The 56,952-nt window shown below is 72.4% G+C and carries 55 protein-coding genes (2 of these 55 cut by a window edge); 48 read left to right on the forward strand and 7 right to left on the reverse strand.

The annotated features are described in order from the left end of the window. Positions 1–116: the end of a helix-turn-helix transcriptional regulator gene (locus NH2_RS20420; protein ID WP_067656597.1), read on the forward strand. Its footprint begins 1,054 nt before the window's first position; 116 of the gene's 1,170 nt are visible here — the last part of the coding sequence; the start codon falls outside the window, past its left edge; it ends in the stop codon at positions 114–116. A gap of 39 nt (positions 117–155) precedes the next feature. Here the strand turns inward: NH2_RS20420 and NH2_RS20425 are convergent, their stop codons facing one another. After that, complete coding sequence (locus NH2_RS20425) at positions 156–1,394, reverse strand: acyl-CoA dehydrogenase family protein (RefSeq protein ID WP_067656600.1); 1,239 nt, start codon at positions 1,392–1,394, stop codon at positions 156–158. 258 nt (positions 1,395–1,652) lie between these two features. On the opposite strand from NH2_RS20425, the gene NH2_RS20430 reads away from it, so the two are divergent. The 6 genes from NH2_RS20430 to NH2_RS20455 are packed head-to-tail and all read left to right on the forward strand — an operon-like array spanning position 1,653 to position 6,797. Then, a complete protein-coding gene (locus tag NH2_RS20430) occupies positions 1,653–2,105 on the forward strand; it encodes a ketosteroid isomerase-related protein (protein ID WP_067656603.1) in 453 nt (150 codons plus the stop codon). Between the two features lie 31 nt (positions 2,106–2,136). Continuing rightward, positions 2,137–2,640: a ketosteroid isomerase-related protein gene (locus tag NH2_RS20435; protein WP_067656606.1), complete on the forward strand. Its 504-nt coding sequence runs from the start codon at positions 2,137–2,139 to the stop codon at positions 2,638–2,640. A 1-nt stretch (position 2,641) separates the two neighbouring features. Further along, on the forward strand, positions 2,642–4,204 hold the full coding sequence (locus NH2_RS20440; protein WP_067656609.1) for an AMP-binding protein: 1,563 nt from the start codon (positions 2,642–2,644) through the stop codon (positions 4,202–4,204). Between the two features lie 30 nt (positions 4,205–4,234). Next, positions 4,235–5,740, forward strand: a complete 1,506-nt coding sequence (locus NH2_RS20445; protein ID WP_067656612.1) for an aldehyde dehydrogenase family protein — start codon at positions 4,235–4,237, stop codon at positions 5,738–5,740. Continuing rightward, the gene (locus tag NH2_RS20450; protein WP_067656615.1) at positions 5,740–6,312 is read left to right on the forward strand and encodes a hypothetical protein; all 573 of its coding nucleotides are present in this window, start codon (positions 5,740–5,742) and stop codon (positions 6,310–6,312) included. The genes NH2_RS20445 and NH2_RS20450 overlap by 1 nt, the downstream gene beginning before the upstream one ends. Then, positions 6,294–6,797 (forward strand): flavin reductase family protein, encoded by a 504-nt coding sequence (locus tag NH2_RS20455; RefSeq protein ID WP_067656618.1) that lies wholly within the window; start codon positions 6,294–6,296, stop codon positions 6,795–6,797. Before NH2_RS20450 ends, NH2_RS20455 begins: the two co-directional genes overlap by 19 nt. Here NH2_RS20455 and NH2_RS20460 read toward each other — a convergent pair. Further along, complete coding sequence (locus NH2_RS20460) at positions 6,787–7,362, reverse strand: TetR/AcrR family transcriptional regulator (RefSeq protein ID WP_245650681.1); 576 nt, start codon at positions 7,360–7,362, stop codon at positions 6,787–6,789. The two genes, NH2_RS20455 and NH2_RS20460, sit on opposite strands and share 11 nt — an antisense overlap. 115 nt (positions 7,363–7,477) lie before the next feature. Here NH2_RS20460 and NH2_RS20465 point away from each other — a divergent pair, with 115 nt between their 5' ends. The 12 genes from NH2_RS20465 to pdxS all read left to right on the forward strand — a co-directional run bounded on the left by NH2_RS20465 (position 7,478) and on the right by pdxS (position 22,096). After that, positions 7,478–8,515, forward strand: a complete 1,038-nt coding sequence (locus NH2_RS20465) for a TIGR03617 family F420-dependent LLM class oxidoreductase (RefSeq protein WP_067656624.1) — start codon at positions 7,478–7,480, stop codon at positions 8,513–8,515. Positions 8,516–8,529: 14 nt separating this feature from the next. Then, positions 8,530–9,681, forward strand: coding sequence for an acyl-CoA dehydrogenase family protein (locus NH2_RS20470; RefSeq protein ID WP_067656841.1), 1,152 nt, complete (start codon positions 8,530–8,532; stop codon positions 9,679–9,681). Between the two features lie 669 nt (positions 9,682–10,350). Next, positions 10,351–12,558 carry a solute carrier family 23 protein gene (locus NH2_RS20475; protein WP_067656627.1) on the forward strand — a complete coding sequence of 736 codons (2,208 nt, stop codon included), beginning with the start codon at positions 10,351–10,353 and terminating at the stop codon, positions 12,556–12,558. 56 nt (positions 12,559–12,614) lie between these two features. Then, positions 12,615–13,058, forward strand: coding sequence for a TIGR02611 family protein (locus tag NH2_RS20480; RefSeq protein ID WP_174552856.1), 444 nt, complete (start codon positions 12,615–12,617; stop codon positions 13,056–13,058). Further along, entirely contained in the window at positions 13,034–13,672 is a 639-nt protein-coding gene (locus NH2_RS20485; protein WP_067656844.1) for a (2Fe-2S)-binding protein, read from the forward strand. The genes NH2_RS20480 and NH2_RS20485 overlap by 25 nt, the downstream gene beginning before the upstream one ends. Before the next feature lie 159 nt (positions 13,673–13,831). Continuing rightward, the gene (thrS, locus tag NH2_RS20490) at positions 13,832–15,886 is read left to right on the forward strand and encodes a threonine--tRNA ligase (RefSeq protein ID WP_067656847.1); all 2,055 of its coding nucleotides are present in this window, start codon (positions 13,832–13,834) and stop codon (positions 15,884–15,886) included. Positions 15,887–16,332: 446 nt separating this feature from the next. Continuing rightward, complete coding sequence (locus NH2_RS20495; RefSeq protein WP_067656633.1) at positions 16,333–16,902, forward strand: ATP adenylyltransferase; 570 nt, start codon at positions 16,333–16,335, stop codon at positions 16,900–16,902. A 1-nt stretch (position 16,903) separates the two neighbouring features. After that, a complete protein-coding gene (gene pgsA, locus NH2_RS20500; RefSeq protein ID WP_067656637.1) occupies positions 16,904–17,575 on the forward strand; it encodes a phosphatidylinositol phosphate synthase in 672 nt (223 codons plus the stop codon). Positions 17,576–17,723: 148 nt separating this feature from the next. Continuing rightward, positions 17,724–18,674, forward strand: coding sequence for a phosphatidylinositol mannoside acyltransferase (locus NH2_RS20505; RefSeq protein WP_067656640.1), 951 nt, complete (start codon positions 17,724–17,726; stop codon positions 18,672–18,674). Beyond that, complete coding sequence (locus tag NH2_RS20510; RefSeq protein WP_067656643.1) at positions 18,671–19,795, forward strand: glycosyltransferase family 4 protein; 1,125 nt, start codon at positions 18,671–18,673, stop codon at positions 19,793–19,795. Before NH2_RS20505 ends, NH2_RS20510 begins: the two co-directional genes overlap by 4 nt. Next, positions 19,795–20,838: an NUDIX hydrolase gene (locus tag NH2_RS20515; protein ID WP_067656850.1), complete on the forward strand. Its 1,044-nt coding sequence runs from the start codon at positions 19,795–19,797 to the stop codon at positions 20,836–20,838. Before NH2_RS20510 ends, NH2_RS20515 begins: the two co-directional genes overlap by 1 nt. Before the next feature lie 355 nt (positions 20,839–21,193). Beyond that, a complete protein-coding gene (gene pdxS / locus NH2_RS20520; protein WP_281202047.1) occupies positions 21,194–22,096 on the forward strand; it encodes a pyridoxal 5'-phosphate synthase lyase subunit PdxS in 903 nt (300 codons plus the stop codon). Between the two features lie 93 nt (positions 22,097–22,189). Here the strand turns inward: pdxS and NH2_RS20525 are convergent, their stop codons facing one another. Beyond that, positions 22,190–22,804 (reverse strand): nucleoside/nucleotide kinase family protein, encoded by a 615-nt coding sequence (locus tag NH2_RS20525; RefSeq protein ID WP_067656649.1) that lies wholly within the window; start codon positions 22,802–22,804, stop codon positions 22,190–22,192. 81 nt (positions 22,805–22,885) lie between these two features. Between NH2_RS20525 and NH2_RS20530 the strand changes: the two genes are divergently transcribed. The 3 genes from NH2_RS20530 (at position 22,886) to NH2_RS20540 (ending at position 25,205) form a co-directional block, all read left to right on the forward strand. Beyond that, the gene (locus NH2_RS20530) at positions 22,886–23,710 is read left to right on the forward strand and encodes an acyl-CoA thioesterase (protein WP_067656652.1); all 825 of its coding nucleotides are present in this window, start codon (positions 22,886–22,888) and stop codon (positions 23,708–23,710) included. Then, positions 23,707–24,327, forward strand: coding sequence for a pyridoxal 5'-phosphate synthase glutaminase subunit PdxT (pdxT, locus tag NH2_RS20535; protein WP_067656655.1), 621 nt, complete (start codon positions 23,707–23,709; stop codon positions 24,325–24,327). Before NH2_RS20530 ends, pdxT begins: the two co-directional genes overlap by 4 nt. A 125-nt stretch (positions 24,328–24,452) precedes the next feature. Continuing rightward, the gene (locus tag NH2_RS20540) at positions 24,453–25,205 is read left to right on the forward strand and encodes a YebC/PmpR family DNA-binding transcriptional regulator (RefSeq protein ID WP_067656658.1); all 753 of its coding nucleotides are present in this window, start codon (positions 24,453–24,455) and stop codon (positions 25,203–25,205) included. A gap of 1 nt (position 25,206) precedes the next feature. Here NH2_RS20540 and NH2_RS20545 read toward each other — a convergent pair whose 3' ends face one another. Next, positions 25,207–25,692: an SRPBCC family protein gene (locus NH2_RS20545; RefSeq protein ID WP_067656661.1), complete on the reverse strand. Its 486-nt coding sequence runs from the start codon at positions 25,690–25,692 to the stop codon at positions 25,207–25,209. 262 nt (positions 25,693–25,954) lie between these two features. Between NH2_RS20545 and ruvC the strand changes: the two genes are divergently transcribed. The 4 genes from ruvC to NH2_RS20565 are packed head-to-tail and all read left to right on the forward strand — an operon-like array spanning position 25,955 to position 28,753. Then, positions 25,955–26,524: a crossover junction endodeoxyribonuclease RuvC gene (gene ruvC / locus NH2_RS20550; RefSeq protein WP_067656664.1), complete on the forward strand. Its 570-nt coding sequence runs from the start codon at positions 25,955–25,957 to the stop codon at positions 26,522–26,524. Then, a complete protein-coding gene (ruvA, locus tag NH2_RS20555; RefSeq protein ID WP_067656667.1) occupies positions 26,521–27,117 on the forward strand; it encodes a Holliday junction branch migration protein RuvA in 597 nt (198 codons plus the stop codon). The genes ruvC and ruvA overlap by 4 nt, the downstream gene beginning before the upstream one ends. Before the next feature lie 3 nt (positions 27,118–27,120). Beyond that, positions 27,121–28,203 (forward strand): Holliday junction branch migration DNA helicase RuvB, encoded by a 1,083-nt coding sequence (gene ruvB / locus NH2_RS20560; protein ID WP_067656670.1) that lies wholly within the window; start codon positions 27,121–27,123, stop codon positions 28,201–28,203. A 34-nt stretch (positions 28,204–28,237) separates the two neighbouring features. Continuing rightward, a complete protein-coding gene (locus tag NH2_RS20565) occupies positions 28,238–28,753 on the forward strand; it encodes a GtrA family protein (protein WP_067656675.1) in 516 nt (171 codons plus the stop codon). Here the strand turns inward: NH2_RS20565 and NH2_RS30215 are convergent. Both NH2_RS30215 and NH2_RS20575 read right to left on the reverse strand, forming a co-directional pair. Beyond that, positions 28,750–29,343 carry a DivIVA domain-containing protein gene (locus NH2_RS30215; RefSeq protein WP_281202048.1) on the reverse strand — a complete coding sequence of 198 codons (594 nt, stop codon included), beginning with the start codon at positions 29,341–29,343 and terminating at the stop codon, positions 28,750–28,752. The genes NH2_RS20565 and NH2_RS30215 overlap by 4 nt on opposite strands. 107 nt (positions 29,344–29,450) lie before the next feature. Beyond that, a complete protein-coding gene (locus NH2_RS20575) occupies positions 29,451–30,089 on the reverse strand; it encodes a TetR/AcrR family transcriptional regulator (RefSeq protein ID WP_067656681.1) in 639 nt (212 codons plus the stop codon). 78 nt (positions 30,090–30,167) lie between these two features. Here NH2_RS20575 and NH2_RS20580 point away from each other — a divergent pair, with 78 nt between their 5' ends. The 7 genes from NH2_RS20580 (at position 30,168) to NH2_RS20610 (ending at position 39,385) form a co-directional block, all read left to right on the forward strand. Continuing rightward, entirely contained in the window at positions 30,168–31,658 is a 1,491-nt protein-coding gene (locus tag NH2_RS20580) for a flavin-containing monooxygenase (protein ID WP_067656684.1), read from the forward strand. A gap of 80 nt (positions 31,659–31,738) precedes the next feature. Further along, positions 31,739–32,125, forward strand: a complete 387-nt coding sequence (gene yajC / locus NH2_RS20585) for a preprotein translocase subunit YajC (protein WP_067656687.1) — start codon at positions 31,739–31,741, stop codon at positions 32,123–32,125. 111 nt (positions 32,126–32,236) lie between these two features. Beyond that, the gene (secD, locus tag NH2_RS20590) at positions 32,237–34,066 is read left to right on the forward strand and encodes a protein translocase subunit SecD (protein ID WP_067656690.1); all 1,830 of its coding nucleotides are present in this window, start codon (positions 32,237–32,239) and stop codon (positions 34,064–34,066) included. Positions 34,067–34,071: 5 nt separating this feature from the next. Further along, positions 34,072–35,319: a protein translocase subunit SecF gene (gene secF / locus NH2_RS20595; RefSeq protein ID WP_439951772.1), complete on the forward strand. Its 1,248-nt coding sequence runs from the start codon at positions 34,072–34,074 to the stop codon at positions 35,317–35,319. A 58-nt stretch (positions 35,320–35,377) separates the two neighbouring features. Then, the gene (locus NH2_RS20600) at positions 35,378–37,081 is read left to right on the forward strand and encodes an ABC transporter substrate-binding protein (protein WP_245650682.1); all 1,704 of its coding nucleotides are present in this window, start codon (positions 35,378–35,380) and stop codon (positions 37,079–37,081) included. Between the two features lie 20 nt (positions 37,082–37,101). After that, entirely contained in the window at positions 37,102–37,635 is a 534-nt protein-coding gene (locus NH2_RS20605) for an adenine phosphoribosyltransferase (RefSeq protein WP_067656858.1), read from the forward strand. Between the two features lie 148 nt (positions 37,636–37,783). Further along, positions 37,784–39,385 carry an ATP-binding cassette domain-containing protein gene (locus tag NH2_RS20610; protein ID WP_067656693.1) on the forward strand — a complete coding sequence of 534 codons (1,602 nt, stop codon included), beginning with the start codon at positions 37,784–37,786 and terminating at the stop codon, positions 39,383–39,385. A gap of 1 nt (position 39,386) precedes the next feature. Here the strand turns inward: NH2_RS20610 and NH2_RS20615 are convergent, their stop codons facing one another. Further along, positions 39,387–39,743 (reverse strand): MmcQ/YjbR family DNA-binding protein, encoded by a 357-nt coding sequence (locus tag NH2_RS20615; protein WP_067656696.1) that lies wholly within the window; start codon positions 39,741–39,743, stop codon positions 39,387–39,389. A gap of 73 nt (positions 39,744–39,816) precedes the next feature. On the opposite strand from NH2_RS20615, the gene NH2_RS20620 reads away from it, so the two are divergent. From NH2_RS20620 to NH2_RS29945, 15 genes are all read left to right on the forward strand, one after another. Then, positions 39,817–40,752, forward strand: a complete 936-nt coding sequence (locus NH2_RS20620; protein WP_067656699.1) for a hypothetical protein — start codon at positions 39,817–39,819, stop codon at positions 40,750–40,752. After that, entirely contained in the window at positions 40,749–42,023 is a 1,275-nt protein-coding gene (locus NH2_RS20625) for an adenylosuccinate synthetase (RefSeq protein WP_174552854.1), read from the forward strand. The genes NH2_RS20620 and NH2_RS20625 overlap by 4 nt, the downstream gene beginning before the upstream one ends. A 96-nt stretch (positions 42,024–42,119) precedes the next feature. Continuing rightward, positions 42,120–42,737, forward strand: coding sequence for an NUDIX hydrolase (locus tag NH2_RS20630; RefSeq protein WP_067656705.1), 618 nt, complete (start codon positions 42,120–42,122; stop codon positions 42,735–42,737). Positions 42,738–42,932: 195 nt separating this feature from the next. Next, positions 42,933–45,311, forward strand: a complete 2,379-nt coding sequence (locus NH2_RS20635; RefSeq protein WP_067656708.1) for a RelA/SpoT family protein — start codon at positions 42,933–42,935, stop codon at positions 45,309–45,311. Positions 45,312–45,812: 501 nt separating this feature from the next. Continuing rightward, the gene (locus tag NH2_RS20640; protein ID WP_067656711.1) at positions 45,813–47,417 is read left to right on the forward strand and encodes a cutinase family protein; all 1,605 of its coding nucleotides are present in this window, start codon (positions 45,813–45,815) and stop codon (positions 47,415–47,417) included. 79 nt (positions 47,418–47,496) lie between these two features. Further along, positions 47,497–48,816, forward strand: coding sequence for a DUF8176 domain-containing protein (locus NH2_RS20645; protein WP_067656715.1), 1,320 nt, complete (start codon positions 47,497–47,499; stop codon positions 48,814–48,816). Positions 48,817–48,831: 15 nt separating this feature from the next. Then, positions 48,832–49,605, forward strand: a complete 774-nt coding sequence (locus tag NH2_RS20650) for a hypothetical protein (RefSeq protein WP_245650683.1) — start codon at positions 48,832–48,834, stop codon at positions 49,603–49,605. Positions 49,606–49,784: 179 nt separating this feature from the next. Continuing rightward, positions 49,785–50,258 carry a hypothetical protein gene (locus NH2_RS20655; protein ID WP_245650684.1) on the forward strand — a complete coding sequence of 158 codons (474 nt, stop codon included), beginning with the start codon at positions 49,785–49,787 and terminating at the stop codon, positions 50,256–50,258. Between the two features lie 46 nt (positions 50,259–50,304). Beyond that, on the forward strand, positions 50,305–50,598 hold the full coding sequence (locus NH2_RS20660) for a hypothetical protein (protein ID WP_067656720.1): 294 nt from the start codon (positions 50,305–50,307) through the stop codon (positions 50,596–50,598). Then, positions 50,595–50,849 carry a hypothetical protein gene (locus NH2_RS20665; RefSeq protein ID WP_245650685.1) on the forward strand — a complete coding sequence of 85 codons (255 nt, stop codon included), beginning with the start codon at positions 50,595–50,597 and terminating at the stop codon, positions 50,847–50,849. Before NH2_RS20660 ends, NH2_RS20665 begins: the two co-directional genes overlap by 4 nt. A gap of 29 nt (positions 50,850–50,878) precedes the next feature. Further along, positions 50,879–51,499, forward strand: coding sequence for a DUF8175 domain-containg protein (locus NH2_RS20670; RefSeq protein ID WP_067656723.1), 621 nt, complete (start codon positions 50,879–50,881; stop codon positions 51,497–51,499). Positions 51,500–51,521: 22 nt separating this feature from the next. Beyond that, positions 51,522–52,337 carry a DUF8175 domain-containg protein gene (locus NH2_RS20675; RefSeq protein ID WP_067656726.1) on the forward strand — a complete coding sequence of 272 codons (816 nt, stop codon included), beginning with the start codon at positions 51,522–51,524 and terminating at the stop codon, positions 52,335–52,337. Positions 52,338–52,365: 28 nt separating this feature from the next. Further along, positions 52,366–53,847 (forward strand): hypothetical protein, encoded by a 1,482-nt coding sequence (locus NH2_RS20680; RefSeq protein WP_067656863.1) that lies wholly within the window; start codon positions 52,366–52,368, stop codon positions 53,845–53,847. Then, positions 53,844–55,334: an SCO6880 family protein gene (locus NH2_RS20685; RefSeq protein WP_067656729.1), complete on the forward strand. Its 1,491-nt coding sequence runs from the start codon at positions 53,844–53,846 to the stop codon at positions 55,332–55,334. The genes NH2_RS20680 and NH2_RS20685 overlap by 4 nt, the downstream gene beginning before the upstream one ends. Positions 55,335–55,341: 7 nt before the next feature. Continuing rightward, a protein-coding gene (locus NH2_RS29945) for a hypothetical protein (protein WP_245650686.1) crosses the window boundary here: on the forward strand, positions 55,342–56,952 show its 5' portion. Its footprint extends 975 nt past the window's final position; 1,611 of the gene's 2,586 nt are visible here — the first part of the coding sequence; it begins with the start codon at positions 55,342–55,344; its stop codon lies off the right edge, out of view.

Consider the following 56,952-nt stretch of genomic DNA (forward strand, 5'->3'; position numbering starts at 1 on the left):
CCGATCGCCTGGTGATCACCGAGGGCACCGTGAAATCGCACGTCAAGCACATTCTGCGGAAACTGGGCGCGGTGAACCGGGCGCAGGCGATCGCCTGGTCGCTGGCGCGCGAATGACGGCGGTGGGCTCTGCCTGCGGCCGAGCCCACCGAACGATCAGCCCTGCGGGCGCGCCGACTGCAGCAGGAACTGCCCGATGTAGGTGCGCGACTGGTCGGCGTTGAGCGGCTGGAACATCGAGGCCGCCGAATCCCGGTAGAGGCGTTCGAAGATCGCGCCCTTCCGGAACGAGGAGCCGCCGACCATGCTCATCGCGTGCCTGGTCATGTACAGCACATTGTCGGCGATGAAGGTCTTCGCCAGCCCGATGTAGGGGAAGCGGAGCTCGACGGGCCAGTCGGCGTCCCGGCCGGAGATCACCTCTTCACAGGTGCGGTAGAGCACCCGGCGGCTGAGCTCGACGCGGGAGGCCAGTTCGCCGACGCCGTCGATGATGTGCCCGACCCCGGCGACCTCGGTGTCGGCGGCGACGATCGCGCCGAAGGTCGCGCCGAGGCGCTTCTTCGCCAGCGTCGCGACCGCCTCCTCCAGGACCCGCTGCTGCATCCCGAGGTAGATGCTCGCGAACATCAGCGACGCCCACTCGAGCACGCCGAAGGCGCCCGCGCGCCACTGACAGATGAAGCCGTCGGCGGGCACGTAGTAGCCGTCGAAGTGGATGGTATGAGTGCCGGTGGCGTGCATACCCAGTGCGTCCCAGGTCTTCTCGATCCGCAGGCCGTCGCCGTTGCCGTCGGCGTCGACGGTGAAGTCGCCGATGAAGAAGCTCTCCGCGGCGATCCGCGCCTCGAAGTCCTCGGGTAGATTGCCCTCGGCATCGGTGATGGTGGCGTTCGTGGTGATGATGTCGGCCGCCTCGCACAGCGTGCCCCAGGTCTTCTTGCCGTAGAGCCGCCAGCCGCCATCGCGCTGCGGCACCGCCTTCATGTCGGCCAGCCCGCTGAACCCGGCCCGCTGCTCGGAGAAGGGGCCGAACATCAGATCGCCGTCGGCGACCCGGCCCAGCCAGTACTTGTTCTGCTCCTCGCTCATCAGGCCGCCCGCGATGCCGACCATGATGTAGTGCATGTTGTAGGCGAGCGTGATCGCGGAATCGCCCCGCGACAGCTCGGTGATGACCTTCGAGGCGTGCAGCAGGCTGCCGCCGGCGCCGCCGAATTCCTTGGGTACGGGCAGCGCACCCAGCCCGGACTTCTTGAATGCCTCGATGGAGGGCACGGCGAAGGTGTTCTCGGCGTCGTAGCGCGGCCCGATTTCCCGGAAGAATTGCGATACCTCCTGCGCCGTGCGGAAGTAGGGCTCGAAATCCTCGTCGGTCAGGTCGTGTTTCAGCACGGTGGTCTCCTTTTGTTCGTAGCGGCGATAGCGAGTCTGGTCGGTGCGGGTCGCTCCGCGCGCCTCCCGAAAGAGGGATTCGCACCCGGCGAGGGGGATAAGGCCGGGTGCGGGGCACGGCCGCCCTCCCCCCTTCGAGCAGTGGTATTCCCCCGTCGGGAGGTCGTGTGCCCGGTCGGGGGAGCCCTACCGTGAAGACGTCGGCCCGGTGGGTCCACACCGGGATCGCCATTCGTTCGATCACGAAGGAGAGTGGCTGTGAGTCATTTCTTTGCCGTCAAGTGGCTGAAAGCATTCCGGGAGAGCCCCGAAGCGGTCGTCGCGCTCTACGCCGACGAATTCCTCTTCGAGGACCCCATTCTCGGGCAGCGGATCACCTCCAAGGAGGAGCTGCTGCGGGTCTTCGCGCCCTACGCCAACAAGGACCCCGAAAACGGCATCGGTATCAACAATTTCCGGATCGACGAGGTGATCGGCGACGAGCACTCGGCGGTCTACCGCTGGACCTGGGACGCCCCGACCGCCACCGCCTTCGTCGGCATCCCGGCAGGCGGCAAGGTGCCGGGCAGCCGCGGCCTGACCTTCCACGTCTACGACGCCGACGGCCGGATCACCAAGGAGGCCAGCCTCTGGGACGTGGCCACCGCGGTCGCCGAACTCGGCCAGCCGATCACCCCGCGCGCGGTCGCCACGCTGCCCGTGCCCGCCTGAAACCCGTACCGACGGAAGGGAACCAACGACGATGACCGACCATCAGACCCATGCCAGGCGCTGGGCCTCGGCGCTGATCACCGACACCAGCACCGTGCTCGACCTCTACGCCGACGACCTCGTCTTCGACGACCACCGCGACCGCGACCACGTGCTCGACACCGCCATCACCAAGGACGAGCTCGCGCCCCGGCTGGCCGTCTACAGCAACCGCGACCTCGGCAACGGCGCAGGCATCCACGAGTTCCGGGTGGACGAGAGCTACCCGCTCCCCGGCGTGAACGGCCTCCCCTCCGTGGTGATCCTCTGGAGCTGGACCGGCGAGGGGCTGGAGAGCTACCGCGGCGTCCCGGCCGGCGGCCGCATGCTCACCACCCGCGGCATCACCTGGCACCAGCTCGACTCGCTGGGCCGCATCACCCGCGAGGTGACCTACTGGAACGACACCCCCGTGCTGCAGGAGCTGGGCATCCCGATCGTCACCCCCGAGTACTGGGTGGAGGGCTTCGACCCCGCCACGCTCGCGGGCGCCTGACATGTGGGGCACGTTGCCGGACGTCCTGGACCGGGCCTGCACCTACTACGCGGGCAATACCGCGGTGATCGACGGCGACCGCTCGATCACCTACCGCGAGCTGGAGCAGTGGCGCAACCGGGTGGCCAACGGGCTGCGCTCGCTCGGAGTGGGCAAGGGCGAGCGGATCGGGCTGCTGCTCCCGAACAGCCTCGAGTTCATCCCGACCCAGCACGGGATCTGGGCGGCAGGCGGCGTGCTCGTCCAGATGCCCGCGCGCGCCGCCGCGGAGGGCTTCCGCAGCAATCTCGCGCAGACCGAAGCGACGACGCTGATCTACGACGCGCAGTTCGAGGACCGGGTCGCCGGGCTGCGCGAGCAGCTCCCGGCGCTGCGGCACGTGATCCGGGTCGGCGGGGACTCGCCGCTGCCCGACGGCGTGCTCGACTACGCGGAGCTCTTCGACGCGCAGCCCACCGACCGCCCCGAGGTCGGGCTGCGCGAAGACGACGAGGCGTACGTGCTGTTCACCTCCGGCAGCACCGGCGACCCCAAGGGCGTGGTGAATTCCCACTTCACCTGGGGCCACTACAGCATCACCGCGGGGCTGGAGATCGGTGACATCCGCTTCGGCGAGCGGTTCGCGCACGGCGCGCCGCTGACCCACTTCACCCAGATCTTCGTGCTGCCCACCTTCCTGCGCGGCGGCACCAACATCATGCTGCCCGGCCTCGACGTCGACGTGCTGCTCGCCGCGGTCCAGGAGCAGCAGGTCACCGCCACCGCCGTCGTCCCGACGATCGTGTACCTGCTGCTCGATCACCCGCACCGCGCCGAGTACGACCTGAGCTCGCTGCAGACGATGATCTACGCGGGCGCCCCGATCGCCCCCGAGCGGCTGCGCGAGGCGCTGAAGATCTTCGGGCCGATCTTCGTGCAGACCTACGCGGGCACCGAGCCGGGCTACGTCTCCTGTCTGCGCAAGAACGAGCACCGCCCGGACGACCCGGCCTGGGCCGGGCGGCTCGCCTCCGCGGGCAGGCCGATGTTCCAGGTACGGGTCTCGATCCAGGACGAGCAGGACCGCCCGCTGCCGATCGGCGAGGTGGGGGAGATCTGCTCCCGCCAGCTCGGCCAGATGCTCGGCTACCTCGACCGGTCCCGCGATGGCGAGGCGCTGCGCGACGGCTGGGTGCACACCGGCGATATCGGCCACCTCGACGCCGACGGATTCCTCTACCTCGTCGACCGGAAGAAGGACATGGTCGTCAGCGGCGGCTTCAATGTCTTCCCGCGCCAGGTCGAGGACGCGCTGGCGACCCACCCGGCCGTCGCGCAGTCGGCGGTTTTCGGTGTGCCGCACGAGAAGTGGGGCGAAGCCGTGCACGCGGTGGTGGTGCGCAAGCCGGGTGCGGAGGTCGCCGAGACCGCGCTCGTCGAGCATGTGAAGGCCGCGCTCGGCAGCGTGCCCGCCCCCAAGTCGATCACCTTCGCCGATGCGATCCCGGTCAACCCGGCGGGCAAGGCCGACAAGAAGGCGCTGCGCGCACCGTACTGGCAGGGCCGCGCCCGCCAGATCGGCTGACCCCCAACCCGTTCCGCTCAGGAGAACACCATGACCACCCCGCACTACTCGCTCTACATCGACGGCAAATGGGTCGATACCGGCGATGTCTACGAAATCCGCAGCCCGGCCACCGAGGAGCTGGTGGCCACCGTCGCCAGGGGCGGCGTCGCCGAGGCCGATCGGGCCGTGGCCGCCGCGCTCGCCGCGCACCACGACGGCCAGTGGCGCCGCACCTCCCCGCAGCAGCGCGCCGCGCTGCTGCACGACGTCGCGGGCAGGCTCGCCGCTCGCACCGACGAACTCGCGGTGCTGCAGTCCAGGGAGAACGGCGCCACCATCCGGATCACCGGCGCCCTGCACATCGGGCTCTCCGCCGCCCAGTTGCAGTACCTGGCCGCGCTGGCCGAGGACTACCCGTGGGAGACCGAGGGCCCGCAGATCGGCCCGGTACCCGCCGCCGCCGGGCTGGTTCGCCGCGAGCCGCTGGGTGTGGTCGCGGCGATCGTGCCGTGGAACATCCCGCTGCTCACCATCGTCTGGAAGATCGGCCCCGCGCTGGCCGCGGGTAACACCGTCGTACTCAAGCCCGACGAGCACGCCCCGCTGCTCGCCCTCGAGCTGGCGCGCGAATTCGAGGCCGCCGGGCTGCCGCCGGGGGTGCTCAATGTGATCACCGGCGACGGCGACCCGGTCGGCGCGCACCTGAGCGGCCACCCCGACGTGCGGAAGGTGGCGTTCACCGGCTCCACCGCGGTCGGCAAGAGCATCCTGCGCCAGTCCGCGGACACCGTGCGCCGGGTGACCCTCGAACTCGGCGGCAAGGGCGCCAACATCCTGCTCGACGACGCCGACCTCGACATCGCCATCGACGGCGCGCTCTTCGCGTGCATGGCCAACAACGGCCAGGCGTGCGAGGCGGGCACCCGGTTGCTGGTACCCGCGCAGCGCCACGACGAGGTGGTGCGCCGGCTGGTCGAGCGCGGCTCGACCCTGGTACTCGGCGATCCGCTGAGCCCGGGAACCCATGTGGGGCCGATCATCTCGGCCGAGCAGCGGGACCGCATCCTCGACTACTTCCGGATCGCGGCCGAGGAGGGCGCGGTCGCGGCGCTCGGCGGGCGCGCCCCGGAGGGGGACGGCTTCGACCGCGGCTTCTGGATCGAGCCCACCGTCTTCACCGGCGTCACCAACGACATGCGGATCGCCAGGGAGGAGGTGTTCGGCCCGGTGCTGACGGTGATCGGCTACGACACCGTCGAGGAGGCCGTCGCCATCGCCAACGACACCTCCTACGGCCTCTCGGCCGGGGTGTGGGGCGGCGAGGAGCAGGCGCTCGAGGTGGCCCGCAGGCTGGAGGCGGGCATGGTGTGGGTCAACGACTGGCACGTCATCCACCCGGCCTACCCGTTCGGCGGCTACAAGGAGAGCGGCCTCGGCCGCGAGGGCGGCCCGCACGCCCTCGACGAGTACACCGAGCAGAAGTTCGTCTCGCTCGACCGCTCCGGCGGGATCGCGAACCGGGCCTTCGCGATCGTCATCGACCCGGTCGGCTGATGATCGCCGCGCCGCCGGTGGCCCGGACGCCCCGGGTCGTGGTCGAGCTGCGGGCGGCCGGGGGAGCCCCCGGCCGCGTGGCACCCGACCTCGTCGAACTGACCGTCGCCGCGCGGCGCGAGATCGTCCCGGTCCGGGCGGCGGACGTCTCGGCGGTTCCGCGCGCGTGTGCCGCGGCGCGCGCGGAGGCGGCGGCGCGCGGGCCCGGCGTCAGCATCCTGGTCGAGCTGGCGGTACTGCTCGCCGCGGGCACCGGCGCGGCGCGGCAGCGGCTGGCCGAGCTGGAGCGCGCCGAGCGCTGGATCCCGCCCGGCCTCCGCTATCTCGGCACCCCGGCCGGGCTGGCCGGGCTGATCATCGACCTGCACCGAGCCGCGGGCGCCGACGGGGTGCTGCTGCGACCGATCTCGCCCGCCGCCGTCGGCGGCCCGCTCACCACGGGGACGGTGCCCGAGCTCGAACGGCTCGGCGTCCGGATCGCACCGGGCGCCGTGCGGCGGTTGTGCCCGCCCGCGCCGCCGCTCACCGTCCCCGCACCCTGGAAGGAGCAACCATGTCCCACACCACCGTGAAGGCGGAGGACTACCGCGCCGCCATGCGCAGGCACGCCGCGGGGGTCACCATCGTGACGCTGGATTCACCCCGCGGCCCGGTCGGCTTCACCGCGACCTCGTTCGCGTCGCTGTCGCTGCAACCGCCGCTGGTCAGCTTCAACATCACCTGCACCTCGTCCAGCATCGACGCGCTGCGCGGCGCGGAGTCGGTGGTGGTGCACCTGCTCGGCGCCCACCAGCGGGAGCTGGCGGGCCGCTTCGCGGGCAGCGCCGATCAGCGATTCGCCGACGCCGCGGGCTGGTGCCGGCTCGCCACCGGCGAGCCGGTGCTGCACGACACCCCGATCTGGCTGCGGGGCGCGGTGGAGCGGCTGATCCCGGCCGGTGATTCGGTGCTGGCGATCGTGCACGTGATCGAACTGCACGGCGTCGAGAGCGAGGCGGTGGCGCCGCTGCTGTACCACGGCGGGCGCTGGTCGGCCGCGGTCGCGCTCACCGAGTGACGTGCCCGGGCAGCCCGAGCACTGCCCTGGCCGCGGCGGTGAGCAGCTCGCGGAGCCTGCCGCCGGGAAGCCCGCTGTTGTGGAACAGGGTCGACTGGATCGCGCCGATCGCCGCGTGCACCAGCGCCCGCGCGTCGGCGTCGGTGAGGTCGGTGCGCAGCTCGTCGAGCACGTGCACCCACTCCTCGACGTACATGCGCTGCTTGCGGCGCAGGCGGCGCTGGTCGGCGGCGGGCAGGTTGTGGATCTCGTTGTGGTAGACCTGCGCGAGCTCGCGCTGCGCCACCACGAACTCCACCTGACCGGCGATGAGCTGGTCGAGCATCCCGCCGAGCTCCCCGACGGCCTCCACGATCTGCTCCTCGTCGCGCAGCAGCTCGTCGATGGCGTGGTCGAAGAGCGCGACCAGCACCGCCGACTTGCTAGGGAAGTGCCGATAGATCCCGGAGCCGGTGATCCCGGCCGCGCCGCCGATGTCGGCCATCGACACCGCGTGGAAGCCATTGCGCGCCACCAGGTCCGCGGCGGCGCCGAGGATCTTCGACTTGCGCTCAGGATCCCGCACCCGGGCGGGCGCCGCGGTGCTCCGCTGCTCGCTGATGATCGGCCTCCTGACCAGCTGGGAACAGTTAGTTATTCATGATTCACCAACGCGAAAGTGTATCGGACGGGAGCGCGCGATGCGGGTCGACGGCAATATCGGCGGCACGGTGGACGGGACCGGCGGCGCCGAACTCGCGGAGCTCGATGCCCAGGTCGACGCGGCCGAGCGGGCCGGCTTCGACGGCGTGTGGAGCACCGAGGTCGGCCGCGACCCGTTCCTGCCGCTGGCGCTCGCCGCCCGCCGCAATCCCCGCCTGCAGCTGGGCACCGCCGTCGCCGTCGCCTTCGCGCGCAACCCGATGACCGTCGCCGCGACCGCCAACGACCTGCACCACCTGAGCGGCGGGCGGTTCACGCTCGGCCTGGGCTCGCAGGTGCGGGCGCACATCACCCGGCGCTTCGGCATGCCGTGGTCCAGCCCCGCCGAGCGGATGCGGGAGTTCGTGGCCGCGGTCCGCGCGATCTGGGCGAGCTGGGCCACTGGAACCACGCTGAACTTCCGCGGCGACTTCTACGAGCACACCCTGATGACCCCGATGTTCACCCCGCCGCCCAACCCGTGGGGGACACCGCCCATCCTGGTGGCCGCGGTGGGGGCGCGCATGACCGCGGCCGCGGCCGAATCCGCCGACGGGCTGATCGTGCACGGCTTCACCTCGCAGCGCTACCTGACCGAGGTCACCACCGCAACGGTCGCACGCGGGCTGGCCGGCTCCGGGCGCGAGCGCGGTGATTTCACCGTGACCTACCCGGGGCTGGTGGCGACCGGCGACGACGAGCGCTCCTTCGCCGCGGCCCGCACCGCCGTGCGGGAACAGATCGCCTTCTACGCGGCCACCCCCGCCTACCGCGGCGTCCTCGACCTGCACGGCTGGGGCGACCTGCACGCCGAACTGCGCCGGCTCGCCGGGCTGGGGCGCTGGAGCGCCATGACCGACATCATCGACGACACCGTGCTCGGCACCTTCGCCGTCGTCGGCGAGCCCGCGGCGGCCGGCGCCGAGATCGCGCGCCGATTCGGCGGTCTTGTCGACCGCTTCACCCTCTACACCCCGTATCCGATCAGCGACGCCGCCCGGCGCGACGTCATCACCGCGGTGCGCGGCGCCGGGTGATCGAGGAGAACACCATGGATTTCACCGAACCGGCCGAGCACACCGCGCTGCGCGCGGCGGTCGCGGGCATCGCCGGGACGTTCGGCGGCGACTACTACGCCGCGAAGGCCGAGGCCAGGGAGCCCACCACCGAACTGTGGCAGGCGCTCGGCCGCGGCGGCTACATCGGCATCAACCTGCCCGAGGAGCACGGTGGTGGCGGCGCCGGTCTGGCGGAGCTGGCGATCGTCTGCGAAGAGGTCGCCGGGGCGGGCTGCCCCCTGCTGCTGTTGCTGGTGTCGAGTGCGATATCCGGGGAGGTGATCGCCCGGTTCGGCTCCGACGCCCAGCGCAAGACCTGGTTGCCCGGGCTGGCGAGTGGCGAGAGCAAGATCGTCTTCGCCATCACCGAGCCGGACGCCGGCTCCAACACCCATCGGCTCGCCACCACCGCCACCCGCTCCGGTGACGATTTCGTGCTCCGCGGGCAGAAGTACTACATCTCCGGGGTCGACGAAGCCGACGCGGTGCTGGTCGTCGCCCGGACCGGAACGACCGCCACCGGCGCGGCCGAGCTCTCGCTGTTCCTGGTCGACGCCGACGCCCCCGGGCTGGTCGCGCAGCGGCTCCCGGTTTCGGTGTTGCTGCCGGAGAAGCAGTTCACCGTCTTCTTCGACGAGGTCCGCGTGCCGCGCGATCGGCTCGTCGGCGTCCTCGGTGACGGCTTCCAGCAGGCGTTCCACGGGCTCAATCCGGAGCGCATCACCGGGGCGGCGCTGTGCGTCGGGGCCGGGCGTTACGCGCTGCGCAAAGGCGCCGAGTACGCGCGCTCGCGGACCGTGTGGAAGGCCCCGATCGGCGCGCACCAGGGCGTCGCACACGCACTGGCCGAGGCGAAGATCGCGCTCGAGCAGGCCGCCCTGCTCACGGCGAAGGCCGCGTGGCTGCACGACCGGCGGCTGGCCGCGGGGGAGGCGGCGAACATGGCGAAGTACGCGGCCGCCGAGGCGGGGCTGGCGGCGGTGGACGCCGCGATCCAGACCCACGGTGGCAACGGTGTCTCGACCGAGTACGGCTTGATCCCGCTGTGGGGGCTGGTGCGGCTGCTGCGAATCGCCCCGGTGAACCGGGAGATGATCCTGAATTATGTGGCAGGCCACTCCCTCGGGCTGCCGCGGTCGTACTGAGCCGAGCGCGCAGCGCAGGCCACCGCCGGGGCCGAGAACGTGGTCCGGTTCGACCGTTCCGCGGACAACCGGCCTTGGGTCGAGGGTGGTGGATGCCCGGCGGAGTCGGAGGTCGGGCCCTGGTAGGCGCCCCGGCAGCGGCCGGATTTTGTCGAACCGGGAGCCATTCCCCCTGCTGGGGGCTCGACACTATGTGGACGATCACAGGTTGATTCTGTGCGCCATTCGACCTACCTGGGACTTTCCATACCCTTTGGTCCATCTTTACTATTGAGGCGACCCTCAGCGTTACGGTCACGTACACAAAGGGCGCCGCGCCACCGCGCGGCGCGTTCGATGCCGCACATGTTCCGCCGATGAACCGGGCCCATGGCCTGGCGAAGGAGAAATATGTTCACCGACACCGACGTCGCCCCGCCGCTCTCGCCCGACGGCGAAAAATGGTGAAGCGCAAGAGTTTCAGAATCGTGGCGTAGCAATCCGCCCGGCAGCGGATCTCTCAGGTTTTGCTAAGTCATCACCAATACCCTTGCTTTCATCACACCCCGGCCCGTTGCAGCGCCGGGGCATCGCTCCACCGCGACTGCCGGTTCGCGGTCTGTGCTCCCTGTCGGACATCGTGATCGTCAACCGACCCCGGCTCGCGCCGGGTCGGGCGAAGGAGAAGACATGGCAATCGAGAACGATCTGGCTCCACCCGGCCGCCCCGCGCTCCGCGAACGCATGAATTCCGTTCTGCGCCACGACGTTCCCGCCTCCATCGTGGTGTTCCTGGTCGCCCTCCCGCTCTCGCTGGGCATCGCGGTCGCCTCCGGCGCGCCGGTGGAGGCCGGGCTCATCGCCGCGGTGATCGGCGGCATCGTCGCCGGCTTCCTCGGCGGGTCGGTGCTGCAGGTCAGCGGCCCCGCGGCCGGGCTGACCGTGGTGGTCGCCGAGTCGATCAACCAATTCGGCTGGCGCACCACCTGTTTCATCGGGGTGGCGGCCGGTGTGCTGCAGATCGTCTTCGGGCTGAGCCGGGTGGCGCGGGCCGCGCTGGCGGTGGCGCCGGTGGTGGTGCACGCCATGCTCGCCGGAATCGGCCTGACCATCGCGCTACAGCAGGTGCACGTGCTGCTCGGCGGCGAATCGCAGAGCAGCGCCTGGCGCAACATCACCGAGCTGCCCGCGCAGATCGGCTCGCTGGACGCCTGGGACGCGGGCATCGGGCTGGTCGTCGTCGCGATCATGCTCGGCTGGCGCTGGGTGCCGAAGCGGCTAGCCGCGGTGCCGGGGCCGCTGGTCGCGGTCGTGGCCGCCACCGTGCTCTCGCTGGTGCTGCCCGCCGACGTCGAGCGCATCGTGCTGAACGGCTCGCTCTTCGACGCCATCGCGCTGCCGCAGATTCCGGACGGCGGCTGGGCGGCGGTCGCGCTCATGGTGCTCACCATCGCGCTGATCGCCAGCGTGGAGAGCCTGCTCTCGGCGGTCGCCATCGACAAGATGCACGACGGCAGGCGTACCGACTTCGACCGCGAGCTGATCGGCCAGGGCTCGGCGAACGTGCTCTCCGGCCTGGCAGGCGGGCTGCCGGTGACCGGCGTGATCGTGCGCAGCGCGACCAATGTCGCGGCCGGGGCGCGCAGCAAGGCCTCGGCGATCCTGCACGGCGTCTGGCTGCTGGTCTTCTCGGTGGTGCTGGCCTCGCTGGTCGAGCAGATCCCGCTGGCCGCGCTGGCCGGGCTGCTCATCGTGATCGGCATCCAGCTGGTCAAGCTGGCGCACATCAAGCTCGCCAAGCGCACCGGCGACCTGCTCGTCTACACCTCGACCATCCTCGGCGTCGTCTTCCTGAACCTGCTGGAGGGGGTGCTGATCGGGCTCGCGCTCGCCTTCGCGCTGCTGCTCTGGCGGGTGGTCCGGATCCACGTGCACGCCCAGCAGGCGCCCGGCTCCGAGCAGTGGGTGGTGCGGATCGACGGCTCCTGCACCTTCCTCGCGCTGCCCCGGCTCACCGGTGAGCTGCACAAGGTGCCCGCGGGCGCCGACGTCACGGTGGAGATGACCGTCGACTTCCTCGACCACGCCGCCTACGAGGCGCTGGAGGAGTGGGTGCGCCAGCAGGAGAACGGCGGCGGCTCGGTGCACTTCGTCGAGATCGGCAGCGCGCGGATGGCCGACGCCACCGCGGGGCCGCCCGCGCGCGGCCTCGGCCGCGCCGTCTGGGACGACATCCTCGGTCCGTGGCGGCACGAGGAGGCGCCGGAGGACAAGGTGACCGCGGGCGTCGCGGCCTACCACCGCGGCCACGCGCACGTCGTGCGGCCGCACCTGGACGAGCTGCGCGACCGGCAGGACCCGGACTCCTTCTTCCTCACCTGCGCCGACTCCCGGATCGTGCCGAACGTGATCACCAGCAGCGGCCCCGGCGACCTGTTCACCGTGCGCAACGTCGGCAACCTCGTCCCGGTCTCGGGCGACCCGTCGGTGGAGGCGGCGCTGCTCTTCGCGCTGGAGGAACTGGACGTGCGCAGCGTCGTCGTCTGCGGCCACTCCTCCTGCGGGGCCATGAAGGCGCTGCACTCCGGCGCGCAGGCCGGGCCGGAGATCGGTGCCTGGCTGGCGCACGCCGCGCCCAGCCTGGAGCGGTTCCGGCTCGGCCACCCGGTCGCGCTGGCCGCCCGCGCCGCGGGCTTCGGCGAGGTCGACCAGCTGAGCATGGTGAACGTGGCCGTGCAGCTGGAGACGCTGCGCGCGCACCCGGCGGTGCTGGCCCGCGGCGCGACGGTGACCGGGCTCTTCTTCGACATCGCCAGCGCGCGGGTGGTCGAGGTGACCGAGGACGGGATCGCGCGGATCGACGAGAGCGGCGAGCGCCGCACGCTCGAACCGGCCTAGGGGTCGCGGCCCGGCGTCCGAGCCGCCCCCGGGGCTCGTACGCTGGGCTGGTGAGCATCGATCCCGACCCCCGCGCGCCCGATGACTCCGCGCGGGCGCGCGCCGGGCGCGAGCACAGGTACGCCTGGCGGCGCCGGCTCGCGGAGCGGCCCGGTGTCGAGCTGGGCTACCGGATCCTGGTCGCGCTGGCCGGGATCGCGGTGCTGGCGCTCGGCATCGTCGCCATTCCCTACCCGGGGCCGGGCTGGGCCATCGTCTTCGCCGGGCTCGGTATCCTGGCCAGCGAATTCGCCTGGGCACAGCGTGTCCTCGCGTGGCTTCGCGAGCGGTACCGGCAATTCATGGCATGGTTCTCGGCGCGCGGGCCGCTGGTGCGCGCGCTCGCGGCGCTCGGCACCTTCCTGATCGTCGTCGCGACGCTCTGGGTGCTGGATACGTTCTCGCTGGTCGGCGGCTGGATCGGAGTGGAGTGGCCATGGTTGCGCAGTCCCCTGAAGTGACCGGGACCGTCGGGGGCGCCGCGCTGCGCGACCCCGCCTGGGTCACCGCGCGGATCACCGAGATGGGCCGGAGCTGGGGCACCGGCTCCTGTCGCGCCGCAGGCACGCTGTGGTGGTGCATGGTGGCATCGGCCCTGGTCCGGCCGGTGGTCGGGGCGTACGCGGCGCACGCGGCGGTGCCCGCCGTCGAGCTGGATCGGCTCAGCTGCCCGGTGCGCGCCGACGGCGGCATCGAGACGGTGGAGCTCGCCGCCGACCCCGCCGAGCCGAGGGCAGCGGCGCAGGCGCTGCGCGCCAGCCTGGCCTCGGTGATCGCCACCGTCGCCCAGGCGTCCGGCGCGGGCATCCCGGCGCTCTGGGCGGTGGTCGCCGACGCCATCGGCAACCGGGCGATCGACGCGGGCGCGCCCGGCGTCGCCGCGGCGCTCGCGCACGACGTCGGCGGCAAACTGCCCGCACCGCGGTTCCAGGAGGTCGGCGGCCGCACTTTCGTCAAGCGGATCTCCTGCTGCCTGGTCTTCGAGGCGCCAGGCTGCGAGATGTGCACGAGCTGCCCGAAGCGCCCCGCCGCCGACCGCGAGCGGCTGCTGACGGCACTGACCACCGGGAACTGACTCCTCGGCGGAACGTCGGCCGCGGTGTCCGTCGGCGCGTCCGCGCGGCGGTGCCGATAGCATGGCAGCGCCGGAGCACACGGGTGCCCGGTATCGACGCGGGATCCGCCCCGGGGGCGGGAAACACCCGTGCCCGACGACGCCGAGGAGAGCTCAGCCGTGACCATCTCAGCCCCGATCAGTCCTGCCACCCACGTCCGGGTGCCTGCCGGGACGACGGCGGGTGCCGCGGTGCGCGAGGCGGGGCTGCCGACCAAGGGCCCGGACACCATCGTGGTGGTGCGCGACGCCGAGGGGCTCAGGGATCTCTCCTGGGCTCCCGAGGCCGACGTCGAGGTGGAGGCGATCGCCGCGAACACCGAGGCCGGCCGCAGCGTGATCCGGCACTCCGCCGCGCACGTGCTGGCCCAGGCGGTGCAGCAGGAGTTCCCCGAGGCCAAGCTCGGCATCGGCCCGCCGATCAAGGACGGCTTCTACTACGACTTCCGGGTCGACCGGCCGTTCACCCCGGAGGATCTGGCCAAGCTGGAATCCCGGATGAAGAAGATCGTGAAGGGCGCCCAGCGCTTCGCCCGCCGCGTGGTCGACGTCGAGGATGCCAGGGTGGAGCTGGCGGGCGAGCCCTTCAAGCTGGAGCTCATCTCCGACAAGTCCGGCATCGACGACCCCGAGGTGATGGAGGTCGGCGGCAAGGAACTCACCATCTACGACAACCTCGACCCGCGCTCCGGCGAGCGGATCTGGGGCGACCTCTGCCGCGGCCCGCACATCCCCACCACCAAGTTCATCCCGGCCTTCAAGCTCACCCGCAGCTCCGCCGCGTACTGGCGCGGCGACCAGAGCCGCGAGGGGCTGCAGCGCATCTACGGCACCGCGTGGGAATCGCCGGAGGCGCTGGAGGAGCACCTGCACCTGCTGGCCGAGGCCGAGCGCCGCGATCACCGCAAGCTCGGGCTCGAACTCGACCTCTTCAGCTTCCCGGACGAACTCGGCTCCGGCCTGCCGGTCTTCCACCCGAAGGGCGGCATCATCCGCAAGGAGCTGGAGGAGTACTCGCGGGCGCGGCACGTGGCGGCGGGGTACGAGTTCGTGAACACCCCGCACATCACCAAGGGGCATCTCTTCGAGGTCTCCGGCCACCTGGACTGGTACCGGGACGGCATGTTCCCGGCCATGCAGCTGGACGCGGAGTACAACGAGGACGGCACCGTCCGCAAGCCCGGCCAGGACTACTACGTCAAGCCGATGAACTGCCCGATGCACAACCTGATCTTCCGCTCCCGCGGCCGCTCGTACCGCGAGCTCCCGCTGCGGCTCTTCGAGTTCGGCTCGGTGTACCGGTACGAGAAGTCCGGCGTGATCCACGGCCTCACCCGGGTGCGCGGCATGACCCAGGACGACGCGCACATCTACTGCACCAAGGAGCAGATGCACGCGGAGCTGACCAGCACCCTGCAGTTCGTGCTCGGGCTGCTCGCCGACTACGGCCTGGACGACTTCTACCTGGAGCTCTCCACCAAGGACCCGGTGAAGTTCGTCGGCTCGGACGAGATCTGGGAGGAGGCCACCGAGACTCTCGCCGAGGTCGCCGCGGCCTCCGGGCTGGATCTGGTGCCCGACCCGGGCGGCGCCGCCTTCTACGGCCCGAAGATCTCGGTGCAGGCCAGGGACGCGCTCGGCCGCACCTGGCAGATGTCCACCATCCAGCTCGACTTCAACCTGCCCGAGCGGTTCCAGCTGGAGTACACCGCCGCCGACGGCAGCAAGCAGCGCCCGGTGATGATCCACCGCGCGCTCTTCGGCTCGATCGAGCGGTTCTTCGGCGTGCTCACCGAGCACTACGCCGGCGCCTTCCCGGCCTGGCTGGCCCCGGTGCAGGTGGTCGGCATCCCGGTGGCGGAGGCCTTCGCCGGGCACCTGGACGCGGTGGTCGAGCGGCTGCGCGACGCCGGGGTCAGGGCCCAGGTGGACCGCACCGACGACCGCATGCAGAAGAAGATCTTCAACCACACCGCGCAGAAGGTGCCCTTCATGCTGCTCGCCGGTGAGCGCGATGTCACCGCGGGCGCGGTGAGCTTCCGCTTCCGCGACGGGAGCCAGGTGAACGGAGTCCCGGTGGACGACGCCGTCGCCACCGTCCTCGCCTGGATCGCAGGCCGGGAGAACGCCTCGCCGAGTGCGGACGGGTTCGAGGTCCGGAAGGCGGGAGCGTGAGCGAGTCAGGCCCGGAGGCGGGAGCGGAGCGTGGCCACGGAGGGCCCGCGCTCACGCCGGATGGGCAGAGCGTGAGCGCGTCAGGCCCGGAGGCGGGAGCGGAGCGTGGCCACGGAGGGCCCTCGCTCACGCCGGATGGGCAGAGCGTGAGCGCGTCAGGCCCGGAGGCGGGAGCGGAGCGTGGCCACGGAGGGCCCGCGCTCACGCCGGATGGGCAGAGCGTGAGCGCGTCAGGCCCGGAGGCGGGAGCGGAGCGTGGCCACGGAGGGCCCGCGCTCACGCCGGATGGGCAGAGCGTGAGCGAGTCAGGCCCGGAGGCGGGAGCGGAGCGTGGCCACGGAGGGCCCTCGCTCACGCCGGATGGGCAGAGCGTGAGCGAGTCAGGCCCGGAGGCGGGAGCGGAGCGTGGCCACGGAGGGCCCTCGCTCACGCCGGATGGGCAGAGCGTGAGCGAGGAGTTCGTCGTGCGCGGGGCGGGGGAGCCGGATCGGCTGCAGCGGCTGTGGACGCCCTACCGGATGTCCTACATCTCGGAGGCCGCCACCGCGGCGCCGAGGAACGGCTCGACCGGGCACCCCTTCACCGACATCCCGCTGATGACCGACGAGGACGGCCTCGTCATCGCGCGCGGCGAGCTGGTGTACGCCGTGCTCAACCTGTACCCGTACAACCCGGGACACCTCATGGTGGTGCCGTATCGCAGGGTCGCCAAGCTGGAGGATCTCACCGACGCGGAGGCCGCCGAGCTCATGGCCTTCACCCAGGAGGCGATCCGCACGGTCAAGCGGGTCTCCTCGCCGCACGGCTTCAATGTCGGGCTGAACCTGGGCGGGGTCGCGGGCGGCTCGCTCGCCGACCACCTGCACCAGCACGTCGTCCCGCGCTGGGGCGGCGACGCCAACTTCATCACCGTCATCGGCGGCGCCAAGGTGATGCCGCAGCTGCTGCGCGACACCAGGGCGCTGCTCGCCGACGCCTGGAAGAACCCGGCGCCCGCCGCGAAGGATGTCGAGTGAGGTGCTGAGCTTCTTCGGCCGCGCGACCTTCGCCAAGGCCACCGCCCCGCTGGGCCGCGCCCTGGTGCGCACCGGGCTCACCCCGGACGCGGTGACGCTGCTCGGGACCGCCGCCACCATCACCGCGGCGGTCACGCTCTTCCCGGCCGGTCACCTCTTCTGGGGCACCATGGTGATCTGGCTCTTCGTCATGTTCGACATGCTGGACGGCGCCATGGCCAGGGCCAGGGGCGGCGGCACCAGGTACGGCGCGGTACTCGACGCCACCTGCGACCGGGTCGCCGACGGCGCCATCTTCGGCGGGCTGGCCTGGTGGGCGGTGTTCCACGAGGACAGCAAGCTGCTGTTCGCCGCGACGCTGGTGGTGCTGGTGACCTCGCAGGTCATCTCCTACGCCAAGGCGCGCGCCGAGGCCAGCGGGCTCTCCGCCGACGGCGGGCTCATCGAGCGGCCGGACCGGCTCATCATCGTGCTGGTGGGCGCCGGGCTCACCGGGATCGGCGGGTACTGGGGCATCGAGTGGCTCACCTGGGCGGTGCACGTCGCCATGTGGATCCTCGCGGTGCTCAGCATCGTCACGGTCTTCCAGCGGGTGCTCGCGGTGCGCAACTCACCGGGCGCCCGCGACCTGCTCCCGCCTGCCGGTGCCGCCCCGGCGCAGGAAGCCGGATGAGCGCGCCCGCCGCGGGCGGCGCCCGCCTCGGGCGGTCCGCCGGGGCCGCGGGGTGCGGGCAGTGTCGCACCGCCGTCGACCGGAGCCTGCGCCGGTCCGGGCCGGGCGTCGGCACGCCCCCCGGCCGCCGGCGGCTCGGGAGTGCCGCATGAGTTTCGGCGAGCGCGCCTCCGCGCTCGGCTACGCGGCGGGCTGGCGCATCGTCCGGGCCCTGCCGGACGGGCTGGCGCGCAGCGCCTTCCGCATCGGCGCCGACCGCGGCGCCCGCGGCGGCGGCCCGGAACAACTGCGCCGCAATCTCGCCCGCGTCCTCGGCGTCCCCCCGGCCGAGGTCCCGGACGACCTGATCCGCGCCTCCGTCCGCTCCTACGCCCGCTACTGGCGCGAGGCGTTCCGGCTCCCCACCATGGACCACGCCGCCCTCGGCCGCTCCTCGCTGCTCCCGGTCGAGGGCCGGGAAAATCTGGACGCCGCCCTCGAGCGCGGCAGGGGCATGCTGCTCGTCCTCCCGCACACCGGCAACTGGGATATGGCCGGAGTCTGGCTGGTGCAGAACTACGGCCGCTTAAGCACCGTCATGGAGCGGCTGAAACCGGAATCCCTGTTCGAACGCTTCGTCGCCTACCGCGAGAGCCTCGGCTTCGAGATCTTCCCGCTCACCGGCGGCGAACAGCCCCCCTTCGCCACGCTCGCCGCCCGGCTCCGGGACAACGGCATCGTCTGCCTGCTCGGCGAGCGCGACCTCACCGGCCGCGGCGTCCCGGTCACCTTCTTCGGCGAGCGCACCTGGATGCCGGGCGGCCCGGCCGCGCTGGCCGTCGAGACCGGCGCCGTCCTGCTCCCGGTGCACCTCTGGTTCCGCGAGACCGCGGACGGCACCGAGGCGTGGGGGCTGCGCGTCGGCGCCGCCATCGACACCGCCGACGGCGTCGCCGCCGCCACCCAGGCCCTCGCCGACTCCTTCGCCGCAGGCATCGCCGAACACCCCGCGGACTGGCACATGCTGCAACCGCTCTGGGAAGGCGACCTCTCCGAGCGCAGGCGCGCGGCGATCGCGGCCGCGCAGGCGGACCGGCACCCCGGCGAGGCGGCCCGATGAGAATCGGCATGGTCTGCCCGTACTCCTTCGACGTGCCGGGCGGCGTGCAGGCGCACGTCGTCGAGCTGGCCCGGGTGCTGATCGAGCGCGGGCACCGGGTGAGCGTGCTCGCGCCCGCCGCCGAGGAGACCGAGCTGCCGGATTTCGTGGTCTCCGCGGGCCGCGCCGTCGCCATCCCGTACAACGGCTCGGTAGCCCGGCTCGCCTTCGGCCCCATGGCCTACACCCGGATCCGGCGCTGGATCGAGACCGGCGACTTCGATGTGCTGCACATCCACGAGCCGAACGCGCCAAGCCTCTCCATGCTGGCGCTCAAGATCGCCGAGGGGCCGATCGTGGCCACCTTCCACACCTCGACCACGAAATCCCTGGTCCTGAGCACGTTCCAGGGCGTGCTGCGGCCCTACCACGAGAAGATCACCGGCCGGATCGCGGTCTCCGAGCTGGCCCGGCGCTGGCAGGTCGAGGCACTCGGCTCGGACGCCGTCGAGATCCCGAACGGCGTCGACGTGGGGGCCTTCGCCCGCGCGCCGCTGCTGCCCGGCTACCCGCGCCCCGGCGGCACCGTGCTCTTCCTCGGCCGCTACGACGAGCCGCGCAAAGGTGTGGACGTGCTGCTCGCCGCGCTCCCCGCGCTGGTCGCCAGGCACCCGGACGTGCGAATCCTCGTGGTCGGCCGCGGCGACGAGGAGCGGCTGCGCCGGGTGGCGGGGCCGCACGCCGACCGGCTGCACTGCCTCGGCCAGGTCTCCGACGCCGAGAAGGCCGCCGCCATGCGCAGCGCCGACGTCTACGTGGCGCCCAACCTGGGCGGCGAGAGCTTCGGCATCATCCTCATCGAGGCCATGGCCGCGGGCACCGCCGTGGTCGCCAGCGAACTCGACGCCTTCCGCCGGGTGCTGCGCGACGGCGCCGCGGGGGTGCTCGTCCCCATCGGTGACGCCGCCGCGCTCGCCGCCGCGCTCGGCGACCTGCTCGCCGACGAGGATCGGCGCACTGCGCTGGTCCGGACCGCGAGCCGGGTGGTCGGGGAGTACGACTGGCCGGTGGTGGCCGAGCAGATCCTCCGGGTCTACGAGACCGTCACCGTCGGCGACGAGGGAGTGCGGGCCGCCGGATGATCACCTTCTCCGCCACCACGGTGCTGGTCCTCGCGATCATCGTCGCCGCGCTGGCCGCGCTGGCGCTGTGGGCCTACGCCACCGCCAACCGGCTGGATCGGCTGCACGTGCGCAACGACCAGTCCTGGGCCGCGCTGGAATCCGCGCTGGCCCGCAGGGCGGTGGTCGCGCGGGCGGTGGCGCTCGCCATCGCCGGCCCGGTCTCCGACCCCGCCGTCACCGAGCGGGCTCGCAGGCTCACCGCGCTCGCAGGCCGGGCCGAGCGCGCCGACCGCGGCGAGCGGGAGGCCGCGGAGAACCGGCTCGGCGCCGCGCTCGCCGCGGTCGACATCGAGCAGCTGCGCCCGCAGCTCATCTCCGAACTCGCCGACGCCGAGGCCAGGGTGCTCATCGCCCGCCGCTTCCACAACGACGCCGTGCGCGACACCCTCGCACTGCGCACCAGGCGCCCCGTGCGCTGGCTGCACCTCGGCGGCACCGCCCCGCTGCCCACCTACTTCGAGATCCCCGAGCGCACCACCCCTGCCGCGTCGACCGGGCTCGCCGTCGATACCAGCCGCACCTCCGCCCGCGTCGTGCTGCTCGACCACTCCGGCCGGGTGCTGCTCATGCGCGGCTCCGACCCGCGCACCCCGGAGACCGCGTTCTGGTTCACCATCGGCGGCGGCGTCGAACCGGGGGAGACGCTGCGCCAGGCCGCCGTGCGCGAACTGCACGAGGAGACCGGCCACATCGCCGACCCGGCCGCGCTGCGCGGCCCGATCTGGCGCCGGGTCGCCGTTTTCCCCTTCGACGGCGAGCTCATTCGCGCCGAGGAGCTCTTCTACGTGCTCCGGGTGCCCGCCTTCGAGCCCAGCCCCGCCTCGCTCACCTTCGTCGAGCGCCGCTCGATCTCCGGCAACAAGTGGTGCGCGCCGGACGACATCGTGGCACTGGACCGTTCCGGCGAGACCGTCTACCCGTACCAGTTGGACGAGTTGCTCGCCGAGGCCGCGGCGGTGGCCGATGGCGGCGACGAGCCCGAGGTGCGCTCGATCCGCTGAAACATACCTGTGATCTGCTGCACAATCGAGGGGCTGTGGGGTGCCCGGCTTCCAGGGTCGGGTACCTCTGAACGGACGCGCGTCATCGGGGGCGCGCAGAGGTGGAGGTAGCACATGTCGTATCTGCTTTTCGATTTCCTGACGCCGCTGATCGGCCCGGCCGCCGCGACGTATTGGGCCGAATTGCTGGTCGTCGCTCCGCTGTAACGGCCGTCACGATCGCGGCGGGGTTGCTGTAACTGTCGGTCCGGTACCAGACCAGTGGTGCCGGACTGGCTATCAAGTGGCCTGCCTGGCGCGCCTAGAATCGGAAACGTTCCCCGACCGATTGGCGCATATGACCCAGGAGTTTGCCGTGACCACCCCCGAATCCACCCCGACCACCGGTACCGCCCGCGTCAAGCGCGGCATGGCCGAGATGCTCAAGGGCGGGGTGATCATGGACGTCGTCACCCCCGACCAGGCGAAGATCGCCGAGGACGCGGGCGCCGTCGCGGTGATGGCGCTGGAGCGGGTCCCCGCCGACATCCGCGCCCAGGGCGGCGTCTCCCGGATGAGCGATCCCGACATGATCGACGGCATCATCGCCGCCGTCTCCATCCCGGTGATGGCCAAGGCCAGGATCGGGCACTTCGTGGAGGCGCAGATCCTGCAGAGCCTCGGCGTCGACTACATCGACGAGTCCGAGGTGCTCACCCCCGCCGACTACGCCAACCACATCGACAAGTGGAAGTTCACCGCTCCCTTCGTCTGCGGCGCCACCAACCTCGGCGAGGCGCTGCGCCGCATCACCGAGGGTGCGGCCATGATCCGCTCCAAGGGCGAGGCCGGTACCGGTGACGTCTCCAACGCCACCACCCACATGCGCAAGATCCGCCAGGAGCTGCGCAGGCTCTCTTCGCTTCCCGAGGACGAGCTCTTCGTCGCCGCCAAGGAGCTGCAGGCGCCGTACGAGCTGGTCCGCGAGGTCGCCGAGACCGGCAAGCTTCCCGTGGTGCTCTTCACCGCCGGTGGCATCGCCACCCCCGCCGACGCGGCCATGATGATGCAGCTCGGTGCCGAAGGTGTGTTCGTCGGGTCCGGGATCTTCAAGTCAGGGAACCCGGCGCAGCGGGCCGAGGCGATCGTCAAGGCGACCACGTTCTACGACGATCCCGATGTGCTGGCCAAGGTGTCGCGGGGGCTGGGCGAGGCCATGGTCGGCATCAACGTCGAGGAGATCCCCGAGCCCCACCGCCTCGCCGAGCGCGGCTGGTGATTTTCCCCGAAGGCTGATTTGCCGCGCGGCGAACTGCAGCGGGCGGGTGCGGCCCGCTGCCTCGCGCTGCCACATGAGGACGGCGCTTCGGGCTCAGTCCGCGATGCGGAGCGCGGGCTTGCCGGGGTGATCCCAGCGGACGGCGAAATCCGGCTCCTCCGGGTGCTCGGCGGCGTGCGCGAGCAGCGCGGGGATGGTCCAGCGCTGATCCTCCGGGGTGCGGCGGAGCAGGGCGGGCTCGGTCAGTACGAGGCGAACGGTGTGGTCGAAGGCGAGGCCGCGGCCGAGCAGCATGGGGCCGGACACGATGAGGACGGTGCCGGCCGAGGCGTCCCGGATGGCCGCACGCGCGGAGCGGTCGGCGGCCTCGTCCCAGAGCGCGGGGAGATAGCGGCCACGTTCGCGCAGGGCGCGCAGGACCTCGCGGTCCAGCGCCGCGTAGTCGAACCAGGCGTCGCGGTAGGAGCCGACGTCGTCGCGGCCGTACTCCAGCCGCAGGGAGGCGGGGCGCACGTAGCCGTGCAGTGGGACCGAGGCCGCGGCTCGGCCGACCTCGCGCAGATGCGAAACAACCTCGGCGGCAAGGGATTCCGGTTCGGCGGCGTCGGCGCCGTCCACCGCGACGACGGCGCGGCCCGCACGGGCGAGCACCCGCTCGGCGATCCGGGCGACGAGCTCACCGGGGCCGATCGGTTCGTAGCGAGGCACGGCTCCATCTCAGCAAACGCCCGCGTGGCAGGTCCGCCGGGTGCCGCCGACCCGGCCGACCGGCCGGGATACTCTCAGCGCATGGCGACAATCGAAGAGGCACTGGAGATCGAGCGGATCGAGCGGGACATCTTCCGCGGCGCCTCGGTCAAGACGCAGCTGCCGCGCACCTTCGGCGGTCAGGTCGCCGGGCAGGCGCTGGTCTCGGCGGTGCGCACGGTGGAGCCGCGGCACCAGGTGCACTCGCTGCACGGGTACTTCCTGCGGCCGGGGACCCCGGACCAGCCTACCGTGTACCAGGTCGAGCGGATCCGGGACGGCCGCTCGTTCTGCACCCGCCGGGTCACCGCGATCCAGGAGGGGCAGGCCATCTTCACCATGTCGGCCTCGTTCCACAGCGGCGACCAAGGGCCGACGCACCAGGACGTGATGTCCGACGTGCCGGGCCCGGACGAGCTGCCCGATGTCTCCACCATGCTGAGCGAAGAGAGCCTGTGGCTCATGCGCGAGTGGGAGCACTGGGACATCCGAATCGTGCCGCACGATTCGGTGGTGCCCAGGCCGGGCGTGGTCTCACAGCAGCAGGTGTGGTTCCGCTACCGGCACCCGCTGCCGGACGACCCGCTGCTGCACGTCTGCACGCTGGCCTACATGAGCGATATGACGCTGCTCGGCTCGTCCAAGGTGACGCACCAGGACGAGCCCACCCAGAATGCCTCGCTGGACCACGCCATGTGGTTCCTGCGCCCGTTCCGCGCCGACGACTGGCTGCTCTACGACCAGTCCTCGCCCTCGGCGGGGTTCGGCCGCGCGCTCACCGGCGGCAAGATCTTCGACCGGGAGGGCAGGCTGGTCGCCGCGGTGGTGCAGGAAGGACTCATCCGCACCCTCAGGGACCAGCCGTGACCGATCGGCCCGTGGTGGGGGTGCTCGCCCTGCAGGGCGATGTCCGCGAGCACATCGCCGCGCTGGAGAAGTGCGGTGCCACCCCGACCCTGGTGCGCCGCGCGTCCGAGCTCGCCGCGGTGGACGGCCTGGTGCTGCCCGGTGGCGAGTCGACCACCATCTCCAAGCTGCTGCGGGTCTTCGAGCTGCTGGAGCCGCTGCGCGCCCGGCTGCGCGCGGGGATGCCCGCCTTCGGCTCCTGCGCGGGCATGATCCTGCTCGCCTCCGAGGTGCTCGACACCAGGGCCGACGCCGAGCACCTGCACGGCATCGATATGACGGTGCGGCGCAATGCCTTCGGCCGCCAGGTCGATTCCTTCGAGGCCGATCTGGACTTCGCGGGGCTGGACGACGGGCCGATGCGCGCGGTCTTCATCCGGGCGCCCTGGGTGGAGCGGGCCGGGGCGGGCGTCGAGGTGCTCGCCACCGTGCCGCACGGCCCGGCCGCGGGGCGCATCGTGGCGGTCAGGCAGGGGCCGGTGGTCGCGACCTCGTTCCACCCGGAGGTGACCGGCGATCTCCGGGTGCACGAGCTGTTCGTGGGGCTGGTGCGCCGAGCGCGCGCCGATCTCGGGTGAGCGGCGCGTACGCTGGTGGAGTTTCCCGGCCGACGGCCGCGCCGCCCCGGCCTCGGGGCGCCCCGTTTCCGGCCGCCGGTAACGTACACACGTCCACCGTGTCACCGACTCGAAGGAAGTAGGGAATGAGCGGCCACTCCAAATGGGCCACCACCAAGCACAAGAAGGCCGCGATCGATGCCAAGCGGGGCAAGCTCTTCGCGAAGCTGATCAAGAACATCGAGGTGGCGGCCCGGCAGGGTGGTGGTGACCCCGAAGGCAACCCGACGCTCTTCGACGCCATTCAGAAGGCGAAGAAGTCGTCGGTGCCCAACGACAATATCGAGCGGGCGCGCAAGCGCGGCGGCGGCGAGGAGGCCGGCGGCGCCGACTGGCAGACCATCATGTACGAGGGGTACGGCCCGAACGGCGTCGCGGTGCTCATCGAGTGCCTCACCGACAACCGCAACCGCGCCGCTGGCGAGGTCCGGGTCGCCATGACCCGCAACGGCGGGAACATGGCCGACCCGGGGTCGGTGGCGTACCTGTTCCACCGCAAGGGCGTCGTCACCCTGGAGAAGAACGAGCTCTCCGAGGACGACGTGCTCACCGCCGTGCTGGACGCGGGCGCCGAGGAGGTCAACGACCTCGGCGATACCTTCGAGGTGATCAGCGAGCCCGGCGACCTGATCGCCGTGCGCACCGCGCTGCAGAGCAGCGGCATCGACTACGACTCCGCGGAGTCCGGGTTCCAGCCCTCGGTCTCGGTCGCGGTCGACGCCGACGGCGCGCGCAAGGTGATCAAGCTGGTGGACGCGCTGGAGGACAGCGACGACGTGCAGAACGTCTACACCAATGCCGACATCTCCGACGAGGTGCTCGCCGAGCTGGACGCCTGACTCAGCCCAGCCGCTGGAAGTACTCCTGCTGCGCCGGGAAGTAGTCGGCGAAATCGGGGCGGCTCGCGCCGGAGCGGGCCGCCCCGAGCAGGTCCAGGTAGTACTCCCAGCCGGGGCCGACCATGCCCGGGTCGGCGTCGTCGTCCAGGTGGTGGATCAACGCCAGTTCGGTGCCCTCGCCGGTGGCGGTGAGCACCACCTCGAGGTGCCAGGAGCCCGCCTCGTCGACCGCGCGCAGCTCCAGCCGCCGGGGCGGCTCGCAGGTCTCGATGAGCATGTCCATCCAGGGCTCGCCCTCCTCGAACACCATCCGCACCCGGATGGCGCCGCCCGGCTCGCCCTCCCACGGCCCGAACCACCGCGCGGTGCGCTCGGACTCGGTGAGGTCGGCCCAGACCTCCTCGGGTGGCGCGGCGTAGCGCCGGGTGAGCACCAGATCGCGGCCGGTGGCGGTGCGGTGCAGGGTGCCGGTGGGTTCGGGAGCCACGGTGTTCCTCCGTTCGGAGCGGGTCGGTTTCGCCCGATTGTGCACCGCGGGTCCGACAGACCGCCCGGGCCACTCTGGCGCGCGCGGGGGTGACGGCCCACACGGGCCACCCTGGCGCGCGGGCGCCACGCCGCCGCCGACCGCGAGCGGGCGCGGGGCGCAGCCCCGCATTCCCACCCTTGCTACCGTGTCGCCCGGCGGCGGAAACGACCGCGTGAGCTAAACTCTCGAACAATTGTTCGCCCGGAGGGAGGGAGCGTCGGTGCGGGTGATGGGCGTCGACCCCGGGCTCACCCGGTGCGGCCTCAGCGTGGTGCAGGGCGGCCGTGGCCGCACCGTCACCGCGCTGGACGTGGATGTGGTGCGCACCCCGCCCGAGCTCGACCTGGCCAACCGGCTGCTCCTGGTCGCCGACGCGGCGGAGGAGTGGATGGACACGCACCGCCCGGAGGCGGTCGCGGTCGAGCGGGTCTTCGCCCAGCACAATGTGCGCACCGCCATGGGCACCGCGCAGGCGGGCGGGGTGATCGCGCTGGCCGCCGCGCGCCGCGGCATCCCGGTCGCCTTCCACACCCCGAGCGAGGTGAAGGCCGCGGTCACCGGCAATGGCGCCGCGGACAAAGCCCAGGTCACCGCCATGGTCACCCGGATACTCGGGCTCCAGGTGGCGCCGAAACCGGCCGATGCCGCGGACGCGCTGGCGCTGGCCATCTGCCACTGCTGGCGGGCCCCGCTGCTGGAGCGGATGGCGAAGGCCGAGCGGGCCGCCGCCGAGGCGCAGCGCAAGTACAAGGCCAGGCTGGCCGAGCAACGGAAGGCGGTGCGGCCGTGATCGCGTCGGTGCGCGGCGAGGTACTGGAGATCGCGCTGGACCATGTGGTCATCGAGGCCGCAGGCGTCGGCTACCGGCTCAGCGCCACCCCGGCCACGCTCGCCGGGCTCAGCCGCGGTGAGCAGGCCAGGCTCTACACCGCCATGATCGTCCGCGAGGACTCCATGACGCTGTTCGGCTTCGCCGACACCGAGGCGCGCGAACTCTTCGGCCTGCTGCAGACGGTGAACGGCGTCGGCCCGCGCCTCGCCATGGCCGTGCTCGCGGTGCTGGAGCCGGAGGCGCTGCGCAAGGCGCTCGCCGAGGGCAACCTGACCACGCTCACCCGGGTGCCCGGCATCGGCAAGCGCGGCGCCGAGCGCATGATCGTCGAGCTGCGGGACAAGGTGGACGCCGTCCCGGTGCAGTCCGGCGGCCCGGCCGCGGTCGCCGCCGGCCCGGTCCGCGACCAGGTGATCGAGGCGCTCACCGGCCTCGGCTTCCCGGCCAGGCAGGCCGAGCCCGCGGTCGACACCGTGCTCGCCGAGCAGCCGGGCGCGGGCACCTCGGCGGTGCTGCGCGCCGCGCTCGGGCTGCTCGGCAGGAACCGATAGCCGATGGACGACCCGGATTTCGCCGACGACGGCTCCCCGATCGCTGCGGCCGCGCAGCCGTCCGACGGTGAGCTCGATGGGCTGCGGCCGCGCTCGCTGGACGAGTTCATCGGCCAGCCCCGGGTCCGGGAGCAGCTGGCGCTGGTGCTGCGCGGCGCCAAGCAGCGCGGCGGCACCCCGGACCACGTGCTGCTCTCCGGCCCGCCGGGGCTCGGCAAGACCAGCATGGCCATGATCATCGCCGCCGAGCTCGGCACCGCACTGCGGGTCACCTCCGGCCCCGCGCTGGAGCGCGCGGGCGATCTCGCCGCCATGCTGAGCAACCTGGTCGACGGCGACGTGCTCTTCATCGACGAGATCCACCGCATCGCCCGCCCGGCCGAGGAGATGCTGTACCTCGCCATGGAGGACTTCCGGGTCGACGTGGTGGTCGGCAAGGGGCCCGGGGCCACCTCCATCCCGCTCGACATCGCGCCCTTCACCCTGGTCGGCGCCACCACCCGCTCCGGCTCGCTGACCGGGCCGCTGCGCGACCGGTTCGGCTTCACCGGCCACATGGATTTCTACGACCCCGAGGAGCTGCTGCGCATCCTGTTGCGCTCGGCCCGGATCCTCGGCGTCACCATCGAGCCGGACGCCGCCGCCGAGATCGCAGGCCGCTCCCGCGGCACGCCGCGGATCGCCAACCGGCTGCTGCGCCGGGTCCGCGATTACGCCGAGGTGCGCGCCGACGGCCACGTCACGCTGGCGATCGCCCGCGCCGCGCTGGAGGTGTACGACGTGGACGGCCTCGGCCTGGACCGGCTGGACCGCGCGGTGCTCGGTGCGCTGGTGCGCGGTTTCCACGGCGGGCCGGTCGGCGTCTCCACGCTGGCCGTCGCGGTGGGGGAGGAGGCCACCACCGTCGAGGAGGTGTGCGAGCCGTTCCTGGTGCGCGCCGGGCTGGTGGCCCGCACCCCGCGCGGCCGGGTCGCGACCACCGCGGCCTGGGAGCACCTGGGGCTGGTGCCGCCCGCGGGCTCGTTCTCCGGCGCGCTGGAGGTGCGCGCGCACGAGGCCCAGCAGGCGCTCGACCTCTTCGACTGAGCACCGCTCGGCGCGCGCGGTTAGAGTCGGTCGAATGACGGTCGTCCAGTCCGTGCTCGGTCGCATTCCGGAACCGCACCGCAGCACCGTGATCCGCCACCGCGAGCTGCTGAAATTCGCTGTCGTCGGCGCGATCACGTGGTTCATCGACACCGGCGTCGTCTACGCCGTGAAGCTCACCGTGCTCGGCGAGAAGCCGCTCACCGCGCGGCTGCTCGGGGTGCTGATCGCGACCATCGCCTCCTACATCCTGAACCGCGAGTGGTCTTTCCGGACCAGGGGCGGCAGGCAGCGGCACCACGAGGCGGCGCTCTTCTTCGCGGTCAGCGCGCTCGGCATCGGGGTCACCATGATCCCGCAGGCGATCTCGCTCTACGTGCTCGACCTGCGGGTGCCGTTCGTCGGCCCGGTCACGCAGGCGGTGGCGAATTTCGTCAGCGGGCAGATCCTCGGCGTGCTGCTCGCCATGGCCTTCCGCTTCTGGGCCTTCCGCCGCTTCGTCTTCCCGGACGACCTGCACGAGCCGCGGCCGAGCGCGGCCGAACTCTAACGCTGCTCCAGCGCGGTCACCACGAGGTCGAGGAAGGCGTCGACCTCCTCGCGGCTGTAGCCGCGGGTGCCGAGCCTGGCGCCGGTGAACCGCACCTCGCGCACGTCGGCGGCGGTCAGGTTGCCCGGCCCCGCGTGCGCGAGGGTGGCGGCGACCAGGTCGAGGAAGGCGTCCACCTCCTCCTCGCCGTAGCCGCGGCGGTCGATCCCGGCCGAGGTGAAGCGCACCCGGTGCACGTCGTCCGGGGTGAGGATGGCGGCGCCCGCGCCGCTGTGCGCGCGCTGCTCCGGCGCCGGGTGCCCGCCGTTCTGCCTGGACTCCAGCTCCAGCCGGATCCGGTCCAGGAATTCGTCGACCTGGTCGGTCTGGTAGCCGCGGCCGCCGAAGCGCGGCACCGGAAAGGTCACCCGGCGCACGTCGTCGGCGGTGAGCGCGCCCGCGCCGGCCAGGGTCTCGGCCACCGACCGCAGGAAGTCGTCCACGCGGTCGGCGTGGTAGCCGCGCTGCCCGAGCGGCGGCCGGTCGAAGTGCGCGCGGCCGACCTCGTCCGGGGTCATCCGCGGCGGAGCGGGGGCGCGTCCTGCCAACACCTGCGACTTCCTGATCGACCGATGCATTCCGAACAACGTGTGAAACCCCCGCGAGAGTGGTGGACCCCGGAACACGATACCGAGGCGGCGGCTCCCGCGGTCCTGGTTCAGCCGCCCTCGCCCTCGCCGTCCCGGCGCACGCCGTCCACCAGCAGCCGCCGGATCGCCTCGGCGAGCCCGCGCACATCGCCCTCCGGGTCGCGCAGCCCGTGCAGCACCGCCGCGAGCAGCATGCCGGTGACCGCCTTCGCGGTGCTCCCGGTGTCCAGGCCGGCGCGCAGGTAACCCCGGTCGACACCGTGCTCGAGGTAGGCGGCGGTGAGCGCGTCGGCGGTGTCGAGCAGGCCGTACAGCCGGGCGGTGAGCTCGTCGTCGATGCCGGTGGCGTGGAAGAGCAGCAGCTGCGCGACCCGGCGGTCCTGCACCAGGATCACGGTCAGCGCGGCGCCGATCCGCTCGATCTGGGCCCGGTAGTCGTCCAGCGTCTCGGCCGCGTCCGGGGAGTTCTCGGTGGCCAGCGCGGTGACGATGCGCTCGGCGAGGTCGTCGATGACGTGGTCGATGATCTCCCGCTTGTTGCTGAAGTAGCGGTAGAAGGTGCCGTGGCCGATGCCGAGCTCGGTGGCGATATCGGCGATCCCGGTCGCGTGGTAGCCCTTCTCGGCGAAGCAGACGAACGCGGTGTCGATGATGTCGCGGCGCAGCTCCGCCTTGCGGCGGTCGGCTCGCGTCGATGGCTTCGTCACCCCGCCGATGATACGGTCGGCGGGAAGCGGAATGACATGTCATTCCGTGACAGATGAGTCACGAGAGAAGGTATGGCAATGGCGCGATACGACGCGATCGTGGTCGGCGCCGGCTTCGGCGGCATGGGCGCGGCCATCCAGCTGGACCGGCTGGGGCTGAGCGACTACGTGATCCTGGAGCGCGAGGACGATCTCGGCGGCACCTGGCACGTGAACCGCTACCCGGGGCTCGCGGTCGACATCGCCTCGGTCACCTACTCGTACTCCTTCGAGCCGAATCCGTACTGGTCCCGGCTCTTCGCGCCGGGGGAGGAGCTGCGCCGCTACGCGCAGCACGTGGCCGAGCGGTACGGGCTGCGCCGCCGCATGCGCTTCGGCACCGCGGTCGAGCGGGCCCGCTGGGATGCCGAGGGGCAGCAGTGGATCGTCACCACCGGTACCGGCGACGAGCTCACCGCGCGCTTCCTGATCACCGCCACCGGCTTCCTCTCCCAGCCCTACACCCCGCCCTTCCCCGGCATCGACGGGTTCGCCGGGCGGATCGTGCACACCACCGCCTGGCCGGACGACCTGGATCTGACCGGGCAGCGGGTCGGCGTGATCGGCACCGGCGCCACCGCGGTGCAGCTGGTTCCCGAGCTGGCCGACGTCGCCGCCGAGCTCACCGTCTTCCAGCGCACCCCGATCTGGGTGGTGCCCAAGGTCGACACCCCGATCCCGGCCGCGGTGCAGCGGCTCTTCGCCGCGCTGCCGGTGACCCAGAAGGCCGCGCGGCTGGCGAACACCTCCGTGCTGGAGGCGATCATGGTCGCGGGCGTGCTGGAGTTCACCAGGGCGAAGGTGCTGAACCGGGGCGCCGGGCTGCTGGCCAGGGCGCACCTGCGCACCTCGGTGCGCGACCCGGAGACCAGGCGCGCACTCACCCCCGGCTACGACTTCGGCTGCAAGCGCCCGACCTTCTCGAACCGCTATTTCCGGGTCTTCAACTCCCCGCACGTCCAGCTGGAGACCGGCACCATCGCCGGGGTCACGCCCGGCGGCATCGCACTCGCCGACGGCTCCGAGATCGCGCTGGACACGCTGGTCCTCGCCACCGGCTTCGACCTGTGGCAGGCGAACTTCCCGGCGATCACGGTGCTCGGCCGGGACGGCATCGACCTCGGCGCCTGGTGGCGGGAGAGCCGGTTCCAGGCGTACGAGGGCATCACCGTGCCGCGCTTCCCCAACTTCCTCAGCCTGAACAGCCCGTACTCCTACAGCGGGCTCTCGTACTTCACCACCGTCGAGGCGCAGATGAAGCACATGGGCAGGCTGCTCGGCGAGCTGGCCCGGCGCGGCGCGGCCACCTTCGAGGTCACCGAGCGCGCCAACGCCGCCTTCCTGGACCGGGTGACCGAGCGGCTCGGCTCCTCGGTGTTCTACGGCGGCGACTGCGCGTCGGCGCGCAGCTATTACTTCGACCCGCACGGCGAGGCCGCGCTGCTGCGCCCGACCAGCACCCTGAACGCGCACCGCGAGGCGGTGCGCTTCCCGCTGGACGACTACGTCTACGGTGGCGTGCCCGCCTGAGTGTGGGGCCGGTTACGCGAACTGGCAGACTGTGTGGGTACCTGTCCACCCCACCCACGAACCAGGAACTGACGTCGACGATGGAACTGCTGTTTCCGCTACTGCTGGTCGCTCTGCTCGTGCCGATGTTCCTCGGCGTCCGCCGCCAGAAGCGTGAGGCCGAGAAGGTCTCGGCGATGCAGGACAATCTGAAGGTCGGGGATCGGGTGACCACCACCTCGGGGCTCTACGGCACCGTGGTCGAGGTCGACGAGGACACCGTCGATCTCGAGATCGCCGAGGAGATCGTGACGACCTGGCTGCGCCAGGCCGTGCGCGAGGTCCGCACCGACGACGAGGCGGTCACCGAGGAGCCGGGCACCGCCGACCCGGCCGAGCCCGCTGTCCGGCCCGAGCCGGAGGCCGCCGCGCCCGCGGCCGCCGAGGAGACCCCCGGCCAGACCGAGACCCGGCTGACCAAGGACTGACCGCGCTCGCCGCTGTCACCGCAGTCCGCGCCGGAACCCGGCGTGGATGTCTCGGTGCGCCCGGTCGGCGCGCCGGTTCCACTCGACTTCCGCTCTAGGAGATGACGCACTGTGCCTCCGTCACAGGGATCGGCGCACCCATGGCGACTGCTCGGCCTCTTCGTTGCCCTGCTCGCTCTGATCTACGCGCTGGTTTTCTTCACCGGGGACAAGTCCCCGACGCCGAAACTCGGCATCGATCTGCAGGGCGGCACCCGGGTCACGCTGACGGCGCGCACGCCGGACGGCAGCAGGCCGAGCCAGGACAGCCTGAAGCAGGCGCAGTCCATCATCGAGAACCGGGTGAACGGCCTCGGCGTCTCCGGCTCGGAGGTGGTGATCGACGGCGACACCATCGTGATCACCGTCCCGGGTGAGGACGGCCAGCAGGCGCGCACCCTGGCCACCACGGCCAAGCTCTACATCCGCCCGGTGCTGACCGCGGTCCCGGCGGCCGGTCGCGATACCGCGCAGACCCCGGCCACGCCGGGAGCCCCCGCCCCGGCGGGCACCGCGCCCGCGCCCGACGGCTCGGCCCCGCCGCCCGCCCCCGGTGGCGTCGCGCCGGACGCCCCCCCGGCCCCCGCCCCCGAGGTCGCGCCCGCGCCGCAGCCGCGGCTCTTCCCGGCCCAGGTGCCGCCGGAGCCCGCGCCCCCGGCCGAGCAGGTCCCGCCACCCGGCGAACCGGCGCCCGCGCCGCCCGCCGAACCGGCGCCCGCGCCGCCCGCCGAGCAGACCCCGGCCCCGGCACCCACCCCGGAGCCGAGCCCCGCCGACCGCACCCCGGCCGAACAGGCCCGCGCCGAGATCGCCGAGGCCAAGGCCACCAGGCAGAGCACCGACCCGGCCGTGCAGCAGCTCGCGCTCGCCACCCTGGACTGCTCCGAGCCCGACCCGCTGCGCGGCAACGACGACCCGAACCTGCCGCTGGTCGCCTGCGCGAGCGACGGCACCGAGGTCTTCCTGCTGGACAAGAGCCGGATCGACGGCCAGGACATCGCCGACGCCAGCTCCGGGCTGAACCAGCAGCAGTCGCGGCACGAGGTCTACCTGGAGTTCAAGTCCGGCGGCAGCGACGAGTGGGCCGCGCTCACCGGCGAGTACGTGCAGCAGCGCGTCGCCTTCGTGCTCGACTCGCAGGTCGTCTCGGCGCCGGTGGTGCAGCAGGGCCCGCAGCAGGGCGGCCGCACCCAGATCTCCGGCAACTTCACCGCGGCCTCCGCCAAGGAGCTCGCCAATACGCTGAAGTACGGCTCGCTGCCGCTCTCCTTCGAGACCTCGGAGGCGCAGACCGTCTCCGCGACGCTCGGCCTCTCCTCGCTGCGCGCGGGGCTGCTCGCCGGCGCCATCGGGCTCGTCGTCGTGCTGCTCTACTGCTTCGCCTACTACCGGATGCTCGGGCTGCTCACCGCGCTCTCGCTGATCGCCTCCGGCTTCGCGGTCTACGGCATCATGGTGCTGCTCGGGCGCTGGATCGGGTTCACCCTCGACCTGGCGGGCGTCGCCGGTCTGATCATCGGCATCGGCATGACCGCCGACTCCTTCGTGGTGTTCTTCGAGCGCATCAAGGACGAGATCAGGGAGGGCCGCAGCTTCCGCTCCGCGGTGCCGCGCGGCTGGCAGCGGGCCAGGCGCACCATCCTCTCCGGCAACGCGGTCAGCTTCATCGCCGCCGCGGTGCTCTACATCCTCGCCGCAGGCCAGGTGCGCGGCTTCGCCTTCACCCTCGGGCTGACCACCATCCTGGACGTGGTGGTGGTGTTCCTGGTGACGGCGCCGCTGGTGCTGGTCGCCTCGCGCACCGCGTTCTGGTCCAAGCCCGCGGTCAACGGCCTCGGCGCGATGCAGCAGGTGGCGCGGGAACGCACCGCGGCGACCCGCCCCGCACTCGGGAAGGCGTGAGCACCGTGACGAACAACCACACCGACCGCGAGAGCGGCTACTCGCTGGAGAACGGCACCAACGCCACCGAGGTCACGGATGTCTTCACGCCCGTGCAGCGGGCGCACGCGCGCAGCTTCTTCAGCAGGCTCTACACCGGCACCGGCGCCATCGACGTGATCGGCAACCGGAGCCGCTGGTATGCCATCACCGGGGTGATCGTGCTGATCGCGCTGGCCAGCATGGTGATCCGCGGGTTCAATTTCGGCATCGACTTCGAGGGCGGCTCGCAGATCCAGTTCCCGGCCGGGTCGGCGAGCACCGAGCAGGTCGAGCAGGCCTACTCGGACGCGCTCGGCTTCGGCCCGGAATCGGTGCAGACCGTCGGCGCGGGCGGCTCGTCCACCATGCTGATCCGCTCCGAGGCGCTGGACGCGAGCCAGGTGGACACGCTGAGCGCCGAACTCTACGAGCGGTTCCAGCCGGAGGGCTCCGACGGCAGCCCGAGCCGGGCCGCGATCAGCGTCTCCGACGTCAGCGAGACCTGGGGCGGCCAGATCACCCGCAAGGCGCTGATCGCGCTGGCGGTGTTCCTGGTGATCGTCTCGATCTACATCGCCGTCCGCTTCGAGCGCGACATGGCGCTGGCCGCGCTGGCGGCGCTGGTCTTCGACGTGGCGGTGACGGCGGGGGTCTACGCGCTGGTCGGCTTCGAGGTCACCCCGGCCACCGTGATCGGCATCCTGACCATCCTCGGCTTCTCGCTCTACGACTCGGTGGTGGTGTTCGACAAGGTCGAGGAGAACACCAGGGGCATTCTGCACCTGAACCGCCGCACCTACGGCGAGCAGGCCAACCTGGCGCTCAACCAGACGCTCATGCGCTCGATCAACACCGCCCTGATCGGCATCCTCCCGGTCGCCGGGCTGATGGTGATCGCGGTCTGGCTGCTCGGCGTCGGCACGCTCAAGGACCTCGCGCTGGTGCAGCTGGTCGGGCTGCTGGTCGGCACCTACTCCTCCATCTTCTTCGCGACGCCGCTGCTGGTCTCGCTCAAGGAACGGTGGGGTCCGGTGGCCGCGCACACCAGGAAGGTGCAGGCCAAGCGGGCTGCGGCGGCCGCGGAGCGGGTCGGTGCCGCCGCCAAGCGGCGCGCGGGCACCGCGACCGCCCGCAGCGCCCAGGAGGCGGCGGAGCCCCGGCGGGCCCGCAGCGGCGCGGGCTCGGGCCCGCGGGCGGGCGCGCGCCCCAGCGGCAAGCGCAACCGCCGGTAGCAGTGGCGGGGCCGCTGGTGCCCCGGTGACATCGTTCGGGAGCGAAGGGGTTTCGACGTTGCGACTTCCACGCCGCGGGCACCGGCCCGGGATCCCAGCGCGGCGGGTGGTCGCCGCGCTCACCGCCGCGGTCGTCGCGGCCGGGCTCGGCGCCGGGTGCTCGAGCGAGAGCCAGGTGCCCTCCATCGGCTACGCCACCGACGCGGTGATCAGCACCTACAACGGCGGCACGACGGTGGGCTGGGCCAGCGGCTCGCCCGCCGTCTTCGGCCGGGTGCTCACCGGGTTCTTCTACACCGGCCCGGACGGCCAGCAGGTGGCCGACACCGACGTCGGCACCGCCAAGGAGGTGCCGGGGGAGGCGCAGACCATCCAGTATCGGCTGAGCCCGGACGGCGTCTACTCCGACGGCATCGCCACCTCCTGCGACGACCTGGTCTACACCTGGGCGGCCCGCAGCGGCCGGTTCACCTCCGGCGGCGCGCCGCTCTTCGACAGCGCCAGCACCTCGGGGTACGAGGACATCGAGCGGATCGACTGTGAGCCCGGCTCCAAGGACGCCACCGTCGTCTTCCGCCCCGGCCGCCGCTACGTGCCGTGGCGCACGCTCTTCGCCGCCGGTGAGCTCATGCCCGCGCACGTGGCCACCCAGGCCACCGGGGTGAGCAACCTGATCGGCGCGGTGCGCACCGGCGAGCTGGTCGCGCTCGGCAAGCTCGCCGACTTCTGGAACACCGGCTGGACCATGACGCCCGGCGCGCTGGACGCGAGCCGCTTCCCCTCCGCGGGCCCCTACCGCATCGGCTCCTACAGCGAGAGCGAGGGGCTGGTGCTGGTCGCCAACGAGCGCTGGTGGGGGGCGAAGCCGGAGACCGGCCGGATCGTGGTGTGGCCCAAGGGAACCGACCTCTCCGCCAAGATCGGCGACAATGCCGTCGGGGTGATCGACATCGGCGCGGGCTCGGTACCGGAGCTGCCGCTGGACGGCTTCTCCGCCAGCACCGTCCCGGGCCGCGGCGCCGAGCAGCTGGTGCTCGGCACCGGCGGGGTCTTCGCCGGGGTGCAGCCGCGCCGGGCGCTCGCCGCCTGCGTGCCGCGCCAGGCGCTCTTCGACACCCTCGGCTCGGTACCGGACCGCCCGCAGCGCGGCATCGGCTCCGCCATGCTGAACGCCCATATCGTGCAGCAGGATTCGCTCTTCTACGAGGCAGCCACCGGAGCCGCGCAGAGATACGCCGCCGTCGACCCGACCGTGAAGGCGGGCGATCTGACCGTGCGGATCGGCTACCGGACCCCGGACAGCCGCCGCGCCGCCACCGTCCGGGCCATCGCCGACTCCTGCCGCGCCGCCGGGATCACCGTGGTGGACGCCGGCGCCCCCGACTTCCAGCCGACCCGGCTCACCGAGGGCGCGGTGGACGCCGTGCTCGGCGGCACCGCCGCCGCCACCGGCCCGGCCGGGTCGAGCTCCGAGATGGCGGCCATGGCGGCGCTGCGCACCGGGAACGGCTCCAATGTCGGGCGCTTCGGCAACGGCCGGTTCGACGCCATCACCGACCAGCTCGCCGCCGACGACGCCTCGGCGGGCCGGCTCGGGCTGCTCACCGAGGCGGAGAACCTGCTCTGGTCCGAGCTACCCAGCATCCCGCTCTTCGCCACGCCGCGGCTCATCGCCTTCGGCACCGGGCTGCGCAACGGCGTCGCCGGGCCGACCCAGGGCGGCACCGGCTGGAACATGGACCGCTGGCGGCTGACCCGGTGACCGACCCCGAAGGGACCCCGATGACCGCGCACGCCACCGCCGCCGACGCGGTGCACCGGCTCACCCGCTGGCACGACGACTTCCCCACGCCCGGCGTGCGATTCGCCGATCTGACCCCGGTCTTCGCGGACGCCGCCGGCTTCCGCGCGGTCCTCGACGGCCTGGCCGCCTGCGCCCCGGACGCCGACCTGATCGCCGGGGTGGACGCGCGCGGCTTCCTGCTCGGCGCCGGCGTCGCGGCGAGCCTCGGCACCGGGGTGCTCGCGGTGCGCAAGGGCGGCAAGCTGCCGCCGCCGGTGGTCTCCCGCGAGTACACGCTGGAGTACGGCACCGCCGCGCTGGAGATCCCGGCCGACGGCGTCGAGCTGCGCGGCAGGCGGGTGCTGCTGCTCGACGACGTGCTCGCCACCGGCGGCACGCTGGCCGCCGCCGCGGAGCTCTTCGCCGAGGCGGGCGCCGAGGTGGTCGCGGCCGCCGTGGTGCTGGAGATCGGCTTCCTGGCCGGGCGGGCCAGGCAGGGCGACTACCCGGTCACCGCCATCGTCACCGTCTGAAAAGGAGTTGACCCCGGCCGCGGTGCCGGGGTTATCCTGGTCTGGTCTTGTTCCCGGCGAACGGAGCGGCTGTTGCTGATCTGAGGTCACGCCCGGGCGGCCCGTATCTCGCGCGCCGCGTTCCGTCGCAGTCACCTCGGGAGCAACCGTGCCCACACCCTCGTCCTCGCTGTCCCTGTCGGATCTCGCCTTCACCTGGCCGGACGGCACCGCCGTCTTCGACGGGCTGACCGCAACCCTCACCCCCGGCCGCATCGGGGTGGTCGGCGCCAACGGCGCCGGGAAGTCCACGCTGCTGCGGCTGATCGCGGGTGAGCTCACCCCCGGCCGCGGCTCGATCACCCGCCCCGGCCCGCTCGGCTACCTGCGCCAGGACCTCGGCCTCGGCACCGGCCTCCGGGTCGACCAGGTGCTCGGCATCGCCGCGGTGCGCGCCGCGCTGCACCGCATCGAGGCGGGCACCGGCAGCCCCGCCGACTTCGACACCGTCGGGGCAGCCTGGGATGTCGAGGAGCGCGCGGTGGCGCTGCTCGCCCGGCTCGGCCTCGGCCACGTCGCCGACGGGCCCGCCGCGCTCGATCGCACCCTCGGCACGCTCTCCGGTGGCGAGACGGTGCTGCTCGGGCTGGTCGCGGAGCTGCTCACCGAGCCCGCCGTGCTGCTGCTCGACGAGCCGACCAACAACCTGGACGGCGTCGCCAGGCAGCGCCTCGCCGAGGTGCTCGGCCAGTTCACCGGCATCGCGCTGGTGGTGAGCCACGATCGGGAGCTGCTCGACGGCATGGACGCCACCGCCGAGCTCTACCGGGGCGGGCTGCGGCTCTTCGGCGGCGGCTTCGGGGCCTACGAGCGGATCGTCGCGGCCGAGCAGGAGGCCGCCGCGGCCGCGGTCAGGGACGCCCGCGGCGATCTGCGGCGGCAGCGCCGCGAGCTGATCGAGACCAGGGTGAAGCTGGACCGCCGGGTGCGGTACGGCCGCATGCTCTCCGAGACCAAGCGGGCGCCGAAGATCATCGCCAACGAGAAGAAGCGGAGCCAGCAGGTGTCCGCGGGCAAGCTGCGCAACACCCACCTGGAGCGGGTGGACAGCGCGCGTACCGAGCTGCGGAGTGCCGAGGAGGCGGTGCGCGACGACCGGGAGATCCGGATCGAGCTGCCGCGCACCCGGCTGCACCCGGGGCAGGAGGTGGTCGAGCTGAGCGGGGCCGCGCTGCCGGGCGGGGTTCAGGTCGACCTGCGGATCAGCGGGCCGGAGCGGATCGCGGTGACCGGGCGCAACGGGGTCGGCAAGACCACGCTGCTGCGCCGGATCGCCGAGGCCGGGCCCGCAGTGCCGTGGCGGCTGCTGCCGCAGCGGCTCGACATCCTCGACGACGCTCGCTCGGTCGTCGAGAACGTGGCGGCCGCCGCGCCGCACGCGGGAGCGCAGGAGGTGCGGGCGCAGCTGGCCCGCTTCCTCTTCCGCGGCGCCGCCGCCGACGCGGCCGCGGGCACGCTCTCCGGCGGCGAACGGCTGCGCGCCGCGCTCGCCGCCGTGCTGCTCGCCGACCCGGCGCCCCGGCTGCTGCTGCTCGACGAGCCCACCAACAACCTGGACCTGCCCAGCCTCGGGCACCTCACCCAGGCGCTCACCGGCTACCGGGGCGCGCTGGTCGTGGTCAGCCACGACGAGCGCTTCCTCGCCGACCTCGGCCTCACCAGGCTGCTGCGCTGCACCGGAGCCGAGGTCGAGGACCGGCCGCTGACCTGAGTCAGGCGTCGAGCAGGGCGGCCAGCTTCTTCGGCGCCACCAGCCGGTAGCTCTGCCGCACCGTCTCGGCGATCTCGGCCCAATCCGGGTCGACGTCGAGCCGGAGCCCGATCCAGCCGCTCGGCCCCACGTAGGGCGGGACGAAGAAGCGCTCCGGCTCGGCGTCGACCAGCTCGTCCTGGACGCCGGGCGCGGCCGGGCACCAGAGCGTCGGCCCCGGCTCGCCGTAGCTGCCGACCACGTACTTCGTGAACGACTTCCGCTCCCGGACGAAGAAGGTCGGCGCGCCGTGGCTCAGCCGCTCGGTGGCCTCCGGCAGCGCGAGGCAGATCCGGCGCACCCGCGCCACTGTGTCCATACCAGGAGTGTAGGGGGTTGCCGGCGACGTTTTGGTTGCTTACACTAAAACTACTTCACGGGAGGAGACGGACATGGGATACGGACACTGGGACGACACCGCCTACCGGGCGGCGGCCACCTTCCGCGCCCGCCGGGGCGAGGACGACTTCGGCTACACCGCCGAGCTGCGCGACCAGCCCTACGACAGCTGGCGGGCGCACCCGAGCCTGGAGCCGTTCGGGGTGCGGGCGCGCGAGTGCCGCGACTCCGACGAGCACGGCGCCGCGCTGCCGATCGCGGTGCTCTTCGACGTCACCGGCTCGATGGGCCGGGTGCCGCGGATCATGCAGAACAAGCTGGGGCTGCTGCACGGCCTGCTGCGCAGCCGCGGCTACGCCGACGACCCGCAGCTGCTCTTCGGCGCCATCGGCGACGCCGACAGCGACCGGGTGCCGCTGCAGGTCGGGCAGTTCGAATCGGACAATCGGATGGACGAGCAGCTGCGCTCGATCCTGCTCGAGGGCGGTGGCGGCGGCCAGAAGTCGGAGAGCTACGAGCTCGCCGCCTACTTCATGGCCACCCACGTCAGCACCGACGCGTGGGAGAAGCGCGGGAAGAAGGGCTACTTCTTCCTGATCGGCGACGAGCTGAACAAGCCGCGGCTGGCGAGCAGGCACATTCGCGCGGTGATCGGCGACAGCGTGCGGCAGGACGTCTCGGTGCAGTCGATCTACCGGGCGCTGGCCGAACGCTGGCACGTCTTCTTCCTGCTGCCGGACCAGTCCAGCTACTTCCACGACCCGGAGATCGCGGAGCACTGGCGCGGGCTGCTCGGGCAGAACTTCCTGAAGCTGGACGATCCGGCCGCGGTCTGCGAGCTCATCGCGCTGACCATCGGCCTCGGCGAGGACCGGGTGGATCTCGCGACCGGTCTGGCCGATCTGCGGGATGTCGGCGCCGGCGGGGCCGACGCGGTGGCGCGCACGCTGGGGGAGCGCACGGCGCTGCCCGGGAAGCGGACGGCGTGAACAGAGGTCGCGACGGCGGGCCCGGTGGCCACGTGATCGTGGTCGACCTCGGCTTCGGTGACGCGGGCAAGGGGGCGACGGTCGACTGGCTGTGCTCCCCGGCGGCGGGGCTCGGCCCCGCCGCCGTCGTCCGGTTCAACGGCGGGGCGCAGGCCGCGCACACCGTCGTCGCGGGCGGGCGCACGCACACCTTCGCGCAGTTCGGCTCGGGCACACTCGCCCGCGTGCCGACGCTGCTCACCCGGCACGTGCTGGTGGAGCCGATCGCGCTCGCCGCCGAGGCCGAAGCGCTGGCGGCGCTCGGCGTGCCCGACCCGCTCGGGCTGCTCGCCGTCGACGGCCGGGCGCTGCTCACCACCCCGATCCACATCGCCGCGAACCGGGCGCGGGAGCGGGCCCGCGGCACCGCGCGGCACGGCTCCTGCGGGCGCGGGATCGGCGAGACCGCCGCCTACGCGCTGGAACACGCGGCGCCGACGGTCGCCGACTGCGCGCACCCGGATCGGCTGCGGGCGCTGCTCACCGCGCTGGCCGCGCACTACGCGCCGCTGCTCGCGGGCAGCGGGTTCGGCTTCGAGCCGGTGGACGACCTGGTCGACATGTACCGGGAGTTCGCCGCCGCCGTCCGGGTGGCCGGCGACGGCGAGCTCGCCCGCCTGGCCCGGCGCGGTCCGCTGGTCTTCGAGGGGGCGCAGGGGGTGCTGCTGGACGAGTGGCGCGGGTTCCACCCGCACACCACCTGGTCGACGGTCGAGCCGCGGAACGCCCGCGCGCTGCTGGCCGGGATCGGCGCCACCGGCACCGTGCTCGGCGTGACCAGGAGCTACCAGACCAGGCACGGGGACGGCCCCTTACCCACCGAGGACCCGGCGCTCGAGCTGCCCGAGCCGCACAACGGCACCGGCCCGTACCAGGGCCCGTTCCGCCGCGGGCACCTCGACCTGGTGCTGCTGCGCTACGCGCTCGAGGTGTGCGGGGGAGTCGACGGGCTGGTCGTCAACCACCTCGACGTCCCCGGCCCGCTGCGTGTCGCTACGGCCTACCGCACCCCGGCCGGTGTGCTGCGCCGCCTCCCGGTCGGGGCGTGGCAGGACCTCGCCCACCAGGAATCCCTGACCGCGCTCCTGCGTTCCGCCACACCGCAATTGGCGGATCTCCCCGCCGACATCCCGGCGTACCTGGAGCGCGAATTGGGTACCCCCGTGTTGCTCACCGGTAACGGCCCTGATCGGTCCGATCGCCGCCCCACCCCTGCCACTCGCGCGGCCTGATCGCAACCCAACGGGGCGAGCAATACGAGCCCGGTTCGCGGCCGGTTCCCGGGCCGCGAACCCCGCGTGCCGCAGGCACGCGCAAAGATAGAGCACATGCAGTCCGTCGTTTCAGTGGATGTCGTGACGCTGCGGTTCTGGGGGGAGGACTCCGGCATCCGGCTCGGGGTCGCGCCGCGCGGGCACGCGCCGTTCGCCGGTGAGCTCGCCCTGCCTGGCGTCCTGCTCGGCCGCGGGGAGCGGCTGGTGGCCGCCGCGCACCGCGCCCTCGTCACCAAACTCGGCGCCCCCGAGCCCGCCATCGCCGCCATCGGCCAGCTCGTCACCTTCGACGAGCCGAGCCGCGACCCGCGCGGGCCCACGCTCTCCATCGCCATGTGGGCGGTGCTGAGCCCGCACGACAGCCCCGCGGAGTGGGTCTCGTTCGACAGCGTTCCGCCGCTGGCGTTCGACCACAATGCCATCATCGGTACCGCGCGGACGCTGCTCACCGGGCTGCTCTGGAAAGACCCGGCCTTCACCAGGGCGCTGCTCGGCCCGCAGTTCCCCGCCACCCGCGCCGTCGAACTCGCCACCTCGGTCCACGGCGTCCGCCCCGACCCCGCCAACCTCAACCGCACGCTCGCCACCGTCCCCGGGTTGACCCGGACTGACGAGCGGCGCAGAGTGAAGGCCACGGGCCGCCCGGCGGCAGTCTGGGCTTTTGTTGATTAGCGCGCCTGCGGCGCGCGGGTTCGCGGCCCGGGGATCGGCCGCGAACCGGGGCTCGTGAGGCTCGCCCCAGGGTGGCTGGGCGGGAGGGGTGGGGGCCGGGGCCTCGCAGGCTTTGCACGCGGGCGGGACGGTCGGGGTGATCGGGACTAAAGTGGGGGGTTCCTCGGGGCACCGGGGCTTGGGAGAGGCGGTGGCATGACTCAGCATCTGGACGAGGTGAACGCCGGGAACGCGGCGGACGAACCCCGCCCCGAGCCGGAGCAGCCCGCCCCTGCCACCGAGCCGCCGGCTCCCCCGCGCAGCGGCTCCGCCGCGGTCCCGACCTCCGCCTCGCGCCGGGTCAGGGCCCGGCTGGCCAGGCGGATGACCGGCCAGCGCGGCATCGCGGCGGTGAAGCCGGTGCTGGAGCCGCTGGCGACGGTGCACCGCGAGCTGTACCCCAAGGGCGACCTCGTACTGCTGCAGCGCGCCTTCGACGTGGCCGACGAGCGGCACAAGCACCAGTTCCGCAAGTCCGGCGACCCCTACATCACGCACCCGCTCGCGGTGGCGAACATCCTGGCCGAGCTCGGCATGGACACCATCACCCTGACGGCCGCGCTGCTGCACGACACCGTGGAGGACACCGGCTACTCGTTGGAGCAGCTCACCGCCGACTTCGGCCGCGAGGTCGCGCACCTGGTGGACGGCGTCACCAAGCTGGACAAGGTGAACCTGGGCTCGGCCGCCGAGGCGGAGACCATCCGCAAGATGATCATCGCCATGGCCCGCGACCCGCGGGTGCTGGTGATCAAGGTCGCCGACCGGCTGCACAACATGCGCACCATGCGCTTCCTGCCGCCGGAGAAGCAGGCGAAGAAGGCCCGCGAGACGCTCGAGGTGATCGCCCCGCTTGCCCACCGGCTCGGCATGGCAACGGTCAAGTGGGAGCTGGAGGACCTGGCCTTCGCCATCCTGCACCCGAAGAAGTACGACGAGATCGTCCGGCTGGTCGCCGACCGCGCGCCCTCCCGGGACACCTACCTGGCCCGGGTGCGCGCGCTCATCGTGAACAACCTGAGCGATTCCCGGATCAACGCGGTGGTCGAGGGCAGGCCGAAGCACTACTGGTCGATCTACCAGAAGATGATCGTCAAGGGTAAGGACTTCGACGACATCCACGACCTGGTCGGCATCCGGATCCTGTGCGAGGAGATCCGGGACTGCTACGCCGCGGTCGGCGTGGTGCACTCGCTGTGGCAGCCGATGGCGGGGCGGTTCAAGGATTACATCGCGCAGCCGCGCTACGGCGTCTACCAGTCGCTGCACACCACCGTGGTCGGCCCGGACGGCAAGCCGCTCGAGGTGCAGATCCGCACGCACGAGATGCACCGGACCGCCGAGTTCGGCATCGCCGCGCACTGGCGGTACAAGGAGACCAAGGGCAAGCACACCGTCGACTCCACCGAGGTCGACGAGATGTCCTGGATGCGCCAGCTGCTCGATTGGCAGCGCGAGGCCGCGGACCCGGCCGAGTTCCTGGAGTCGCTGCGCTTCGACCTGAAGAGCCCGGAGATCTTCGTCTTCACGCCGAAGGGCGATGTGATCACGCTGCCGCAGAAGTCGACCCCCGTCGATTTCGCGTACGCGGTGCACACCGAGGTCGGGCACAAGTGCATCGGCGCCAGGGTGAACGGCAGGCTGGTCGCGCTGGAGCGGCAGCTGGAGAACGGCGAGGTCGTCGAGATCTTCACCTCGAAGGCGCAGAACGCCGGGCCGAGCCGGGACTGGCAGAACTTCGTCGTCTCCCCGCGCGCCAAGGCCAAGATCCGGCAGTGGTTCGCGAAGGAGCGCCGCGAGGAGGCGCTGGAGACCGGCAAGGAGCAGATCTCCAAGGAGGTCAAGCGCTCCGGCCTGCCGCTGCAGCGCCTCATGAGCGCCGACGCCATGACCTCGCTCGCCAAGGAACTGCACTACGACGATATGTCGGCGCTCTACACCGCCGTCGGCGAGCACCAGGTCTCCGCCCAGCACGTCGTGCAGCGCCTCATGGCGCAGCTCGGCGGCATCGGCGACGTCGAGAACGAGCTGGCCGAGCGCTCCACCCCCTCCACCACCCCCGCCAGGCAGCGTGTCACCGGCGACGCCGGCGTCCTCATCCCCGGCGCCACGAATACGGTGGCCAAGCTCGCCAAGTGCTGCACCCCCGTCCCCGGCGACGAGATCATGGGCTTCGTCACCAGGGGCGGCTCGGTCAGCGTGCACCGCACCGACTGCACCAACGCCGATTCCCTGCAAGCCCAGCAGGAACGAATCATCGCGGTCGAGTGGGCCCCCTCCCCCTCCTCGGTCTTCCTGGTCGCCATCCAGATCGAAGCCCTGGACCGCACCCGCCTCCTCTCGGACGTGACCAAGGTCCTGGCGGACGAGAAGGTCAACATCCTCTCGGCTTCCGTGACCACCCACGGCGACCGGGTAGCCATCAGCAAATTCACCTTCGAGATGGGCGACCCCAAACACCTGGGCCACCTCCTCAACGTCGTCCGCAACGTAGAAGGCGTCTACGACGTCTACAGAGTCACCTCAGCCGCCTAACCCCCCTCCCACCCAACCCCCTCCCCCCAGTCACCAGGGGGCGAGTCTTACGAGCCCGGTTCGCGGCCGATTCGCGTCCGAGTGCTCGAAAGCGCATGAGCCGAAGGCTCGAGTCTCGAGCGCTCGGACGCGAATCCCCCCGGGCCGCGAACCCGCGCGCCGCAGGCGCGCCAATCCAACACAGGCAGCAGAAGGGCAGCGCCTTGATCTTGCGCCGCGACGCGGGCAACTATCTGTTTGCCCACAATTCGCCTCTCCGAGTGGTAACTTCCTCCCCACACCCCCGCGCCACGCAGGGGAATCGGAAACTTGCGGCGCGCCACCGATCGATCGCCGTCGAACTGTCGCGGACACCGCCCTGTCCTGCGGAATGTTTCCGCCGTGCCCGCAGTCATAGCCGGAATCTGTTACGGTCTATTGCGTTTCGAAGCGTCCTGTTGGCTCGGCGATACGGACTGATTGCGAACCGCTATGGCAACGTACACGGGAAGAATCTCGGGAATGCTCGTCGCGTTCGCCGTCGCTGTGGCGACCGCGACAGCGGGCACCGCCGCCGCGCAGCCACCTGCCGGGCCCTCCACGGAGCTGGAGATCACCTCCTGCCCCGCGCTCTACGCGCTCGGCATTCAGGGCACCGGTGAGTCCTCGCCGGACGCCGCGCCGAGCACCGATACCGGGATGCTCTCCACCGTCTTCCGCCCGCTGCTGGCCAAGGCGGCCGATCCGGGGCTGGTCGACCGCGCCTACGTGCCGTACGAGGCGGGCTTCGGCGGCGCCGTCGGCGGCCGGCAGGCGCCGTACTCGGAGTCCATTTCCGGCGGGCTCATCCGGCTGCGCACCATGGCCAAGCAGGTCGCGGATCGCTGCGGCGAGACCCGCTTCGCGATCGTCGGGTACTCGCAGGGCGCGCACGTCGCCTCCATGTTCGCGCAGGAGGTCGGGCAGGGGCACGGCGTGCTCGCCGCCGACAAGGTCGCGGCCGTCGCGCTCTTCGGCGACCCCACCCGCAATCCGGGCGCCCCGCTCTTCCCCGGCGCGCCGGGCAAGTCCGCCCCGGACGCCGCGCCCGGCGTCTCCGGCGACGAGATCGCCACCATCGCCGCGCTGCCGCAGGCCCCGGCCTCCGGTGGCGGCATCGGCCCGGAGCGGGATCGGGCGGCCAACTTCGGTTCGCTCACCGGGCGGGTCGCGAGCTTCTGCGCCGCAGGCGATCTCGCCTGCGACGCGCCCGAGGGCGCGCCGATCCTCAAGGCGGTGGCCAATATCGCGGGCCAGGCCAAGCTGAGCGGTGGCGATCCGATCGCCTCGCTGGTCTCCATCTCGCAGGCGCTGGCCTTCACCTCGATCAAGACCGCCACCAAGGTGGTGAACGAGGACATCTCCGGCACCTCGCTGGCGAATCTCTCGATCGCGCCGAAGCAGTCGATCTCGCAGCGGCTGGCCGACGCCTCCGACCCGCGCACCCCGCTCGACCTGAACGGCGCCTTCAAGGCCATGCTCAAGGTCGGCATGATCGGGCTGAATGCCGTGGTCACCGTGGTGAGGACGGTGCTCAACCCGACCGCCATCGCCGAGCTCGCCACGGCGGCGCTGAGCAACCCGCCCGCCGCGCTGCTCATGCTCGGCACCAAGCTGCTCGGCGCCATCCCGCAGCTGATCCCGCCGACCACGGTCTCCCGGCTGGTCACCCAGGCGTTCGAGGCGGTGGTGCAGAACATCACCGACAACAGCGAGCTGCTGAACACCACCACCTGGGTGCGGTACTGGGACACGGTGCAGCGGCACGGCGCCTACGGCAATGCCGCCGTCTCGGCCAACGGCGATGCCCCCACCCAGTTCGTGGCGGACTGGCTGGCGGCCTCCGCCCACGATATCCACGCGACCGTCGGCAGCGGTGGCACGCCGTCCGGCGCGGCGCCGAAGGTACCGACCGGATTCTTCGACGGCAGCTCCGGCGCGTCTCCGACACCGGCTCCGTCGGGTACGGGACAATTTCCCTTCGGGAGTGGAGTCGACGGCGCCTCCTCCGGAGGCTCGGTGCCGGCGGCGCCCCCCGCCGACCGACCCGATTCCGCAGGCAACGCCTATCCGTTCTCCACGAACTGAACGCCGAGAAGGGCCGATTGATGCCGCGTTACGCGCCCCGATCAGCGGGAATGGGGGAATGTTGAAGTCGTACAAAGATTTGTCGCGATGGTATGGGGCGCTCGAGCCGGAGGGCTCGGCTCCCGAGCCGGAGGGTTCCCGGCCGGACGCCGACGCGGACGCCGGGCCGCCGGGTGCGCCGCTGCTCTCGGTGCAGCCTGCCGACGCTGTCGAGGGGCGTCGGACGGGATCGGAGCCCGAGAGCGAGTCCGTGCCCACCGCGGACCCGTCCGCCCCGGCGGAGCCGGGAGCCGACGCGCATCCGCCGCTAACGGCCGAGGTCGTCGAGCCGGTGATGGTCGAGCCCCCGGTGGAACCGGTGGTCATCGCACCCGCGGGCAGCGACCCCGGCCCCGCGGACCCCGCGCCCGAACCGCCACCCCCGGTGATCGATGCCGAGGTCGTCCAGGTCGACACCGGCGCGAAAACCACCACCCCGCTGGACGAGATCGACGACGAGCTCAAGTTCCCCTGGGAGGCCGAGGCCGAGGCCGAGGCCGCCGCCGACGTGCAGGGCGACATCCCCCGCCTGCGCCCGGCGGAGCCGCTGGACGACGCCGACCTCTTCGGCGACGCCGACCTCGCCGACACCGTCACTCCGCTCGACGCGCGCCGCGCCGAGCGCGAGCAGTGGGAGAACGACGACCGCTTCGACAACTACGTCCCCAGCGACGTCACCACGCAGCGCAGCGAATTCGTCGGCGGCTGGTCGGACTGGGTCGGCCCCGGCTCGCCCCCGGCGGCCTCCCCGCCGGGCTGGGAGGACGACGGCACGGTGCGCACCCTGCCGAGCCCGCTCGCGCTGCGCGAGCAGGACGCGCCGCCGGACTCCAGGCGCCGCCGCGCCTTCGTCGTGCTCGGCGTCGCGGTGCTGCTGCTGGTGCTGGCCGCTGTCGGCGTGGTCTACCTGCTCGGCTCCGGCGGCGGTGGCGGCGGCTCGGCCCCGGTCGTCCCCTCCGCCATGCAGTTCAGCAGCGCGGGCGGCCCGGCCGCCGAGTGCACGGCGAGCCGCACCCCGACCGAGGTGCGCGGCGCGGGCCGGGGCGGCGCCATGTCCGGGCCGGACGCCATCCTCGCCTTCCAGTACGCGTACTACGTGGACCGCAGCGGCAGCTCGGCGCGGCAGCTGGTGGCGCCGGGCGCCGCGGTCTCGCCCGCCGAGGTGATCCAGCGCGGCATCGACTCCATCCCGGCCGGAACCACGCACTGCGTGCGGATCACCGAGGTGGGCGACAATCGATACTCGGTCGAGGTCACCGAACAGCGGCCCGGTGGCGTTCCCGCGTCCTACAGCAGGCAGACGGTCACCACCGCGGAGATCGGCGGCCGCACCCTGATCACGGGCATCGCGGCCGGATAGAGGAGAGCAGTAGCGATGGGAGAGGACTGGAGTTCCCGGACCGACCGGCAGCGACCGATCCTGGTGGTCGGGGGCTGTGGCGGCGCGGGCACGACGACGACGGTGCTCGGGCTCGCGGGTGCGCGGGCCGCGGGCGGCACCCCGACGGTGGCGGTCGACGCCACCGCGGCCGGCGGCGACCTGGCGCTGCGCGGCGCGGACGAACACCTGCACCCGATCAGCCTGCAGTCGTGGCTCTACGGCCGCGGCGACGACGAGCCTGCCCCGCTCAAGGAGTGCCTCTCCCGGGCCTCCTCCGGGATCGGGCTGCTCTGGCGGGACGAGGCCCCGCTGCGCCGCCGCGCGACGTATCTGACCGTGGCGCGGGCGGTCTCGCAGGCCGGCTTCACCGCGGTCTACGACGGCGGCAGCCCGATCGCGGCGCGCCAGCTGCGCCCGCTGCTCGACGACGCCGAGATCGCGCTGGTGCTGGCGATCCCGTCGCGCACCGACGCCGCCAACCGGCTGCGGGTGACGCTGGAGTGGCTGGACGACCAGTTCGGCGCGGCCGACGAGGGGCCGGGCGGCGGCATCGTCGGCGACACCAGCATCGTGGTCTCGCACCAGCTGCCCGACTCCGACTCGCGCGTCGCCGACCACCTGCGCGAGCACCTGGCCGGCTGGGTGCACGAGATCCGCGAGATCCCGTACGACCCGCACCTGGCCCGCGGCGAGCTGGTGCAGCACGGCGAACTGGCCGAGGCGACCAGGGCGGCCTACGACGAGCTACTGCGCGGCGTGGCATCATGACGGCGGCCATGAAACTTCCGCGCCGCTCCGATCCGGAGCCGGGAACGGCGGGCGTGATCGCGCCGCCGGAGTCCCGGCGCGCTCCCATCTGGCAGCGTCCGGTGCCCGGAATCGGCCGCGCGCCGCTGGTCTGGGTGCTGGGTGTACACGGCGGCGCCGGAGCCAGTACCCTCGCGCATGTGCTTGCGCCAGTGGCGGATTCGAGCCGCCGCTGGCCCGGCGTCTTCGAGCGTGAATCGCCGTTCGTCGTCCTCGTCGCCAGGGAGACCATCCCGGGGCTGACCCGTGCGCACGATCTGCTCCGCCAGCACCTCTCCGGTTACGCCGGCCGCGCCGATGTGCTCGGCCTGGTCACCGTCGCCGCCCGCCCCGGCAGGCTGCCCGCCGAGATCCGCCGGTACCGCGATGTGGTCGGCTCGCTGGCCGGCCAGCTCTGGCAGGTGCCGTGGGTCGAGGAGTGGACCCTGGTGGAGCCCGAGAAGCTGCCGGTGTGGACACCGGGGGACGTGCAGCTGCCGCGCAAGCGCCGGGTCGACCCGCTGGACGAGGTGCCGCCGGAGATCCACCGGCTCGGCTCCGAGATCGTCGCGGCGGCCCGCTCGGCCGTGCGCGAATCCAGCTACGACGCCGACGCACGGATGTTCGAGGAGTGACCGCCGTGCCGAACCACGTCATCTCCGCTGTCAGAAAGGTATTCGGATGAGCGCGCTGCTGCTGGCCGTACAGGACGCGGGCACCGTACTTGCCCAGGTCGGCAACCCCACCCCGGAGGCGCCGCCCGGATCGGAGAAAATCCTCCAGCTGGTCCGCTACCTCACCTGGTTCGTGCTGCTCGCCGGGATCGTCGCGATCATCTACGCGGGCGGCAAGTTCGCCTGGGAACGCTGGACCGGCGGCGGGCTGGAGTCGCCGAAGATGGTGGCGGGGGCCATGATCGGCGGTGTCGTCGCGACCAGCGCCGGCACCATCATGAACGCCGTCATCGGGACGTGAGCGCCGTGCTCGCCTACAAGCAGATGCCCGCCGACGTGCTCGAGCCGCTCATGCAGCTGCTGAACTGGCTGCTCTGGTTCGTGCTACTGGTCTGCCTCGCGTGGATGATCCTGTCCGCCGGGCGGCTGTGGATGGCCTTCAAGTCCGACCTGGCCGTCAACGACGCGTCCTTCGGCGTGCTCATGAGCCTGCTCGGCGCGATCGTGGCCAGTACCGCCTCCGGCATCGCACTCGCGTTCCTGCCGGCGTGACCGGACGGGTCAGGGGGAGCTCCACCACCATGAATCGAATCCAGAGGCCCGGTGCGGGCGCGGTCGGCATCGCGCTGCTGCTCGCCGCGAGCACCGCCTGCGGCGGCGGTGGCTCCGGCGAGTCCGGACCCGACCTGAACGCGCCGCCGAGCAATGTGCGCTGGCAGCCCTTTCAGGGCGTCGCGCTGCCGCGGGCCGACCAGGGGCCGACGTCGAGCGCGGACGGCGCCGCGACCGGCTTCGAGCACTCGCCGCCCGGCGCCGCGGTGGCCGCCATCGTGCACACCGTGCGGCTCTCCATCGCGCCGGACGGGCAATGGTCGCAGGTCGTGAACCGCGAGGTCGTGCCCGGCCCCGCGCGCGACGAGTGGGCGATCAACCGCGTGCAGCTCTCGATCACCGGCCCCGCCGCGGCCGAGTACGCGCCGCGAGTGCTCGGGTACCGGGTGACCGGCTACACCGACGAGCGCTCCACCGTCGACGTCTACACCGAGTACTCGGATTCCTCGCGCGCCGTCACGCACACCACCGTCGAGTGGTTCGGCGAGGACTGGCGGCTGCGGTTGCCGGACCCGGAGTCGACCGTCCGGCCGGTGGACGCGGTGGACCAGCTGCCGCCGGAGATGGTGCGGCTGGAGGCCCCCAAGTGAGCGCGCGGCGAGGGGAGCTGCCGTGAGCAAGGATTCCGCGGCGCCGCGCGAGCGGGTCTCCTTCGGCGCCGTCGCCTCCGGCGCGGTGCTCGCGCTGATCCTCATCGTCGGGTTCGTCGTCTACCTGTCCAGGGGCGACAGCGACACCCCCGTGGCGCTGCCGCCGGCCGGGAGTACCGCGGAGGGCACCGGATTCGGCACCCCGGAGGCGGATTTCCTCGGCCGCCGGGTCGACATCCCGAACAACGCGGCCGGGCAGCCGCTGCCGCAGGACGCGAGCAAGCAGCGCAAGCCCGGCGACCCGGCCTGGCTCACCGCGGCCCCGAGCGGGACCACGGCGCCGCAGGGCTGGCAGCGGGTGTACGGCGCCTCGGTGCCGTTCTCCACCTCGGACGGCCCGGCCCGGATCGAGAACGGCCTCGCCGTCGGCTACGCGCACACCCCGCAGGGCGCCGCGCTGGCCGCCGCGCAGATCACCTACCGGCTGAACGCGCGCCCGGCCAACCGCGACCTCTACGTCACCCAGGTGCGGGTCTCGCCGCAGCAGCTGACCGCGTACGAAAACGCGCTGGCCGCGGACAAACTGCCGGAACAGCAGCCGGAGAGGGTCACCCGCTACCTGGTCGCCCCGGACGCCTTCAAGATCGACGACTACGCGGACGACCTGGCCATCGTGCGGCTCGCCGCGCGCGGCCCGGTGGTCGACGGCAAGCAGCTGTGGGCCGCCGTGCGGCTGGTGGTGGTGTGGGACGCGGGCGACTGGCGGCTCAAGCCGACCTCGTCGAACAACTCGCAGACCGAGTACCTCGAGACGCTCGAGGGGTGGACCCGATGGTGATCAGGCACTACATCGAGGGGTGGATGCCATGCTACGGCGGATAATCACGATTCTCGCGGTCGTCTTCACGGTGACGATGGCGACGCCGATGATCGCCTACGGCCAGACCTACGGCTTCGACGACGCGTGCAACGAGCTACACGACACGCTGGACAACGTCGGTATCCCCGGTGTCTCGCTCGGCGACGCCGCCTCGGCGGTGTGCAAGGCGGGCAATGCCGCCTCGCACCCCGGCGACGCCGCGACCGCGGTCAAGGACAAGGCGTGGGACTCCACCTTCGGCAAGGTGGTCGACTCGCTGATGAACGGCCTGGGCGAGGCCATCGTGCTGGCGCTGACCTTCTGGATGCGGGTGCCGAACGAGGCGGCCAGCGACTCCGGGTCACTGTTCACCAAGATCAACGAGTACACATATCAGATACAGATACTGCTACTCATCGCCTCGGTGATCCTCTCCGGCGCGCGCTTGGCCGCGGCCAGACGCGGGGCCGCCGTGAGCGAGGCGGCCGAATCCTTCCGCATGTTCGCCCGGGTGGTGTTCAGCTCCTGGATGCTCGGCGCGGTGATCGTGGCGGGCACCCAGGCGTCGGATCGCTTCGCGGACTGGCTCATCCAGGACGCCACCAACGGCAACGCCAAGGACATGGCCGAGCTGATGGTGAAAACCAGCAAGCTGCAGGCCTTCTCGCCCGGCCTGGTGCTGATCATCGCGATCGTCGGGCTGCTCGGCGCGCTGGCGCAGATCGTGCTCGCCATCGTCCGGCAGGGGCTGCTGATCATCGCGGCGGGGGTGCTGCCGCTGGCCGCGGCGTCGTCCGGGATGGATATCGGCAAATCCTCGTACCAGAAGCTGGTCGGCTGGATCATCGCCTTCATGCTCTACAAACCGGTGGCCGCGATCGTCTACATGATCGCCTTCACCACCGCGGGGCACGTGGACGGCCTCACCCCCACCGGCGGGCTGCCGGAGGGTGAGGAGGCGCAGCGCATGCTGGTCGCCATCGTGCTGCTCTGTTCGGTCGCGTTCGTGCTGCCCGCGCTCATGCGGCTGGTCACCCCGGCCGTCGCCATCGTCGGCAGCGGCGGCTCCGGCCTCACCGCCACCGGCGGCACGCTGGTCGCGGCGGCCGCGCTCGGCGCGATGGGCACCAAGGCGGTCGGCACCCGTACCGCCGCCGCGCCCGGCCGGGCCGGGTACGTCAGCGGCAGCGGCACCGGGCCGCGGCCACCCGGCGGCGCGGGCGGGGTGCGGCCGTCGCCGCGCCCGACCCCGCCGCGCGGTGGCGGCGGTGGCGCGGTCAATGCCGCGGCCCCGCCCCCGCCGCGCGCCTCCGGGCCCGCGGGTGCGGGCGGGGTAGCGTCCGGGGCGTCCCGGGTGGCGGGCCGGGTCGCGTCGGCGCGCGCCGCCACCTCGGGGATGAACCGGGCGGATCAGGCCATGGGCGATATGGCGGGTGACAGCTGGGCCAACCGGTCGCCCGATCTCGGGAGGAGCACCATTCCGCGATGACGAGTACCGAGACCTACGAGCGCCGGTCCTACGGCCTCTGGCAGAAACCCCGCAGCGCAGGGCTGTTCGGCCTGCGCTGGGAGGAGACCGTCATCGGTTTCGTCGTCGTGATCACCGCGCTGATCTGCGCGATGGTGGGCGGCTTCCAATGGGGGGTGATCGTCGGCGGCGTCGGTGTCGTCGTGATGGTTCCGCTGGTGTGGCGGTCCGGGGGACGCTCCGGGTACGAGACGGGAATTATGATGTTCAACTGGATGCGGTCGCGGAACCGCGGCGAGCACGTCTATCGCGGCGGCCGGTTCTCCCGGATCCCCGGCGGCGTCACCCGGCTGCCAGGGCTGCTCGCGCCCTCCAAGCTCTACGAGGGCATCGACGCGGGCGGCTACAGCTTCGGCATGATCCACCTGCCGCAGTTCGCGCAGTACACGGTGGTGCTGCGGGCCTGGCCGCAGGGGCACGAGGCGGTGGACCAGCCGGTCATCGACCGCTGGGTCTCGGCCTGGGGCACCTTCCTCGCCTCGGTCGGCCAGACCAGCGACATCGTCGCCGTCGTCCCGGTGATCGACACCGTGCCGGAGACCGGCAACCGGCTGCTCACCGAGGTCTCCACCATCACCCGCCCGGACGCGCCGGACCTGGCGCAGCAGGTGATGTACGAGCTCGCCACCGAGCTGCCGCAGGAGCGGGTGCAGCTGCTGCCCCGGGTCGCCATCACCTTCAAGGCCACCACCGCCGAGCGGCGCAAGAATCCGGCCGAGGAGGCGGTGGAGATCGGGCGCAGGCTGCCCGGCATCTGCGCCGCGCTCGCCGAGGCCGGGGTGCGCGCGCAGCCCATGGCGGCCGAGGAGGTCATCGCCTTCATCCGGCGCAGCTACGACCCGGCCGCGCAGGCCGACCTGGAGGTCGCCGCCGGTGAGCCCGGCGGGCACGGCCTGGACTGGGCCGACGCCGGGCCGGTCTCGCACGACGAGAAGTGGGACCACCTCCTGCACGATGGCGGCCGCTCGGTCACCTGGGAGATGGACGCCGCCCCCGAGGGCGCCGTCGACGAGCGGGTGCTGCAGCGCCTGCTGGCGCCGAACCCGGAGGTGCCGCGCAAGCGGATCGCCATCGTGTACCGGCCGCACTCGGCCGCGGACGCCGCCGAGATCGTCGACGACGACTTCAAGAACGCGCTGGTGGCGCAGCAGAGCGAACGCGGCGTCGTGTCGGCCGCGGCGACCCTGCGGGTGGGTGCCACCCAGCAGGCGCGAGAGGAACAGGCACGTGGTCACGGCGTTACGCGGTTCGGCGCGCTCGTGACCATCACCGAACCGTTGCGCGGTGATCTGCCGCGCATCGAGGCGATAACCCGCGACCTGTCCACACAGGCGCGGTTGAAGATCCGGCGGTGTTACCGGTACCAGGCGGCGGCTTTCGCGGCCTCCCTCGGGTGCGGTGTCATCCTGCCGGAGCACGCGACCATTCCGAAGGCATTGGCGGGGTGAGCGATCCATGGCACGTGACTACGAACCACCGGTCCGGGACCGGGAGAGCGCCCCGGCCCGTCGCGGCTCCCGGCGCGACGCGCGCGAGCACCGCGCCGACCACGAACAGTGGCCGGACCCGGCGCTAACCGAGCCGCCCCGGCGCCGCCCGGTACCGCCCACCCTGGAGCCGCCGGACAGTGACGGGCGCCCGCGCGGGCGTCGCGCGCCGGATGCCCCGCCGCGGCAGCGTGATCCGGAGGGGGAGGGCAGGCCCGAAGGCCGCGCCCCCGAGCGCCGCCGCCCGGCCCCCGAACGGGCCGGGCGCGCCCCCGAATCGGCCCGCCCGCCGGGCGAGGGTGACGTCGAGGGCCGACCCGCCGAGCGGCGTGCGCCGGAGTCGGGCCGCCCGTCGGCCGAGGTGCGTCGGGCGTCGATCGATGGCGACACCGGGCGCAGGGCTGCCGAGCGGCGTGCGCCGGAGTCGGGCCGCCCGTCGGCCCAGGCTCGCCGCGCGTCGATCGATGGCGACACCGGGCGCAGGGCTGCCGAGGCGCGCCGGGCGGCCGTGGACGGTGATACCGCGCGCCGTCCCGCCGCCGAACGGCGCGCACCGGAATCCGGCCGCGATTCGATCGAGAACGGCCGCCGCGCGGCGGAATCCGCACGCGCCGCCGCCGAGGCCCGCCGCGGTTCGGCGCCGCGCCGCGAGGGAGAGCTCGCCCGCCGCTCCCCGGACGACATCGCCCCCCGCCGCCGCTCCGAAGCACCGGCCCCGCGCCGGCCCCGCCCGGCCGATCTGCGCAAGGAGCGGCAACCCCGCCGCGACCGCCGCGACCAGAAGCCGGATTACACCGCCGACCGCGCCATGGGCAATGCCGACCCGGCCGCCCGCCGCGCCAAGGCCAAGGCGGACAAGCGCAAGCAGCAGGGCCCCGCGGTCCTGGACGACGCCACCCGCGCCCAGCTGGAGGCGATCGCCCGCGAGCAGAACGGCCTGCGCGCGGTCTGGGCGCAGTTCCGGATCACCACCGACGACGCCCGCCGCCGCAATGCCGCCGCCCGCACCGAGCAGTCGCACGAGGACGGCTTCGAGCGCGCCACCGCCCAGCTCACCGACCGCGGCTACGCCGGCCCCGGCGGCGGCCGGATGAACGTGGTCGGCCGCACCGTCGAGTACCGCGCCACCACCGCGCAGGTGGCCGGGCTCTGGCCGTGGTCGGTCGGCGCGGGCGCGCCGCTCATCGGCACCCCGCTCGGCTCGCACCTGCACACCGGGGCCCCGGTCTGCTTCGACCCGATGAACTGGTTCCTGCGCGGCAGCTTCATCACCGCGCCCAGCCTGTTCGTGCTCGGGCTGAACGGCTTCGGCAAGTCGTCGCTGGTGCGCCGGATCGTGCTCGGCGGCATCGCCCAGGGCATCACCCCGCTCATCCTGGCCGACGTCAAGCCGGACTACCGCAAGATGGTGGAGATGGTCGGCGGCCAGGTGATCGACCTCGGCTACGGCCACGGCCAGCTGAACCCGCTGGCCGCGGGCGTGCTCGGCTCGGTGGTTCCGCTGCTCGACGAGCTGCCGGAGCTCCAGCTCCAGGTGCTGCAGGACCTGCGCGCCAGGCAGGTCACGCTGATCGCCGGG

It is taken from the genome of Nocardia harenae NBRC 108248 (genome assembly GCF_001612885.1).
GTDB classification, from domain to species: domain Bacteria; phylum Actinomycetota; class Actinomycetes; order Mycobacteriales; family Mycobacteriaceae; genus Nocardia; species Nocardia harenae.

What these genes read in the sequence shown, in the direction of transcription:
- NH2_RS20435 (WP_067656606.1), top strand. Translation starts at nt 2,137, where the DNA reads ATGACCGACCATCAGACCCATGCCAGGCGCTGGGCCTCGGCGCTGATC.
- NH2_RS20440 (WP_067656609.1), top strand. Translation starts at nt 2,642, where the DNA reads ATGTGGGGCACGTTGCCGGACGTCCTGGACCGGGCCTGCACCTACTAC.
- NH2_RS20445 (WP_067656612.1), top strand. Translation starts at nt 4,235, where the DNA reads ATGACCACCCCGCACTACTCGCTCTACATCGACGGCAAATGGGTCGAT.
- NH2_RS20450 (WP_067656615.1), top strand. Translation starts at nt 5,740, where the DNA reads ATGATCGCCGCGCCGCCGGTGGCCCGGACGCCCCGGGTCGTGGTCGAG.
- NH2_RS20455 (WP_067656618.1), top strand. Translation starts at nt 6,294, where the DNA reads ATGTCCCACACCACCGTGAAGGCGGAGGACTACCGCGCCGCCATGCGC.
- NH2_RS20465 (WP_067656624.1), top strand. Translation starts at nt 7,478, where the DNA reads ATGCGGGTCGACGGCAATATCGGCGGCACGGTGGACGGGACCGGCGGC.
- NH2_RS20470 (WP_067656841.1), top strand. Translation starts at nt 8,530, where the DNA reads ATGGATTTCACCGAACCGGCCGAGCACACCGCGCTGCGCGCGGCGGTC.
- NH2_RS20475 (WP_067656627.1), top strand. Translation starts at nt 10,351, where the DNA reads ATGGCAATCGAGAACGATCTGGCTCCACCCGGCCGCCCCGCGCTCCGC.
- NH2_RS20485 (WP_067656844.1), top strand. Translation starts at nt 13,034, where the DNA reads ATGGTTGCGCAGTCCCCTGAAGTGACCGGGACCGTCGGGGGCGCCGCG.
- NH2_RS20505 (WP_067656640.1), top strand. Translation starts at nt 17,724, where the DNA reads ATGAGTTTCGGCGAGCGCGCCTCCGCGCTCGGCTACGCGGCGGGCTGG.
- NH2_RS20510 (WP_067656643.1), top strand. Translation starts at nt 18,671, where the DNA reads ATGAGAATCGGCATGGTCTGCCCGTACTCCTTCGACGTGCCGGGCGGC.
- NH2_RS20530 (WP_067656652.1), top strand. Translation starts at nt 22,886, where the DNA reads ATGGCGACAATCGAAGAGGCACTGGAGATCGAGCGGATCGAGCGGGAC.
- NH2_RS20540 (WP_067656658.1), top strand. Translation starts at nt 24,453, where the DNA reads ATGAGCGGCCACTCCAAATGGGCCACCACCAAGCACAAGAAGGCCGCG.
- ruvB (WP_067656670.1), top strand. Translation starts at nt 27,121, where the DNA reads ATGGACGACCCGGATTTCGCCGACGACGGCTCCCCGATCGCTGCGGCC.
- NH2_RS20565 (WP_067656675.1), top strand. Translation starts at nt 28,238, where the DNA reads ATGACGGTCGTCCAGTCCGTGCTCGGTCGCATTCCGGAACCGCACCGC.
- NH2_RS20580 (WP_067656684.1), top strand. Translation starts at nt 30,168, where the DNA reads ATGGCGCGATACGACGCGATCGTGGTCGGCGCCGGCTTCGGCGGCATG.
- yajC (WP_067656687.1), top strand. Translation starts at nt 31,739, where the DNA reads ATGGAACTGCTGTTTCCGCTACTGCTGGTCGCTCTGCTCGTGCCGATG.
- NH2_RS20605 (WP_067656858.1), top strand. Translation starts at nt 37,102, where the DNA reads ATGACCGCGCACGCCACCGCCGCCGACGCGGTGCACCGGCTCACCCGC.
- NH2_RS20615 (WP_067656696.1), bottom strand. Translation starts at nt 39,743, where the DNA reads ATGGACACAGTGGCGCGGGTGCGCCGGATCTGCCTCGCGCTGCCGGAG.
- NH2_RS20620 (WP_067656699.1), top strand. Translation starts at nt 39,817, where the DNA reads ATGGGATACGGACACTGGGACGACACCGCCTACCGGGCGGCGGCCACC.
- NH2_RS20630 (WP_067656705.1), top strand. Translation starts at nt 42,120, where the DNA reads ATGCAGTCCGTCGTTTCAGTGGATGTCGTGACGCTGCGGTTCTGGGGG.
- NH2_RS20635 (WP_067656708.1), top strand. Translation starts at nt 42,933, where the DNA reads ATGACTCAGCATCTGGACGAGGTGAACGCCGGGAACGCGGCGGACGAA.
- NH2_RS20640 (WP_067656711.1), top strand. Translation starts at nt 45,813, where the DNA reads ATGCTCGTCGCGTTCGCCGTCGCTGTGGCGACCGCGACAGCGGGCACC.
- NH2_RS20650 (WP_245650683.1), top strand. Translation starts at nt 48,832, where the DNA reads ATGGGAGAGGACTGGAGTTCCCGGACCGACCGGCAGCGACCGATCCTG.
- NH2_RS20660 (WP_067656720.1), top strand. Translation starts at nt 50,305, where the DNA reads ATGAGCGCGCTGCTGCTGGCCGTACAGGACGCGGGCACCGTACTTGCC.
- NH2_RS20670 (WP_067656723.1), top strand. Translation starts at nt 50,879, where the DNA reads ATGAATCGAATCCAGAGGCCCGGTGCGGGCGCGGTCGGCATCGCGCTG.
- NH2_RS20680 (WP_067656863.1), top strand. Translation starts at nt 52,366, where the DNA reads ATGCTACGGCGGATAATCACGATTCTCGCGGTCGTCTTCACGGTGACG.
- NH2_RS20685 (WP_067656729.1), top strand. Translation starts at nt 53,844, where the DNA reads ATGACGAGTACCGAGACCTACGAGCGCCGGTCCTACGGCCTCTGGCAG.